Raw genomic sequence first — 57,671 nt, forward strand, 5'->3', positions numbered from 1 at the left:
CGAAATCGAGCACCCCCGAGGGAGATTCGCGCCAAGCCAGCCCCGCGGCATACAGGCCCTTGGTGGTTCGCCGCAGGCGCAGCGCAGACCGGTAGAGCGACAACATGGAGCCCTCGTCGGCGGACTCGGCCTCGACTGTGAGCTCACTCCACGACTCCGGTTGGGGCAGCCACGTCTGAACACCTCTGGGAGAGAACCCAAATGGCGGCGCGCTGCCGCTCCACGGCATCGGCACCCGACAGCCGTCGCGACCGCGCATCACGCCACCGCTGCGGAGGAACATGGGGTCCTGGAGCACCTCGTCGGGCAGGTCGTCGACCTTGGGCAGGCCGAGTTCCTCACCCTGGTAGATGTAGGCGCCACCCGGCAGCGCGAGCATCAACAGCGCCGCAGCCCGGGCCCGTCGGGTCCCGAGCGCGAGGTCGGACTCCTCGCCCTGACCGTCGGCCACGAAGAATGAGCTCGTCGTCGCGCGGCCGTACCTCGTGACCGGGCGCGTCTCGTCATGGCTGGTGAGGACCCACGTCGACGACACACCGACCGGGTCGAACGAGGCGAGCGTTGCGTCGATGATCCTGCGCAACGACTCCGCCTCCCACGGGCCCTTGAGATAGGGGAAGTTGAAGGCTGTGTGCATCTCGTCCGGCCGGACGTAGCGCACGAGCCGCTCGGGCGTGTTCACGATGGCCTCGGCCACGAACGCGCGGTCGCCGTCGTAGGAGTCGGCGATCGCGCGCCACCTCCGGAAGATGTCGTGGACCTCGTCGACGTCCCAGTGGGGGTTGCCGTCCCAGTCCACCGTCCGGAACTGCAGGACCCCGCCGTAGTCCGCATCAGGGAGGCCGCCCCTCTTGGCCATGGCCGGCGCCGCGTCGATCCTCAGCCCGTCGACGCCGCGATCGAACCAGAACCGCAGGACGTCATCGAAGTCCTCGAGCACAGAGGTGTTGGTCCAGTCCAGGTCCGCCTGCTCGGGGGCGAAGAGGTGCAGGTACCACTGGCCCGGCCTGCCGTCGGCGTCGGTGACCCGACTCCAGGCCGGCCCGCCGAAGGCGCTGATCCAGTTGTTCGGCGGCTCCGAACCATCGGACCCTCGACCGTCCCGGAAGAAGTACCTCGCCCGCTCGGGGGAACCCGGATCGGACTCGAGCGCAGCCACGAACCACGGGTGCTGGTCCGACGTGTGGTTGGGAACGAGGTCGATGATGATGCGCAGTCCCAAGTCTCGCGCCTCCTTCAGGACGGCATCGGCATCGTCGAGCGTGCCGAACATGGGGTGTATGCCGCGGAAGTCACTGACGTCGTAGCCCCCGTCCGCCATCGGCGAGGGGAACCACGGCGAGATCCACAGTCCGTCGACGCCGAGGTCGGCGAGGTAGGGAAGGCGCGCTCGCAGGCCGAGAAGGTCACCCGTGCCGTCGCCGTTCCCGTCGGCAAAGCTGCGGGGGTAGACCTGATACATGACGGCGGTGCGCCACCACTGCGAGGTGCCGTCGCTCCCGCTCATACGAGGTAGCCGTCCTCGTCGAGGGTGACGGGGATGGGGTCGCAGATCTCGAAACTCTCCTCGCCCCGATCCTCAAGGTTGTGGAAGCCGAGGATCACCCACGTGCCATCCCGCTGCTGGATGAGCGGGGCGGCGAAGAGCGTGGGGTCGGCCGTGAACGGTCGCGCGGCGTCGATGTCGAAGGGCCCGAGCGGCCCGGCGCACGGCACGGACCACGTGCAGAACTTCCCGGTGCGAGCAACCCGTTCGGGGGTCATCTCCTGCGGGTGACAGGTGAAGACCAGCACCCAGCGCCCGTCGATCTGGCGAACCTGGAGGACTTCGAGCTGGCCGAACCCCGTCCCCGGCTCGGACAAGGGTGGCAGGGCTTCCCAGGTTGTGAGGTCGGAGGAGTGCAGGTGTCCGACCACACCGTCGTCGTTGCGCGCGGCGCCGGCGGCCCGGGCGGTCACGAGCAGGTGCCACCCGTCGCCGTCCGTGTCGGGGATGGCGAACGGGTCGCGCCAGGTCTCGCTCACCGTGTCCGGGCTCGGGCCGGTCGTGGTCACGTCCGGATAGTCGGCGAGCGTCTTGTACCAGCGGCGGTCGGGGCCGGTGATCGGCGCGACGGAGCGATCGGTCCATGTGTGCAGGTCGGTCGAGGAGGCCACACCGAGCCGCTGGTCGCGCAGGCCGTGGCCGGCGGTCGAGATGGCGGTGTAGAAGAGACGGTAGGTCCCGTCATCGGCCGCGATGACCGAACCGGTCCACGTCGCGAGGTCGTCGAAGGCGCCCGCTGCTGCCGGTCCGAAGGTCTCACCCAGAACCTCCCAGGAGGTCAGGTCCTGCGACACCGCGTGACCGACCCGGGCCATGTCGTGACGCAGGTTCGGGTGCTCCAGACGGGGTGCCTGCAAGTAGTACAGGTGGTGACGGGTTCCGTCGTCGAAGGACCACGAGTCCCAGATCCAGGCGTCGTCGAAGCGCAGCATGGGGCACAGCATGGCAGTCCGCATCGGCGGCGTGAGGACAGTGATCACCACCGGGACGCGAGCACTTCCGGTAACCACGCAAGTGGTCCCGCGACCTCGTCTGCCGTGAACGGTTCGGTTCAGGGCGGCGGTCGCAGCCAGGTGGGCTGCCAGCAGGCTGGCCCTAGGAGGCGGGTGTTGTCTGGACGACACCGTCGAGGAACTCGTGGATCCCGCCGCACTCGCTGCAGATGAGCGCGAGGCTCTCCTTGTTGGCCCACGCGAACCCGAAGAACTCCGCCCCCGAGGTGTTGAGCTTGATCCGGCGCGTCCCGAAGCGCGCGTTGTCGCAGTAACTGCAGACCACAGGCCGCTCCCCAACGGTCGCGGTCACCAGCACTGACTCATCAAAGAAGTTTCCCATGCCAGCACCCTCCCACCTCGATCTGCGCCGGCGGGTCCAAACACGAAGAGGCCCTTCCCGGATTCCGGGAAGGGCCTCTTGATGGTGGTGGAGACTAGGGGGTTCGAACCCCTGACCCCCGCCTTGCAAAGGCGGTGCTCTACCAGCTGAGCTAAGTCCCCTGGTTCAGTTCTGCGGGGTGACCGCGGGGCGGTCGTCGGTGGCCTCGGCCCACAGTCGCTGGTCGGCACCCTGTGCGTCGAGCTTCTTCTTGACGAGGCCGGCGGTGAGCGCGGTCAGGGCAACGAGAAGGATCTTCTTCACGGAAATACCACCTGAGTTGAGTCGAGGATCGGATGGTGGGCCTAAGAGGACTTGAACCTCTGGCCTCTTCCTTATCAGGGAAGCGCTCTAACCGTCTGAGCTATAGGCCCGTCGCCGATCCGGCGGCGCCACCGTTGCACGGTGGCGCGAGAGACGAGGTTACCCCACGCTTCGCCCTACTCACAAAACGGTATGCCGCCCGCTCTGGTGGGCGGGCGGCATACCGGATGTTGGTGCGTGAAGTCAGTCGTCGGTGAGGGTCAGCTGGAGACCGCCGACGAGGCTGGACGACACGTTGTAGAGGAAGGCCGCGAGAGTCGCGAGCGCCGTCATGAGGATGACGTCGATGACGCCGACAACGATCGCCAGGGAGACGACCCGGCCGAAGCCGAGGAAGTCCATGATGTCGAAGGTGTTGTCGCCGTCCTGGATGATCTGGCCGACGAGGCCGTTGACCTGGTCGAAGACCCCCATGCCCGCGAGGATCATCCACAGCACCGAGATCATGACGACTCCGGCGATGCCGAGCGCCACGGACAGCAGGAACGACATCTTCATCGCCGACCAGGGGTCGACGCGAGAGACGGTGAGTCGCACGCGGCGACCGGTGCCGCGAGCCGCTGCCGGCGGAGCGGACGATGCCGCACCATTGGTCGCGGGGGCTTCTGCCTGAGCACGCGTCAGCGGCCGAGCGTCAGCGGAGGAACCCGATGCCGATCGCATCGAGGTGCCTGCCTGGTCTGCCGTGCTCACTCGTCGCCTCCGTCGCGCTCTGCGTCACCGGCAGCGTCGTTGTCGTCGTCGCCTTCGGTGGTCTTGTCCACCGACGGTACGCCATCGGCTGTGTCGCGGTCACTCTCCGTACCTGTGGGTGCGGACGTGTCGGTGTCGGCCTGGGCACCAGCAACAGCGGCGTCGTCGACGGGCGAGCCATCCACTGGGGAGACTCCCTCGGCGTCAGCCTCGGCGACCTCTTCCTCGACGGCCTTCTCGGCGTTGCGGGCCACTCCGACGATCGCGTCGTTCTTGCCGGGCTTGGCGAACCAGACACCGGCCGTGTTGCGACCGGTGAGGCGGACCTCGTCGACGCGGGAGCGGACGATGTTGCCGCGCTCGAAGACGACCATGACCTCGTCGTCCTCGGAGACCGTGAGGGCGCCGACGAGGTCGCCGCCCTTCTCGGTCTGCTTCGCGACGGTGACACCGAGGATCGCGCGACCCTTGACGTTCCACTGCGAGGCCTGCGAACGCTTGGCCAGACCGGACTCGAAGACCACGAAGACGTCGGGGTCGGTGCCCTCCTCGATGACGGACATCGAGAGGAGCGAGTCCTCGCCGCGGAACTTCATGCCGGTGACACCGGACGTCGAGCGGCCCATGGGCCGCAACGTCGCGTCGTCGGCGTGGAAGCGGACCGACTGGCCCTTCTTCGACACCAGGAGCAGGTCGTCCGCCGACGACGTCAGGCCCGCGCCGACGAGCTCGTCCTCGTCGCGCAGGTTGACGGCGATGAGGCCACCGGTGCGCGGGGAGTCGTACTCGGACAGGCGGGTCTTCTTGACGAGGCCGTTCTTCGTGGCGAGCACGAGGTAGGGCGAGATCTCGTAGTTGCGCAGCGCCAGCACCTGGGCGATGTGCTCGTCGGGCTGGAACGCCATGATGTTGGCGACGTGCTGGCCCTTGGAGTCACGGCTCGCGTCGGGCAGCTCATAGGCCTTGGCGCGGTAGACCCGGCCGAGGTTGGTGAAGAAGAGCAGCCAGTGGTGCGACGTCGTCGTGAAGAAGTGCGCCACGACGTCCTCGCCACGCAGCGAGGCGCCCTTGACGCCCTTGCCGCCGCGCTTCTGCGAGCGGTAGGCGTCGACCTTGGTGCGCTTGGCGTAGCCACCGCGGGTGATCGTGACGACGACGTCTTCCTCGGGGATGAGGTCTTCCATCGACATGTCACCGTCGAAGCCGTGGATGATCGAGCGCCGGTCGTCGCCGTACTTCTCGACGATGGTCCCGAGCTCGTCGGACACGATGTTCCGCTGACGCTCGGGCTTGGCGAGGATGTCCTCGTAGTCCTCGATCTCACGCTGGATCGCGTCGTGCTCATCGATGATCTTCTGACGCTCCAGGGCCGCGAGACGACGCAGCTGGAGCTCGAGGATCGCGCGGGCCTGGATCTCGTCGATCTCGAGGAGGTCGATCAGTCCGTCACGAGCAGCCTCGGCCGTCGGCGAACGACGGATGAGGGCGATGACCTCGTCGAGCAGGTCGAGGGCCTTGAGGAGTCCGCGGAGAATATGGATGCGGTCCTCGGCCTCCTTGAGGAGGTAGGCCGTGCGGCGCTGGATGACGTCGATCTGGTGATCCACCCAGTGACGGATGAACGCGTCGATCGGCAGCGTGCGCGGCACACCGTCGACGAGCGCGAGCATGTTGGCGCCGAAGTTGGTCTGCAGCTGCGTGTGCTTGTAGAGGTTGTTGAGCACGACCTTGGCGACCGCGTCACGACGCAGCACGATGACGAGGCGCTGCCCGGTGCGACCGGACGTCTCGTCGCGGATGTCGGCGATGCCGTGGAGGCGGCCGTCCTTGACGTGCTCGGCGATCTTCTGCGCGAGGCTGTCGGGGTTGACCTGGTAGGGCAGCTCGGAGACGACGAGGCACTGACGCCCCTGGATCTCCTCGACCTCGACGACCGCGCGCATGATGATCGAGCCGCGGCCGGTCCGGTAGGCGTCCTCGATGCCCTTGCGGCCCATGATGAGCGCGCCGGTCGGGAAGTCGGGGCCCTGGATGCGCGCCATGACGGCGTCGAGCATCTCGTCACGCGTCGCGTCCGGGTGCTCGAGCACCCACAGGGCGGCAGCGGAGACCTCGCGCAGGTTGTGCGGCGGGATCTGCGTGGCCATGCCGACGGCGATGCCGGACGAACCGTTGACGAGCAGGTTGGGGAAGCGCGACGGCAGAACCTTCGGCTCCATCGTCTTGCCGTCATAGTTCGGCGCGAAGTCGACCGTCTTCTTGTCGATGTCACGCACGAGCTCCATCGACAGCGGCGCCATGCGGCACTCGGTGTATCGCGGAGCAGCGGCCGGGTCATCACCGGGGCTACCGAAGTTGCCCTGCCCCTGCACCAGCGGGTAGCGAAGCGACCAGTCCTGCACGAGACGGACCAGGGCGTCATAGATCGAGGAGTCACCGTGCGGGTGGTACTGACCCATCACCTCACCGACGACGCGGCTGCACTTGTTGAAGCCGCGATCGGGCCGGTAGCCGCCGTCGTACATGGCGTAGATGACGCGGCGGTGCACCGGCTTGAGCCCGTCCCGCACATCCGGGAGCGCGCGCGACACGATGACGCTCATGGCGTACTCGATGTAGCTGCGCTGCATCTCGGTGTTCAGGTCGATCGGCTCAACCCGGTCGGTCTCACCCGGGGACCGGTCCTGCACCACTGATCCGAGCTCGTTGGGCGCGTCAACGTCCTCGTTCTCGTTGTCGGTGCCGTCGATGTCGTCAGCCATCAGTTTCCCTGTCTCTCAATACAATTCATAAGTTCAGTTGGTGCTCGAACCGAGCCACACCGTGGCCCGGGAGTCGAGCGAGGTGCGCGGTGCGCGAGCTGGAAGGTGCCGAACGTGCGAGCAAATGAACGTCCCGTTCGCCGCTGGCTGGGCTTGGCGGGAGCGCGGAGCGCGGCCAGCGCGCGCAGCGCGGATGGGACTGCGGCGAACGGGATGTTCATTTGCGACGCGAGCGAACGGCATACGCATCAGATGTCGAGAAAACGCACGTCGCGAGCGTTGCGTTGGATGAAGGACCTGCGCGACTCGACGTCCTCGCCCATGAGGACGGAGAAGACCTCATCGGCAGCGGCCGCGTCGTCGAGGGTGATCTGGAGCAGGACGCGGTGGTCGGGGTCCATCGTGGTCTCCCACAGCTCCTGGTAGTCCATCTCGCCGAGACCCTTGTAGCGCTGGATGCCGTTGTCCTTGGGCATGCGCCGACCCTTGCTCTGTCCCTCGGCCGTGAGCGCGTCACGCTCGCGGTCGGTGAACGCGAACTCGTGCGGGGCGTTGCTCCACTTGATGCGGTAGAGCGGCGGCTGCGCGAGGTAGACGTAGCCGGCCTCGATGAGCGGCTTCATGAAGCGGAAGAGCAGCGTCAGCAGGAGCGTGCGGATGTGCATGCCGTCGACATCGGCATCGGCCATGATCACGATCTTGTGATAGCGGGCCTTGTCGATGTTGAAGTCCTCGCCGATGCCAGTGCCGAACGCCGAGATGAGCGCCTGGACCTCCTGGTTGGCGAGAGCCTTGTCGAGCCGGGCGCGTTCGACGTTGAGGATCTTGCCGCGGATCGGGAGGATCGCCTGGTTGAAGGGGTTGCGACCACGCACGGCCGAACCACCGGCGGAGTCACCCTCGACGATGTAGACCTCGGACACGGCCGGGTCCTTGGCCTGGCAGTCACGCAGCTTGCCGGGGAGGCCGCCGGACTCGAGGACGCGCTTGCGAGTGGCTTCGCGCGCCTTGCGGGCGGCCAGGCGAGCGGTCTGGGCCTGGATCGCCTTGCGGACGATCTCCTTGCCCTCGTTGGGGTGACGTTCGAGCCAGTCACCGAACGAGTCGGTCATGGCGCGCTGGACGAAGCCCTTGACCTCGGAGTTGCCGAGCTTGGTCTTGGTCTGACCCTCGAACTGGGGCTCGCCGAGCTTGACGCTGATGACAGCGGTGAGGCCCTCACGCACGTCGTCGCCGGTGAGGTTCTCGTCCTTGTCCTTGAGCTGGTTCTGCTTGCGCGCGAAGTCGTTGATCATCTTCGTGAGCGCGGCGCGGAATCCCTCTTCGTGGGTGCCACCCTCGTGCGTGTTGACCGTGTTGGCGTAGGTGTGAACCGATTCGCTGTATGCCGTGGTCCACTGCATGGCCAGCTCGAGATTGAGTTCGCGAGCCTTGTCCTCGACCTCGATGCTGATGATGTCGGGGTGGACCGGCTCGGACTTCTTGCTCGCCACGAGGTGGGTGACGTAGTCGATGAGGCCGCCGGGGTAGCAGTAGGAGATCGTGCGCTTGCGACTCTCATTGCCCTCGACCGAGTCCGACTCGTCCTCGTCCGCAGCGGACTCCTGGACCCGCTCGTCGGTCAGGTTGATCGTCAGGCCCTTGTTGAGGAAGGCGTACTGCTGGAAGCGGGCCCGGATCGTCTCGTAGTCGTACTCGACCGTCTCGAAGATCTGGTCATCGGCCCAGTAGGTGATCGTCGAGCCGTGATCGGCGGTCTCGCCGACCTGCTCCAGCGGCGCGAGGCGCTCGCCGTGGTCGAACTCCATCCGCCACACGTGGCCGAGCTGGCGGACCTCGGCGATGAGCCGGGTCGAGAGCGCGTTGACGACGGACGAACCGACACCGTGGAGACCACCGGAGACCTTGTAACCGCCGCCACCGAACTTGCCACCGGCGTGGAGCTGGGTGAGGACGAGCTCGACGGTGGAGACGCCGTAGGCCTCGTTCATGCCCGTCGGGATGCCTCGACCGTTGTCCTTGACCTGCACGCCGCCGTTGCCGAGGAGCGTGACGTCGATGGTGTCGGCGTGGCCGGCGAGGGACTCATCGACCGCGTTGTCGACGATCTCCCACACGAGGTGGTGCAGGCCGCGCTCACCGGTGGAGCCGATGTACATGCCCGGGCGCTTGCGCACCGCGTCGAGCCCCTCGAGGACCTGGATGGCCGAGGCGTCATAGGTGGCGTCGTCCGCGACGGCTGAGACGCTGCCGGTCGGTGCCGTCAGGGCGCCCTCCTCCGGTGCGGTGGGCAGTGCCGCTGGCAGTGCTGCGGACTCTGCCGCCGAGGCATTCGGCGACGTGTCGGACACCGCGTCTGCGGTGGAGTCCTGCGTCTCGATGCTGTTGTCGTCGGGCGTGCTGGGCACGGTGCTCCTTCAGCTGGTCTGGCTCATGCATCGCGCCCGGGGCGGGAGATCGCCCTGGGCGCGACGTTCACCCCAAAGTTTACCTGTCAGCACAGTCAGCGCGAGCCGGTGGAGGCCCGAGAACGCACTTTTCTCAGGTTTTCACCGGTGCGAACGACCCGGCATACGCCCCCCACCCCTCTCAGACGCTCTGACGGCCTTTTCCACAACCTTCGGCGGTCCGCCTGCGAGGCGGTCGCGGCGCACGTACCCTCGACGCATGTCGAAGCGCGCCCTCACCGCTGTCCTTGCCCTCTCCTTCGCCCTCGCGGGGTGCGGTTCGGCGGGTGACAAGAGCACGGCCAAGCCGGTGGCGTCGACGCCCGCCGCCGCGTCCACGGGGACGTCGTCGTCCTCCACGCCGAACACCGCCACGACTCCGGAGCTCCCCAAGGGCTACACCTGGCAGACGATCGAGGACGCGTCGCTGAAGTTCGCCGTCCCGGAGGCGTGGTCCGCCATCAACCCCAAGAAGCTCATCGCCGAGGGCGACACCTCCGTCTTCGACGACATGGCCAAGAAGATGGGCATCACGTCGGACCAGATGATGCAGGCCGTGGGCAACGCCGACCTCATGCTGCTGGCTCCGCCCAAGGACGGCTACGCCGCCAACGTCTCAGGCCTCATCGTCCCGTTGGAGGGACTGCCCACGGAGGCCCAGCTCAAGGGCCAGCTGGGCGCCATGTCCGAGACCGACGTCGTCGTCACCCCCGGCACATCGGCGGCAGGACCCATGATCGCCGCGGACTACGTCCTCAAGGTGGGGGCCGCGTCGGTGCAGGGACGCACGCAGTTCTTCCAGGGTGAGGACGGCGTCCTCAACCTGGCGATCTCGACGCTGGACACCAAGACCACCGCAGCGGTCAGCGAGGCCATCCGCTCGACCATTCACAAGGTCTGAGCCGGGCCGACCTTCACGCCGAGCTGGATGGAGCGGCGTTCGACCTCAGCGGCCGCTGGTGAAGAAGGTCCAGGTGCCGTCGCCGGCGATGCCGACGCGGTAGCCGGTGTAGCCCCCGTCGTCCTGGCGCATCTTCGTCGCGGCCGCCTTGGTGAGCAGTCCGGCAGCGACGACCTTGTTCCACTCGGCGTCATCCTGGGCGTAGCGCTCCGAGAAGACCTTGGGCTGGATCGTCCCGTCGAACGTCTCGGTCGGCTCCAGGGTGAGCAGGGTCGCGAGGGCGACGAAGTTCTGGGGTGTGCTCGAGGTGAAGATCGCACTGGGTGCCTTGTCCCCGGCCAGTCCCGTGGTGTCCGCCTTGGCGAGCGTGATCAGGGTCTTGGCGTCGCAGGCCTTCGCCGCAGTCATGATCTTCTTCGCCTTGGAGGCGGCGGCGGCCGTCATGCCCTTGGTGTTGACCGCGCCAGCCCTGGACGCTGCACAGGAGGCCTGGGTCACCGTGGGCGTGGCCGTCGCCGCGGGCGGGGTGGTCTTGCTGGGCGTGGGGGTGGCACTCGGCGTCGTTGACGTGGTCTGCGTGACGGTGGGGGTGGCACTGGGTGAGGTCGTGGTCGGGGTGGCCGACGGGGTCTGGCTGGTGCTCGTCGACGGCACGGACTTCGGCTCGTCGTCGGAGCAGGCGCTCAGGGCGAGCGCGGCGAGCAGCATCGGCGCCGCCACGCGAGTGAGGCGTGCGGACAGGATCGATCCCCGAGGCGTCATGGCGCCACTGTAACGGGAGTGACTGGTGTGACTTGGGATCCCGGGCCCGCGTGGCTACGCCGGGCGGTAGAGCTGAACCGAACCCACCGGCTCGAAGCCCGCCCGCAGTGCCGCCCGCAGACTCGACACGTTGCCGGGCGAGACCAACGCGATCACGGGTTCACCCTCGGGCACCAGCCCTCGAGCGGCCTGCACAGTGCGCGTGCCCAGACCTTCGCCGCGAGCCCCCGGCTCGATCTCGTAGCTCACGACGGCCAGGCCACCGAAGGACAGACCGCGAGTCACCACGACGTCATCGCGGCCGTGCCACCCGAAGACCTCGACCTCATCCCGCACCTCCCGGGCGTGGGCCACCCGGGGATGGCGGGCGAGGTCCGGGCGCGCCACGAGTCCACCGTCGCCTGTCCCGGCCGCCACGAGCACCGCGTCGAGCACGTCGACCCAGCCGTCCTCGCCGACCAGCCGGGTCATGACGCGCGGGTCGTGCGCTCCACCGAAGCCGTCCACGCCCCACGACGTCAGGTCGGCATCACTCACGGACTCCGGGGCACTCACCGCAGCGTGACCCGTGAACGACAACACGGCATACAGGCCGGTTTGCCAGGACGCGATGCGTTGCCACGAACCGTCGGCGGGCCGATGCTCACCGCGCCAGGCCGCGACCACGAGGTTGCCCGCGGAGGTCACTGCGCGGCGCTGGCTCGCTCGATGACCGCGCGCACGTCGGCCGGGATCGGCACCGAATGCCGCTGTGCCCGGTCGATGTAGACCTGCGCCCACAGCCCGTGCGCCGCGATGTCGTCGCTGCCCTGCGCGAAGAGGCCGAAGGCGAACGTGACGCTCTTGGTGCCGATCCGCTCCACCCGCACGCCGACGTCGATCGGCTCCGGGTAGGCCAGCTCGGCATAGAAGCGGCACGACGACTCGGCCACGACTCCCAGCGTCGGGGTGCTCACCTCGTCGGTCCCGGTCTCGCGGATGAGCCAGGCGTTGAGGACCGCGTCGAAGAGCTCGTAGTAGACGGCGTTGTTGAGGTGGCCGTACATGTCGTTGTCGGCCCACCGCGTCGTCATGCGCTGGATCTCCGGGAAGTCCGCACGCCGCAGGGCGCGTGGATCGGCGGTGTGTCCAGGGGTTCCGGCGTCCGACGTCATGGGGGCGAGCCTAGTTCGGCCCACGGTGCGAGGATCGGAGCATGGAACGCATCGCGCTGGTGTCCGATGTCCACGGCAACCTCACGGCCTACGAAGCGGTCCTGGCCGACATCGACCGACGCGGGATCACCCGCATCTTCAACCTCGGGGACTACGTGGGCAAGGGGCCTCGGGGGCGCGAGGTCGTCGAGCTGTCGCAGCAGCGGTGCGAGGTCAACATCCTGGGCAACTGGGACGACTTCCTGCCCGATCCGCAGCGCACCTTCGACGACGAGGCCCTGCAGTTCTGGCTGACACAGCTCGGGCCGGGGCAGGGCGAGTGGTTGCGGTCGCTGCCGTTCAGCCACGACTTCTGGCTCAGCGGGCGACGGGTCCGGCTGTTCCACGCGAGCGAGGAGACGGTCCACCGGCGGGTGCGCTACGTCCGCAGCCAGGACGAGTTCGAGGGCCTCTTCACCAACACCGAGGCCACCGGCGACGGACCAGCCCCGGACCTCATCGGCTACGCCGACACCCACGACCCGATGTATGAGTGCCAGCTCGAGGGACACACCGTCTTCAACACCGGGAGCGTCGGCAACTGCATGGGCGACCCGACGCCGATGTACTGCATCCTCGAGGGCGAGTTCGGGAGCGAGGAGGTGGCGCCGTGGTCGGTGGCCTACGCCCGGGTCCCCTATGACGTCGAGGCCGAGCTGGCCGTCACCCGTGAGCTGGGGATGCCGCACTACGACGGCTACGAGCTCGAGCTGCGGCACGGCATCTATCGCGGCTCACTCAAGGAGTGGCAAACGGGCGAACCCGTCACCGGCTACCACGAGCGGTAGCCGATGACGGGTTCGAGTCGCGATCAGCGGTGGTCGATCAGAAGGCCGGGAGCACCGATCCGTCGGACCAGGTCTTCTCGACGTAGGCCTTGACCTCGGGGGAGTGCAGCAGCGCGTCGAGCTTCTTGAGCGCCGCGTTGTTCTCGTCCTTCTTCTGCACCGTGAGGAAGTTGGCATAGGGGTTGCCCTCCGCCTCCTCGACGAGGATCGCGTCCTTGGACGGCGACAGGTTGGCCTCGAGCGCGTAGTTGCCGTTGATCACGGCGACGTCGAGGTCGTCGAGCGAGCGCACGAGCTGCGCCGGGTCGGTCTCGACGAACTTGAGCTTCTTGGCGTTCTGGTCGACGTCATAGATCGTCGCGTTCGTCGCGTCCTTGCCGGACTTCAGCGTGATGACGCCGGCCTTGGCGAGCAGCTCGAGCGCGCGACCCTGGTTGGACGGGTCGTTGTTGATGCCGACCTGAGCACCGGTGGGGAGCTGCGCGACGTCCTTGACCTTCTTCGAGTACAGCGCGAACGGCTCGATGTGGATGCCTGTGTAGTGGGCGAAGTCGTAGCCGCGGTCCTTCACCTGCGCGTCGTAGTACGGCTGGTGCTGGAAGTAGTTCGCGTCGAGCGTGCCCTCGGACAGCTGCACGTTGGGCTGGACGTAGTCGTCGAAGCTCTTGATGTCGAGGTCGAGCCCGGCCTTGGCCGCGAGGTTGGCGTCGACGTACTCGAGGATCTTGGCGTGCGGCGTCGGGGAGGCACCGATGGTGAGCTTGGTGACGCCCTTGTCATCGGCCTTCGGACCACTCGAGTCACCGCCACCGGCACCACAGGCCGCGATGCTCGAGACGGCGAAGAGGGCGATGCCGGCGACGAGTGCGGGACGGCGGAGCGAGGACATGAGTGCTTCCTTTCGGTATGCCGGTGAGTCACCGACGTGGGTGTGCCGCCGTGGGCGGCGGTTCAGGTGAGCCGACAACGCTGTCGGGAGCGGGCGGCATACGCCGCCGTGTTTCAGGGTTCTCGGGAGGTTCAGCGGTGGTCGACAGCGCGGGCGACTCGGTCGCCGACGACCTGGACCAGCTGGACGACGATGACGAGCAGGACCACGGCCGCGATCATCACGTCGGTCTGAAAACGGTTGTAGCCGTACGACATTGCCGTCGCGCCGAGTCCGCCACCGCCGACGGCACCGGCCATCGCGCTGTAGCCGATGAGGGCGATGACGGTCGTCGTCAGGCCGGCGACGATGCCGGGCAGGGCCTCGGGGAGGAGGACCTTGCGGGTGATGTTCCAGCGGGTCGCGCCCATGATCGTGGCGGCCTCGACCTTGCCGGACGACACCTCACGCAGAGACGTCTCGACGAGGCGCGCGAAGAACGGCACGGCGCCGACCGTGAGCGGCACGATCATGGCCCGCCAACCGACGGTCGTCCCGGCGATGAAGCGGGTGATCGGGATGATCGCGATCATCAGGATGAGGAAGGGCAGCGAGCGCCCGACGTTGACGATGGCGCCCAGGACCCGGCTCACCGCACGGTGGGGGGAGATGCCGCCGGGGGAGGTGTTGTGCAGGAGCACGCCGACCACGACACCGAGGACGGCGGTGATGAGGGCCGAGCCGATCGTCATGGCCAGGGTTTCCCAGAGTGCCTTGGGCAGGCCCTCGGTGATGACCGGGTTGTCGAGCCAGGTGGGGTCGCCGTTGAGTGTCATGCCGCCACCTCCGGGTGGAGGTGGGCGCCGGCGAGGAGGGCCGTGGCGCGGTCCGTGGTGGTGGAGTCGGCGAGTTCGATGAGGAGTCGTCCGACGCGGCGGCCGGCGATCGTCTCGACCGTGGCTGCGGCGACGTCGGACTCAATGCCGTCGTGGCGGAGCAGGGCGACGATTCCGTCGATGGTGCCAACGGTGGCGTCCGGGTGGCCGAGGGCAACCTGGAGGCGCACGAGGCCGGCCGGGGACGGTTCGACCAGGGGGATGAGCTCGCGGTGCAGGCGGGTGGTGGGGTCGGCGATGACGTCGCTGAGCCGGCCCTGTTCGACCACGGCGCCGTCACCGAGGAGGGTCACGGCGTCGCAGATCTCGCGGACGACGGACGGCTCGTGGGTGATGATGACGACGGTGATGCCGAGGCGGTCGCGCAGCTCTCGGAGGAGGGCGAGGATCGAGCCGGTCGTGCTCGCGTCGAGGGCTGACGTGGGCTCGTCACACAGGAGGATCTCGGGTCCGGCGGCGAGGGCGCGGGCGATGCCGACGCGCTGCTGCTGGCCGCCGGAGAGCTGGCCGGGATGGTTCTGGGCGCGGTCGGAGAGACCGACGAGCTCGAGGAGCTCGGCGACGCGGGCATCGCGCTTGGCCTTGTCCCAGCCGGCGATCTCGAGCGGCAGGGCGACGTTGTCGGCGGCGGTGCGGGAGTCGAGGAGGTTGGCGTGCTGATGGACGACGCCGAACTGGCGGCGGGCCGCGCGCAGCTCCTCGCCGCGCAGGGTCGTGATGTCCTGACCGGCGACGACGACCTCGCCCGAGGTCGGGCGTTCGAGGCCGGTGAGGCAGCGGATCAGGGTCGACTTGCCGGCGCCGGAACGCCCGACGATGCCGTGGATCTCACCGCGCGGAACCGCGAGGGAGACTCCGTCGAGGGCCTTGACCGTGGCCCCTCGAGCGTCGAAGACCTTGGTCAGGTCACGGACGGCCAGGGCCAGCTGGTCCGATGAATTGTCAACCACACGACCATAATGTCAAGTTATTCAAGCGATAACCAAATCCACACCACCAACCCGTCTTCGTGCCCCGCACGGACACGCTAGCGCGGGCGCCGCCGTCCGTGCGGGGCACGAAGACGGAGGTGGGTCCGGGCAGCGTTGTCAGCTGAGGATGTCCTGGCGGCGGAACCGTCGGTAGCCGAGCGCGACGAAGAGCACCGTGTAGAAGATCGACCACAGGGCACCGTGGCGCAGGTCGACCCAGTTGATCGGCCCGTCGACGAGCAGGTCGAGCCACGCCCGTGAGTAGTGCGCGGGTAGCGCCTTGCGCCAGTCGCCCAGGGCATCGATCGAGTCGAGGATGCCCGAGACGATGAGGAGCATCAACGCGCCACCGACGGCGGCGAGTGGAGTCTGGCTGCGTACGCCCACCCAGAACGAGAAGGCGCCGACGGGCGCGATCGTCACGAGGACGTAGCCCATCGCGATCAGCATGCGCGGGAGCCACTGGCCCCACGCCATCTCGCCACCGCCGAGGATCGAGAAGGGTTGCGATCCATAGGCGAGCGTGCCCACGAGCAGGGCCCACGCCGGAAGGACGACCACGAGGGCCGCTGTCGAGAGGAACCCGACGACGAGCTTGCTCGTGAGCAGGCGCGCCCGGCTGACCGGCGCCGTGAGCAGGTAGCGCAACGATGCCCAGGACGCCTCGGCGGGCACGGGGTCACCGGCGAAGAGCGCGGCGACGATGAAGAGCAGGAGTTCCGCCGACACGACGAGCATGAAGACCGTGAAGTTCGGGCCACCACTCGTCGCGAGGTCGACGAGCCGGACGGTGGTGTCACCGGGCCGGCCCGGGTCGTCGTCGAGCGAGAACGCCGCGACGAGGAGGAGGGGCAGGACGGCGACGATCGCGGCGACCCAGAGAGTGCGACGTCGACCGAGCTGGCGCCGAAGCTCAGCGCGCCAGGACAGGGGCCTGCTCGTGACTGACCCGCTCATCGCGCTCTCACCTGTCGCAGCCTTTCGATGAGGGAGGCGTCCCCACTTCCGTCCTCGGACGGCGCCTGCGAGGACGCGATGACCCCGAGGAAGACCTCCTCGAGATGGCGGCGGCTACCCACTCCGACGACGTCGGCGCCCGAGGCGACGAGCTCGCGCACGACCTCTTCGCGAGGTCGGTCGGACACGACCGTGAGGGTCGGCTTCGACGGGTCGTCGACCAGTTCAACGGAGCGTATGCCGTCCATTGCCGCGAGCGCGGATCGTGCCGGTTCCAGCGCACCGACCGAGGCGAACTCGAAAACCGTGGTGTCGTCGCTCGAGAGCAGATCGCTGACCGGCCCAGCCGTGACGACCTTGCCGGCGTGCATGACGACGACATGGCTGCAGGTCAGCTCCACCTCGGCGAGCAGGTGACTGGAGACGACGACGGTCCGGCCAGACGCGGCATACGACTGCAGGATCGGTCGCATCGCCGCGATCTGGGGCGGGTCGAGACCGTTCGTCGGCTCGTCGAGGAAGAGGACTTCGGGTCGGCCGAGCATGGCCTGGGCTATGCCGAGGCGCTGCTTCATGCCGTGGCTGTAGGTCCGGACCGGTCGGTCGAGGGCGCCGCCGAGCGCGGCTACCGAGAGGGCTTCGTCGATCTCGGCCTCTTCGGCGGGGCGTCCGGTGGCAGCCCAGAAGGCGTCGAGGTTCTCGCGACCGGTGAGGTGGGGGAGGAAGCCGGGACCCTCGACGAGGGCGCCCACGCGGCTGAGGACCTCCGAGCCCGGGTGCACCGGTCGACCCAGGACATGCACCGACCCCGAGTCGGGCGTGATGAGGCCGAGCATCATCCGCATCGTCGTGGTCTTCCCGGCACCGTTGGGCCCGAGGAGCCCGACCACCTGGCCGCGTTCGGCCCGCCACGACACGTCGTCGACGGCGCGGTGCCCGTCGGCGTAGGTCTTGACGAGGCGGTCGACGACGAGCGGGATGTCGGCGTAGTCCTCGCGCACCACCTCGCGCTGTCGACGACGGCGCCGCAGCAGTGCCGACCCGGAGATCCCGACAAGCAGAGCGAGTATGCCGCCGGTGAGAGCAAGGGACTCCGTGTCGCGTTCCGTCGTGGACGGGAGGATCGTGCCGTCCGCCGTGGGCAGCGTGAGGGAGGGCGTGGCCAAGGTGATCCGGTCGGCACGCGCTTGCCGAGGAACGGTGAAGGCGTTGTCCGTCGACGTGACGAGCACGCGCCACTGGCTGCCCGCCGCCATCGACCAGACCGACGATGGCAGGTTGACCGTGACGTCCGTGGCCTTGCCGGGCGTCAGCGCCACCCGGACCGGGGCGGTGAGAGCCCGTTGCTGGACGGCGTCGGTACCTTCCACCCGCCAGAGGGAGACGAACAGCGTCGCCTCGGTGCCTGTGGACGTGACCTGGAGCTTGACCGTCGGCGTGCCGACAACGGTCAGCGAGCGCGACAAGGTGGCGGTGTCGAACGCGGCCGACATGCCGGGCAGGGCGGCAAGCCGATAGGTCGGCAGCTGAAGGTTGCCCAGGCCGGGGATCGAAGTCATCGAATTCGGTTGTCCCCCAGGTGGTGTGAGGACGACGGACGGTTCGGTGGGAGTGCGCAACGGGACCTGTTCGATGCCGCCGTGCAGGCCGGGGTAGGTGTCCAGGGTCGCGATCGGTGCGGTGTCGCTGTTGCGTGGGACGGGCAGTGAGTAGGTGAACGCCGGCACCGGAAGCGGATCGGTCCGCGTGCCCTTGAGATAGGTCCGGATCCAGGTCCGGGCGGCGTCCTCGTCGAGCGCGGGGTTCGAGGAGACGCTGTCGTGCCCGCCGTCGGTCCAGCGCACGGCGTGACGCGTGCCCTTGGCGGCCAGGCTCGCGGCGTTGGCGTCGGCCTGGTCGAGCCCGAAGAGGGTGTCCGCCTCGCCCTGGACGAGGAGGGTCGGTGCCGTGACCCCAGCGATCGTGGCGCGAGGACTGTTGCGACGCAGGGTCGCCGCGAGCGCGGGGCTGGGACCGCCGGACTCTGCCGCCGCCTGCAGCTCACCGCAGAGCGTGAGGTCGAAGCGGCCACACAGGACATCGGAGGGCTTGGCCGGCGCACTCCCGACGGAGGCGACGCTCGCGGTGAAGAAGCGGGTACCCCACAGCTGCTTGTAGGGGCCGGGTGTCGTGCTGCCCTGCGCCGCCTGGGGGAAGAGTGCCGTCGACAGGTCGTTCCAGGTGATCGCCGCGACCGTGGCATCGACTCGCTGGTCCGCGCCCGCGAGCATCAGCGCGAACGCGCCTCCGTAGGACGCGCCGACCACGGCGACGCGAGGGTCCTTGTCGCCGTCCTTGCGCACCTCGGCGCGCGCGGCGAGGAAGGTGAGCAGCGCTGCACCGTCACGGACCTCGTAGTCCGGTGAGTTGAGGTGAATCCTGCCGCCGGAGCGACCAAAGCCTCGGGCCGAGAAGGTAAGGACGACATTGCCGTCCGCTGCGAACTCCTTCGCCTGGGCGACGACACTCTCCTTGCTGCCACCGAAGCCGTGCGCGAGCAGGACCGCCGGATGCGGACCGGTTCCAGCGGGCAGGTAGAGACGAGTGTCCAGCCGGACGGCGCTGCCATCGGCCTCCGCGCCGACATCGACGAACTGGTCCGTCGTCGTCACGGCCGGTTCAGCAGTCGCAGCCGGTGCGGACACCGCAGGGCCAGCGAGAGCGACGAGACCTGCCAGTGAGAGAGCAGCAGCGGTCGCGATGAACCGGCGAGGAGGTCGAACGAGCCGCTGCATGGCTCATCCTCTCCCGACGGAGTCCGCTGAGCCGCACTGCGTCATCCGCACAACCGATCGAACGCTTCGGCACCCCGAAGTGGTTCCGCAGCGCGTGCCCGACCCGTGCGACCACACGCGCCAGCCGGGTCAGGCCTCGAGGGTCCGGTCGAACAGCTCGCGCACATGGTTCGGCAGGGCCGGCTCCTGGATCGTCAGGTCCAGCGGCGGGAGGTCGCAGGTCACTCCGTAGCAGAAGCGGTCCGGCTGGGTCCGGCCCCCGGCATACGCCTGAAGTTCCGGCGTGGGACCGGCGAGGAGGCTGCGCCAGGCGGACGCGTCCGTCTCGGACAGCTCGTCGAGGGCGACCGTCTTCTCGCGCACGATCCCGGCAAGGCCTCCGGTGCGTCGCACCTGCACCTGGCTCGGCGCACCGGAGGGCGCAGGGGCAGGGGTCGGAGTGGGCGACGGCACGGGTGTCGGCTTCTCGGCACCCTTCGTGACACCCACTTCGGACCACGCGTTGCGCACGGCGGCGACCTCCGGGGAGTCCTCGCCGTGGGCGGAGACAGCGGCCTCCTCGGTGAGCGCCGCGAAGGTGGTGAAGTCACAGTCCGCCTTGATGTCACCGGTGATCGCGGCATACCAGATGGCGCCGGCGGCGTCCCACGCGTTGCCGCCGAGCGCTGTCGCGACGAGGTGGAACGCGCGGTTGGGGATGCCGGAGTTGATGTGGACACCACCGTTGTCGTCGTCGGTGACCACGAAGTCGTCCATGTGCCCGGGCTGGGGGTCCTTGCCCAGGCGCGGGTCGTCGTAGGCGGTGCCGGGCGCCTTCATCGAGCGCAGGCCCACACCCTTGATGCCCGGGGCGAGCAGCTCGGCACCGATGATCCAGTCGGACTGCTCGGCACTCTGCCCGAGGGCGCGCTGCTTGACGAGGATGCCGAAGACGTCGGAGACGTGCTCATTGAGGGCACCGGCCTGGTCCTGGTAGTTCAGCCCCGACGTGTACTGCGTGACCCCGTGGGCCAGCTCGTGCCCGATGACGTCGAGGCTGCGGGTGAACCCGAGGAACACCTCGCCGTCGCCATCACCGAACACCATCTGCGACCCGTCCCAGAACGCGTTGTCGTAGTTGGAGCTGTAGTGCACGCTCGCAATGAGGCCGAGCCCCTTGTCGTCCAGGGAGTTGCGCGCGTATGCCGCGTGCCACAGTTCCCAGGTCGCGCCGAGTCCGTCGTACGCCTCGGTGACCGCGACGTCGTCCGTGGCCGGCTCTCCCTCGGCGCGCACCCGGGTGCCGGGCAGGGTCGTCCCGTTCTTGGCGTCGTGGATGAGCCGGTTCGGTGCATCGGTCGTCGCCCGGTTGGCGCGCCGACTCGCGGCCGTGCCACTGGCGCGCAGGGCGTGCTCGCGGGCGTGCTGCTCGTAGCGGAGCTGGTCGATGCGCAGCGTCTCGCGGGCGCGTTCCTCGACCGCCGGGTCGCCCGAGGCCGCCAGGGCCTGGAGCAGATAGGGCGGCACGATCGAGCAGAGGTGCGAGGCCGGGTTCGTCGTCATGCGTCCATCTTCACGCGGCCCACCGACACCCGCACCTCCAGGGCCGGAAGAGGAGGCATCGCGCTCTGGCCTGACCCTGCTCGCACCTCATGGGGCTCAGCCGTAGGTGTCGCGGGGGCCTCGGCCGTCCTGGACGCGCCGCATCCCCTTGGACCACGACGGAGCACTCGGCCCCACGACCTTGATCTGGGTGACCGTGCCCTCGCCGACCTCGCGCGCCAGGCTCCCCATGAGCGTCGTCGACATGAGGCGCAGGTTCGTCGCCCACGCCGTCGAGTCGGCCCGCACGGTGAGCACCGAGTCGACGAACTCGACCGGGTGGCAGTGCTGCGCGACCTCTTCGCCGACGATCGTGGCCCACCGACCGATCACGGCACCCACGGCGACATCGACCTTCCACCCGCGCTCACTCACGAACGAGTCGAGCTCATCACCGAGAAGCATCGGGTCGCGCCCGCTCTTGCGACCACCCAACCCGTCCGGCACGTCCTTGAACCGACGCTTCGGCTTGATCCCCGGCCGCAGGCCCCGCGATCGAGCCGCCGCGCGGGCCCGGGACAACGCGTCAGCGGGTGCGCTGACGAAGTCCTCCGGGGTTTCACGTGAAACGAGCTTCTCGTCCCCTTCACCCGGCGATGACGAATCGCCCTGTCCCACGGGCAGATTCGGATCGTCACTCACGCGCGGTCACCTCGCCCAGCGACACGGCATACGTGCGTCCACGCAGTTCGGACGGCACGTCCGCCTCGACAGCGGCAGTGATGAGGACCTGCTCGCAGTCGGCGACCATCGCCGCGAGCCGCTCGCGCCGGCCCGCGTCGAGCTCGGCAAAGACGTCGTCGAGGATCAGCACCGGGTCGTCGCCGAGATCGTGACGGAGCAGGTGGTATGCCGCGAGCTTGAGCCCCAGCGCGAACGACCAGCTCTCGCCATGGCTGGCATAGCCCTTGGCCGGCAGCTCGCCGAGGGTGAGGACGACGTCGTCGCGGTGCGGACCCACCAACGTCACCCCGCGCTCGATCTCCTGGCCACGCACCTCGGCGAACGATGCCAGCAGCTCGGCATGCAGCTCCTCGAGCTCCGGCACCTCGCCAGCAGCGATCCGGCCCGCGAACTCCTCACGCAGGGACGCCTTGTAGCTCACCCGCGCATCGGACTGCCCAGCACTGACCTCGTCATAGGCCTTGCCGAGCAGGGGCGCGAGGTCTCGCAGCAGCCGCAGCCGGGCATAGAGCAGGGGAGCGGCCACCTGGGCGAGCTGTGCGTTCCACACATCGAGCGTGTGCAGCGCGGCCTCCCGCTCCGAGACCGTGTCCACCCCCTCCACCGGCCGACGTTGCTTGCCCCGACCGCGCAGCACCGGCGCCGCTGACTTCAGCAGAGCGTTGCGTTGCTTGAGGATGCGGTCGTAGTCGCCGCGTGCCCCAGCCCACCGCGGCTGCCGCGCCACGAGCAGGTCATCCAGGAAACGACGCCGCTCCGACGGGTCACCCTTGACGAGCGACAGGTCCTCGGGCGCGAACAGCACGGTCCGGACCTGCCCCAACACGTCGCGGGTGCGGGTCAGCGGCGACTTGTTGAGTCGCGCCCGGTTCGCGCGGCCGGGCGTGATCTCGAGCTCGACCAGGGTCTCGCGACCATCACGGACGACGGCGCCGCGGATGATCGCCTGCGCCGCTCCGAACCGCACGAGCGGCGCATCGTTGGCCACCCGGTGCGAGGACAGTGACGCGAGGTAGCCGATCGCCTCGACGAGGTTGGTCTTGCCCTGTCCGTTCAGGCCGACGAACGTCGTGATGCCCGGCTCCAGCGGGAGCTCGGCGCTCGGATAGCTCCGGAAGTCGCCGACGGTGAGGTGCCGGACGTACACCTAACTCGCTCAGGCCTTCGTGGCGCTCTTGGTGCGCTTCCGCGTCGCGCCGGTCGAACCGGACCCCGACGACGGACCGGCTGCGGCAGCCTTGCGACCCTTGGCAGCAGCCTTCTTCGCGGTCGGAGCCTTTTCCTTCTTGGCGGTATGGGCGACCGTGGCCTTGGCGGTCTTTGGCCCGGCAGCAGCCTCGGTGCGCAGCTTCTCGCCCTCGGCCGTGGTCATGACCTGGTGCCCACCGAACTGACCGCGCAGCGCGGCAACGGCCTGCATCGTCGGTGACGAGTCCTGGCGCGACGCGAAGCGAGCGAAGAGGGACGCGGCGATGACTGGCATGGGCACGGAGTTGGCGATGCCTTCCTCGACGGTCCAGCGACCCTCACCCGAGTCGGCGGTGTAGTCGGAGACGTCCTCGAGCTGGGGGTTCTCCTCGAGCGCCTTGACCATGAGGTCGAGCAGCCAGGAGCGGACGACCGTGCCCCGGCTCCACGCCTTGAACGAGCCGGGGACATCCTTGACGATGTCCTTCTTCTCGAGCAGCTCGAAGCCCTCGGCGTAGGCGTGCATCAGGCCGTACTCGATGCCGTTGTGCACCATCTTCACGTAGTGACCCGCACCGGTCTCGCCGGCGTGGACGAAGCCCTCGTCGCGCGGACCCTCGGGACGCAGCGCGTCGAAGATCGGCATGGCCTTGGCAACATTGGCCTTCGTGCCGCCGACCATGAGGCCGTAGCCGTTCTCCAAGCCCCAGATGCCGCCGGAGACACCGCAGTCGAGGTAGCCGATGCCCTTGGCCTTGAGCGCCTTCTCGTTCTCGATGTCGTCGGTGAAGCGGCTGTTGCCACCATCGATGACGAGGTCGCCCTTGTCGAGCAGCTCGCCGAGCTTGGCCACCGTCTCGCGGGTCGGGTCGCCGGCCGGCACCATCACCCAGACGACGCGGGGTGCGTCGAGCTTCTTGACGAGCGCCGCGAGGGTCTTGACGTCCGACACCGCGGGGTTGCGGTCAAAGCCCACGACCTCGTGGCCGGCGCGGCGGATGCGCTCGCGCATGTTGCCGCCCATTTTGCCGAGCCCGATGAGTCCCAGTTGCATTGACTACCCCTTCACGTGTGCGAGAAACGTTGCCGTGGTGCTGTCGTTCGCCCTGCTGTTGAAGAATCGCAGGTATGCCGGGTGCTCACCTGCGTGAGCGGCATACCTTGTCGTTTCCTGACGCACGACTGCCTCGTCAGGCTACGCCGGTCAGCTCGCGAATCGCACCGGCATGATGACGTAGCGATAGCTGGTGTCGGCCTCGCCGTCAGCCTCGGCCTGACCGCTGAGGACGGCCGGACGCGACGGCTGGGTGAACGAGAGCCTGCTGAACTCGGTGCCGACGGCGCCGAGGCCATCGAGCAGGAAGCCGGGGTTGAACGCGACCTCGACATCGGGGCCGGTCAGGGTGGCCTCGACGGCCTCGCTGGCCTGGGCGTCCTCGCCGGTGCCGGCCTCGATCGCGACCTGGCCCTCGGTGAAGCGCAGCCGGACGGGGGTGTTGCGCTCGGCGACGAGGGCCACACGCTTGACGGCCTCGACGAGCTCGGCGGTGTTGACGACCGACTCCGTCTCGGAGGTCGTCGGGAAGATCGAGCTGACCTTGGGGTACTCACCGTCGAGCAGGCGAGTGGTCGTGCGGCGGGAGCCGGCCTCGAAGCCGACGAGACCGTCGCCACCCGCAGCGGAACCGAGCGCGACGTCGATCGAGCCGGAGGCGCCGAGCGAGCGGGCCGTGTCGGCGAGGGTGCGGGCCGGGACGAGAACGATGTGGCTCGCGGCGCTGTCGGTGGGGTTCCACGTGAGCTCACGCATGGCCAGGCGGTAGCGGTCGGTCGCGAGGAGCGTCATCTTGTCGCCCTCGATCTCGACACGGACGCCGGTGAGGATCGGCAGGGTGTCGCCGCGGTCGGCCGCGATCGAGACCTGGTTGACGGCCTGGGTGAACAGCTGGCCATCGATGGAACCACTCGGCTCCGGCGACGACGGCAGCGTCGGGTAGTCGTCGGAGGGCATCTGCAGCAGGCTGAAGCGGCTCGAGCCACACACGACCTGGACCTTGGAGCCCTGCACCTCGACGTCGACTGGCTTGTTGGGCAGGTTGCGGGAGATGTCAGCGAGCAGACGGCCGAGCACGAGCACGGTTCCGGACTCGGAGACCTCGGCGGGCACGGTCAGACGAGCGGACACCTCGTAGTCGAAGGCCGAGAGGGTCACGGTGCCTTCGTCGTTCGCCTCGATGAGGATGCCGGCAAGGACGGGCACGGGAGGGCGCGCAGGAAGTCCGCGGGCGACCCAGGTGACCGCCTCGGCCAGGACTTCACGCTCGACGCGGAACTTCACGGCATACCGACCTAACTGTGTTTTGGGCTGCAACAGGCACAACAACGTTTGAGGACCGCGAAGCGCCGGGCGCCAGGAGGCGCAGGCAAGCGGGAAAGATGACATTAGTGCACGGAAGTGAGCGGGGACACCCGAGTCGGATGTTGTCATTCGCCGGGCTCCTGGGCGGCATTCCACAAGCAGGTCCTCGGGGCAGAACAATTGATAGGGGGATCTCGTCAGAGTTGTAGGAGGTGTGGATCCTGTGGACAACTCACTGTTTGTGCAGGTCAGCGACCCATCGGGGCGGTGGACGAGACGTGGACGGCGTGTGGAGGAATGACACCCGCCTGTTGACGGCCACGTGGCCTTTCTGACTCGTCCACGGCGAGGACACCTCTCGTCCACCCCTCTGGGGCGGTTGTCCACAGTTGTCCACAGGGATTGGGGACAACCGGCCAATTCTCTTGATCCCCAGGTTGTCCACAGAGGAAGTTGTCCACAGAGTTCTCCACACACCGTGGACGAGGGCGTCCCGGAGCCGTGCGGCTGCACCAAGGTGACGAACGGGTGACGAGGTGCCCACAGCTGTGGATCAACCTGTGGACAATCTTCTTGGTAACCGCACTTCGTCCCCCGGACGGACAAACGAAAGTTCGTCTTCGTGCCCTGCACGGACCTGCTCGCTGCCCTCGCACGTCCGTGCGGGGCACGAAGACGGAGGACCAGGTTGTCAGCGTGACTGTTGCTTGATCCGGTTCGTCAGCTCGGTGACCTGGTTGTAGATCGCGCGCCGCTCGGCCATCAACTGGCGGATCTTCTTGTCGGCGTGCATGACCGTCGTGTGGTCTCGGCCGCCGAACTGCTGCCCGATCTTGGGCAGGGACAGGTCGGTGAGCTCGCGGCACAGGTACATCGCGATCTGACGGGCCGTGACGAGCACCCGGGAACGCGACTGCCCCTGGAGGTCCTCGAGGGTGAGACCGAAGTAGGCCGCGGTCTGCGCCATGATCGTCGCGCTCGTGATCTGGTTCGCGGAGTCGTGCGGGATGAGGTCCTTGAGCACGATCTCGGCGAGCGAGATGTCGACCGGCTGGCGGTTGAGGCTGGCGAAGGCGGTGACGCGGATGAGGGCGCCCTCGAGCTCGCGGATGTTCGTGCTGATCCGCGAGGCGATGAACTCGAGGACGTCGTCCGGGACGCTCAGCTTCTCCTGGGCGGCCTTCTTGCGCAGGATCGCGATCCGGGTCTCGAGGTCGGGTGGCTGTACGTCGGTCATGAGGCCCCACTCGAACCGACTGCGCATCCGCTCCTCGAAGCCGCTCAGCAGCTTGGGCGGTAGGTCGCTGGTGATGACGACCTGCTTGTTGGCGTTGTGCAGCGTGTTGAACGTGTGGAAGAACTCTTCCTGCGTCTGCACCTTGCCCTGCAGGAACTGGATGTCATCGATGAGGAGCACGTCGACGTCGCGGTAGCGACGCTGGAAGTTCGCCGCCTTGTCGTCGCGGATGCTGTTGATGAAGTCGTTGGTGAACTCCTCGGAGTTCACGTAGCGCACCTTGACGTGGGGATAGAGGTTGCGCGCGTAGTGCCCGATCGCGTGCAACAGGTGGGTCTTGCCCAGTCCTGACTCGCCATAGATGAAGAGCGGGTTGTAGGCCTTGGCCGGCGTCTCGGCGACGGCGAGGGCGGCGGCGTTGGCGAAGCGGTTGCTGGCACCGATGACGAAGGTGTCGAACGTGTACTTCGGGTTGAGCCGGGTCAGCTCGACCTGCTCCGGAACCGTGGCTCCGGGGCGGGGGCGAAGGGCTCCGGGCGACCGCGTGCGTCCGATGGCACCGTTGTTGCGGCTGTCATCCTCACCCTCGTCGTCCTCGACCAGGGCGATCCCGTCGAGTTCGGCCCGTCTCTTGGCGCGGCGCCCGTCGGCATCCGCGGGACCTGGCTCGAGCCCGATGGTCGTGGCGGTGCGGGGAACCTGGTCGGCTCCGGCGCCGTCAACGGTGGTGGTGTCAGCCGGAATGGTGACGGGGACGTCGGCCAGCGAATGGTCGACCGTGACCGCAAGGCGCACGTCGTGACCGAGCTGGCTGCTCAAGGTTTCGGTGACCCGGTCACGCAGACGGGTCTCGACGATGTCCTTGGTGAAGTCGTTCGGAACGGCGATGAGAGCAGTCTCATCGAGCAGCCCCACGAGCTTGGCGAGGGAGAGAAAGGCGCGCTGCTGGACAGGGATTCCGTCAGAGTCGAGCGCGTCGAGGGTGGTGCGCCAGATCTGGTCCATCCCGACATCCGGCACCTGATCACCCGTACCTTCCGTGTCATTCGTGCGTGAAACCGAGGATGTCCACAGAGTTGTCCACAGACTGTGGGTATGCGCAGTGACGCTAACAAGGGGGTGAGCCCGCGGCAAGCCGAAACAGTCTGCGGAGCCGTCACCTGCCTGTGCGCCCCGCGTGTCGTGCCAGATCCTGACACCGTGAGGTGAGAGCATAGGCGGTTCTTCGCTGCACGCGGGCTTTCTCCGGCGAGTTTGACCCGGTATGCCGCCCTCACGTACCTTTGACACGCCTGTTGTGGCGGCCGTTGACGCCTGCCCACAGCCTCTGAACCAGCACGACCCAACACGCCCCACACCATCCGGTTTTTGTCCGTATGGGTCCGTCCCGTGAGAAGAGATTCACCGTGAGCAAGCGTACGTTCCAGCCCAACACCCGTCGTCGGTCCAAGACCCACGGCTTCCGTCTCCGCATGCGTACCCGTGCGGGTCGCGCCATCCTCGGTGCCCGTCGCCGCAAGGGCCGCTCCGAACTCTCCGCCTGAGGCTTCGGTGCTGCCGGCGCCGAACCGACTGCGTGAGCGGTCGGATTTCGCGTCGGCGATCCGTTCCCCTGGTGCGATGCGAGCGGGATCGAGAATCCTTGTGGTGCACGCCAACGTGACCGACTCTCGTGCGGGTTTTCCGCCGCGGGTCGGTTTCGTCGTGTCCAAGGCCGTCGGCAACGCGGTCGTTCGCAACCGGACCAAGCGCCGACTGCGCGCCGCGATCGCGACCGAGCTGACCGGCATACCCACGGGTCTTGACGTCGTGGTCCGAGCGCAGCCGGCAGCTGCCAGCGCGACGTTCGCAGAGCTGTCTGAATCGCTGAAACCGTTGTTGCACAAGGTTATTCGCCGTTTTGAGGTCGCCTCATGACGATCGGTCAGGTTGCTGCCAAGCCCCTCGTGTGGCTCGTGCGCGCCTACCAGCTGGTCGTGTCACCCATGCGCCCGGCGACCTGCCGCTACTTCCCCTCCTGCTCTGCGTATGCCGTGACCGCCCTGGGTCGGTACGGCGTGTTCAAGGGAACCTGGCTCACGCTCCGGCGGTTGGGCAGGTGTCACCCTTGGGCGGCCGGCGGGGTCGACCACGTTCCACCTCTGCCCGGGGAACTGGATGATGGCGAGCTCATCGCTCGGCACATCCCCCACGAGACCACCACCTGAACCACACTCCTAGAACCACGGTGTGGGCCCACCCCGGCAGAGACGCCGGAACTACTTAAAGGACAGCATGGGCGACTTCTTCAACAGCCTGCTCTACCCGATCGAGCTTCTCGTCGCGTGGATCATGTACGGCTTCCACCAGGCCTTCACCTGGATCGGGCTCGACCCGGCGTCGGGTGCCGCGTGGGCACTGTCGATCATCGGGCTCGTCCTGGTCATGCGTGCCGCCATGATTCCGCTGTTCGTCAAGCAGATCAACGCCTCCCGCAAGATGCAGATGATCCAGCCCGAACTGCAGAAGATCCAGAAGAAGTACAAGGGCAAGAGCGACCCTGAGTCCCGCCAGGCGATGACCCAGGAGACGATGGCGCTCTACAAGTCGGAGGGCACCAACCCGTTCTCCTCGTGCCTGCCGATCCTCGTGCAGTCACCGTTCTTCTTCGGTCTCTTCCGCGTGCTCAACGGCCTCAAAGGCATCTCCGAAGGAACCAAGGACCCGATCGGTCCGATCACACGGACCGTGGCGAAGCAGGCGGAGTCGGCCACGCTCTTCGGTGCACAGCTCTCCGACAAGTTCATCGGCGCCGAGACGACGACGACCAAGGTCGTGACGATCCTCTTGATCGTGCTCATGTCGGCAACAACGTTCACGACGCAGCGTCAGCTGATGACGAAGAACATGCCGGCGTCCGCGCTCGACAACCCGTTCGCCAAGCAGCAGAAGCTGATCATGTACGTCATGCCGGTCGTCTTCGCGGTCTCCGGTATCAACTTCCCCATCGGTGTTCTTCTCTACTGGTTCACCACCAACGTGTGGTCGATGACCCAGCAGTTCTACGTGATCCGCAAGATGCCCGCCCCCGGCTCTGCTGCTGAGAGGGCGCTGCATGAACGTCTCGCCAAGCGCGGCAAGCCGATCCCCGGCGAGGCCGAGCGCAAGGCTGCTGAGGCAGCCGAAGCCGAGGCTGCTGCCGAGCGTTCCCGCCAGCGCGTGCAGCCCAAGGGCAAGAAGCGCGCCAAGAAGAAGGCGTCCTCGGGGCCCGTCGCCGAGAAGAAGCCCCAGACCGACAACTGAGACCACAACTGCCGTATCAGGGCTCTGACCTGCGACGATACGGCGCCGGACCGACTGACGAAGGTGTCAGCCGCCACGAGAGGAACCACCAGATGAGTGAACTGACCGACCAGGAGACCGCAGAAACCACTGCGGTTGACGAGGACACCACGACCGTCGCGGCATCGGACACCACCGAGACCGCTGACGTCGAGCAGTCGAACCAGAACCCCGAGGCGGAGGAGTCGGACACAGAGTCCGCCATCGAGGACAAGCGCGACACCGCTGCACCCAAGGACGCGCCAGCCGACCTCGAGAAGGAAGGCGAGGTGGCGGCCGACTTCCTTGAGAACCTGCTCGACATCTGCGACCTCGACGGTGACATCGACGTCGACATCGACGGTGACCGCGCTGCTGTCGCGATCGTCGACTCCGAAGAGGGCCGTGTCCCGCGTCGCCTCGTCGGTGACAACGCCAAGGTGCTTGATGCTCTTCAGGAGCTCACCCGCCTGGCAGTGCAGGCCGCCACCGGTCACCGCAGCCGCCTCATGCTCGACGTCGCCGGCCACCGCGCCGGTCGTCGCGCCGAACTGGTGGAGGTCGCCAAGGTCGCCATCGCGTCCGTCAAGGAGTCCGGCGAGAAGACCGCCCTCGACCCGATGACGGCGTTCGAGCGCAAGGTCGTCCACGACGAGGTTCTGGCCGCCGGCCTGTCCTCCGAGTCCGAGGGTGTCGAGCCCCGTCGTCACGTCGTGGTTCTCCCCGCGTGAGCGATGTTTCACGTGAAACGGTGACCCAGGCTGAGGCCGACGCCACCGGTGCTCTTTCCACGGCCGCACCTTCGGGTGCGGCCGTGGTCTTTCGTGACCGTATGCCGGCAGCAACCCGTTTCGTTGAGATCCTCGCTGACACCGGCGTGACACACGGGTTGATCGGGCCGCGCGAGGTCCCCCGTCTGTGGGAGCGCCACGTTCTCAACTGCGCCGTCATCGAGGACGCTTTTCCTGAGAGTGCCATGCTCATCGACGTCGGCTCGGGCGCAGGCCTGCCCGGCGTCGCCCTCGCCATCGCTCGCCCCGACCTCGACATCCACCTCGTCGAGCCCATGCAGCGCCGCACCGACTGGCTCACCACCACAGTCACCGATCTCGGCCTGGACAACGTCACGGTTCACCGCGGCCGCGCCGAGGAGTTCATCGGTGTCCTGTCAGCCCCCTGGGTCACCGCCCGGGCCGTTGCCCGCATCGCCAAGCTGGCGCGTTGGTGCGTCCCCCTCCTTGATGGCCGCGGAACCGTCGTCGCCATGAAGGGGCGCTCCGCCCAGGAAGAACTCGACGCCGACCGCCGTGAGCTCAACAAGCTCGGCCTCGTCGCCGACGCGATCACGTCCCACGGCTCCACCGTCCTCGACGAACCCACCCTGACCCTTGACCTGACGTTCCAGCCCAAAACCCGCGTCACCAAGGGCAAGAAGAAGCGCTAACCCTCACTCATGCAAGTGGCCCCGGTTCTCCTCGAACCGGGGCCACTTCCATTTGCCTTCTGGGGTCGTACCGAACTACCCGTTCGCCGCAATCCCACCCGACGCTCGCGCGCTGAGCGCACTCACGTCTCCCGCCAGACCCAGCCAGCGGCGAACGGGCAGTTCGGTACTCCCGTACGGCACCTACCAGCGTGGGCCGGTTCGCGGAGCTGGTCCGCCTGTTTCGGGTCGGGTACCGCTTCTTCTTGCTCGCCTTTGGCTCCCAGCCCTCACTGTGGTCACCTGAGGAAGTCACGGTCACCTTGGGTGGCTTGTCTCGTCCTCCTGCAGGCTTAAGGCCCCCTTCCTCGACTCCTTAAATACAGAGGGGCGGTGGATATACAGAGGGGCGGTGGGCGGGATCGCGGCCGGTGGACGTCGAGGCGTGGGCGCGGTTGGGTCGCGATGTTTCACGTGAAACGCACGAGTGGCGACGAGCCTTGATGGAGCGGCCTCGCCCGCCCGTCATGGCCCGAGGCGAGCTGTGGTGGCGGCCAGCAGGTCGCGGGGAGACTTGCGGCAAGCCCCATGAGGCGGTGATCCCTGGTGACGCAGAAGCGGAACGTTTCACGTGAAACGGGACCACAGCGGCAGGCGGCCTTTTGAAGGAGTGGGGAACCTTGGAATCGCCGCTGGCTGGGTCTGGCGGGAGCGCGGAGTGCGGTCTACGCGCGCAGCGCGGATGGGATGGCGGCGATTCAAGGTTCGCCGCGACGGCTACGAAAGGTGCGGTGGGCACACTCGTTTCACGTGAAACGTTGTGCTGTGAGCGGAACTGGGGGGTTGGCGCGTCGTGGGGTTTGGCGTGTCGGGGGTGGTTGGGTTTGGATTGGGTGTCCCTGACCGACGACCGTGAGGTGGTTCCCGACGATGGCAGTCGAGGCCGAACGCCGCGTGACCCCTGGGCTGGGATTTCCTGCCCTTCCTGGCTCTGAGAGTGCTCCTTTGGGGTGGCCCGGGCCGGACGGAGTGGTTCACCTCTCCGACGTTTCACGTGAAACGCCCACGCCGGCGGCATCGACGGGAGAAGCGTCCGAGGCGACCCCCGAGGGTGTGGCTGAGGCCGTCATACTGGATCCGGCTGATGAGTCGGGGCCAGAGGCCGGGTCGGTGATCGGCACTGACGGTGCCGTGGGGGAGACTGAGGTCGTGTCAGTCCAGGACGAAGTTGACGATGTTTCACGTGAAACGCAGCTGAGCGAGTCGGAGAAGGCAGCCGACGCCTTGGCGCGGGTTTCGCGTGAGGCGAGCGGCGACGTGGCGGACATTCCCGAGGCCGGTGCGGACACGCCACTGGCCCAGGCGGTGGCCGCGGACACGCGTAAGCGGATGACCCTGGTGGGGCGCGAGCTTCCTCGTCCGGCCCACACGCGCGTACTCACCGTGGCGAACCAGAAGGGTGGTGTCGGCAAGACGACGACCACCGTGAACGTGGCCGCCGCGCTGGCTCAGGCCGGGGCGACCGTGTTGGTCATCGACCTCGACCCGCAGGGGAACGCAAGTACGGCGCTCGGCATCGAGCACCACGCTGAGGTCCCGAGCATCTACGACGTCCTCGTCGACGGGGATCCGCTGAGCAAGGTCGTCCAGCCCTGCCCCGACGTGCCCGGTCTGTTCTGTGCGCCGGCGACGATCGACCTGGCTGGCGCCGAGATCGAGCTCGTCTCGTTGGTGGCGCGAGAGACGCGGCTCCATAAGGCCGTCTCGAAGTACGTCGCCGAACTGGGCGAGCAGGGTCAGGCGTTGGACTACGTGTTCATCGACTGCCCGCCGAGCCTGGGGCTGCTCACGGTCAATGCGTTCGTGGCTGGCAGTGAGGTGTTCATCCCGATCCAGTGCGAGTACTACGCGCTCGAAGGGCTGTCGCAGCTGCTCAAGAACATCGAGCTCATCCGCGACCACCTCAACCCGAACCTGCACGTGTCGACCATCCTGCTCACGATGTTCGACGGTCGCACCCGGCTCTCGGCCCAGGTTGCCGACGAGGTGCGCAGCCACTTCCCGGACCAGACCCTCAAGGCGTCCGTGCCGCGCTCGGTCCGCATCTCCGAGGCGCCCAGCCACGGCCAGACCGTCATGACCTACGACCCCAACAGCAGCGGCGCCCTCTCCTACCTCGAGGCCGCCTCCGAGATGGCAGCGCAGAACGCCGCCGAGAACAGTGAGGATCGCTCATGAGCGACAAGCGACGTGCCCTGGGCCGCGGACTCGGTGCCCTCATCCCGCCGGGAGCTGGTGGCACGGGTGCCAACCGACCGACCGACGTGTTCTTCAAGGAGCGCCCGGCGGAGCAGGCAACCTCCGGCTCGGTCGACACCGCAGAGCGCCCAGCTCCGGGTGCCACAGAATCAGCCGAGCAGGCTCCCGCTGACGGGGGCCAGAACGGCACATCGTCGCAGGTCAGCGGCCAGAACGGTTCCGACGGCCGGGCCGCGAACACGTCCGCTGACTCGCCCTCCGACGGGCCCGAACTCATCGCTGTTCCCGGCGCGCAGTTCGCCGAGCTCCCGCTCGACTCGATCCGACCCAACCCCCGTCAGCCGCGCACCGTCTTCGACGAGGACGACCTCGCTGAACTCGTGCACAGCATTCGCGAGATCGGCGTCCTCCAGCCGATCGTCGTGCGCCCCGTCCCCGCCGATGCCACGGACGTTCCCGAGGGCGTCCAGTACGAACTCATCATGGGCGAGCGTCGCTGGCGCGCCAGCCGCGAGGCCGGCAACGACAGCGTCCCGGCCATCATCAAGGCCACCGAGGATGACGACCTCCTGCGCGACGCGCTCCTCGAGAACCTTCACCGCAGCAACCTCAACGCCCTCGAGGAAGCCGCGGCCTACCAGCAGCTCCTCGACGACTTCGCCTGCACCCAGGAAGAGCTCGCCACCCGCATCGGCCGCTCGCGCCCCCAGATCAGCAACACCCTGCGCCTGCTGAAGCTCCCCCCGATCGTGGCCCGCCGCGTCGCGGCCGGTGTCCTGTCTGCCGGACACGCTCGCGCCCTCCTCGGCGTCTCCGACAACGCCGCCATGGAACGCCTCGCCCAGCGGATCGTGGCCGAGGGCCTCTCGGTCCGCTCGGTCGAGGAGATCGTCTCCATGGGTGTCGAGGACGAGAAGCCCCCGAAGCGTCGTCCCCGCGCCGGCGGTCGTCATCCTCAGCTAGACGACCTCGCGGCCAGTCTCTCGGACCGCCTCGAGACCCGCGTGGGCATCGCCCTGGGCAAGTCCAAGGGCAAGGTCACCATCGATTTCGCCTCGGTCGAGGACCTCAACCGCATCCTCGACGCCATGCACCTGAGGGCCTAGGTCTGACGCTGTGCAGGCAACGAAAACCGTTGCAGCACAGCGGAATTCGCGAGAACGACGAAGCCCCCGGCCACAGGCCGGGGGCTTCGTCGTACACGGAGGTCTGTCAGGCGAGGAAGGGCTCGAGCTCGCGGAGGAGCTTGGGCTTGGGCATCGCGCCGACGATGGTCTTGACGATCTCGCCGTCCTTGTAGACGTGGAGCGTCGGGATGGACGTGATGCCGAGCTTGCCCGTGACGGCCGGGTTCTCGTCGGTGTTGAGCTTCACGACGTCGAGGATGTCGGCGTGGTCGCGCGCGATCTCCTCGAGGACGGGGGCGATCGCCTTGCACGGGCCACACCAAGGCGCCCAGAAGTCGACGAGCGTGACCTTGCTGTTCTTGAGGACGTCAGCGTCGAACGAGACGTCGTCAGTGGTGCGGGTGAACGTGGTGGTGTCCATGGTGGGTCCTTCCGGGGTGGGGCTGAGGGCGGTCAGTGGGAGATGAGAGCGGCGTCGGGGGCGGGTGCGCCCGCGTGCTCGGCGTCAGCGAGGAAGCGCTCGGCGTCGAGAGCGGCCGCGCAACCGGAACCGGCAGCCGTGATGGCCTGACGGTAGGTGTGGTCGACGAGGTCGCCACAGGCGAAGACGCCGGGGAGGTTGGTGAGCGTGGAACGGCCCTGAACGAGGACGTAGCCCTCATCATCCAGATCCACAACGCCCTTGATGAGCTCGTTGCGGGGGTCGTGGCCGATGGCGATGAACAGGCCGGTGACCGCAAGCTCGCTGGTCTCGCCGGTGACGGTGTCGCGCAAGGTGACGCCGGTCAGCTTGTCGCCACCGTTGACCGCGTCGACCCCGCTGTTCCAAGCGAACTTGATCTTGCTGTTGGCGAAGGCGCGCTCGGCCATGATCTTGGACGCGCGCAGCTCGTCACGACGGTGGATGAGCGTGACCGACTTGGCGAACTTCGTGAGGAAGGTGGCCTCCTCGATCGCGGAGTCGCCACCGCCGACGACGGCGATGTCCTGGTCACGGAAGAAGAACCCGTCGCAGGTCGCACACCACGAGACGCCGTGCCCGGAGAGGCGCTTCTCGTCGGGGAGGCCCAGCTCGCGGTAGGCCGAACCCATGGCGAGGATGATCGAGCGAGCACGCCAGGTGCGGCCCTCGCCGTCGACGACGGACTTGATATCACCGTCGAGCGAGACGGACTCGATGTCATCGGTGACCAGCTCGGCGCCGAAGCGCTCGGCCTGGGCGCGCATCTCGTCCATGAGGGCCGGCCCCATGATGCCGTCGCGGAAGCCGGGGAAGTTCTCGACCTCGGTCGTGTTCATCAGGGCGCCACCAGCGGTGACGGCCCCTTCGAACAGGACGGGCTGGAGGTTGGCGCGGGCGGCATACACGGCAGCGGTGTAGCCGGCAGGGCCGGAACCGATGATGATGACGTTTCTCACGACATTGACGTCCTGGCCGCTTGGTGCGTCGGCGGAGGAGCTCACGAACACCGTCCCTTGTGGCAGTAATGGGGAACCACCGCTACATACGGTGGTCACAATGCAACTGATCCTAGGCGCTCAGTGTTCCCGACCCGTGGCCCGACCCGCGGTCAGGGGAGGGTCACCGGTCCGGTGAGCACCGAGGGGTTGCCGGTGGTGCAGTCCCGACCGACGGCGTATGCCGTCCGCATGCCTTCCACAGTCACGATGAGGACCGCTGCAGGCGCCTTCTCGAACGTGGAGAGGTCGACGTTGGCAGCGCTGGCGCGGGGCAGACCCAGCGCCTCGAGGCACGATCGCACTCCGATCTCCGTGCCGATCGGCCCGATTCCGGGTGCCTCGGCGGCAAGGGGAGTGATGGTGGGACCGCTTTGTGGACCGCCCAGTTCGCCGCTCGACTGGGCCGCGAGGCCGGTGGCGGAGTAGTCACGACCCGAGTGGCGAACGACGATGGCGCCGAGAGTGACCTGGGCGCCGCTACTGCTTTCGGCCGAGAAGCTCTTGGAGGTGTCGGAGTCGCTGGTCGTCCGTGACTGGGTCTCTGGCTGGGCGCCGGCAGCGGTGTCGGAGGACGCTGTGCTGGAGTCATCGCTCGATCCCAGTGAGCCGAGCTGACCCGTGGCAGCGGCACCACCACCGATGAGGACCACTGCCGCGATGGCGGCCTTGCTCCCGTGCCGGATCCACCATGGAGATCGGCTCGCGCTGGTGGTTCCACGTGAAACATCGGCGGCCACGTCATCGCCGAGTTCCGCACCGGCCTCCAGTGGGGGAAGGTCAGCCAGCGATGCGTGGATCCGGTCGACGAGGTCGTCGGGCATAGGCCCCGGGTCCGGGAGCCCGCGCAGCAGCGCACGCATCCCGGTCGGGTCCGTGTTCGTGTCGTCGTCGTACGTGTTCACCACCAGCTCCTCGGACCAGATGTCGTGTCCCTGCCCGGGACGTCGCAACGCGAGCCCGGGGAGGTGTGGTCCTCTGAGTAGGACGTCATGAGGTCGCCTCAGGTTCCCGTTCGACGCCAGAGCGTGCTTCGCGCAGGAGTTCCGCGAGGGCGAGGCGGCCTCGCGCGCAGCGCGATTTCACCGTGCCCACCGCGACACCGAGCGTCTCTGCTGCCTCGGCGACCGGCATACCGTGCATGTCCACGAGCACGAGCACGACGCGTTGGTGCTCGGGAAGTCGAGCGAGAGCCGCGCGCACGTCGAGTCCGGTCTCGGACTCAGCGTGCCGGTCATGGCTGTCGATGATGTCGATGTCGGCGGCGTCACCCGCACGGCGCAGGACGTCGCGCTCGCGTCGCATCCGGTCGAGGCACGCATTGACGACGATGCGGTGCAGCCAGGTCGAGACCGCTGCTTCGCCGCGATAGGAGCCGGCTCCCCGAAAGGCCTTGATGAAGCCCTCCTGGACGCAGTCGGCAGCCAGTTCGCGATCACCGATCGTGCGCACCGCGACCGCCCACAGCCGGTCGCGGTGGCGTCGGAAGAGCTCACCGAACGCCTCCGCGTCGCCAGCGACGTGTCGAGCCATGAGGGAGCGATCGTCGGCGCCCTCAAGGTCGGCCATGTCAGTTCTTGACCCCGACCTCGCCCAGGATGGCGCGGTACCGGCCCTTGTCATCGGTGGTGAGGCGGGTGAACCAGACGATGACGTACTGCCCCGTCACTCCGGCCTTGACCGGGAAGGTCACGGTGCCGTTGGCGTCGGCCTTCTCGCCCACCTTGGTGGCTCCCGAGAGGGTGCGGTCGCCGTTGACGTAGACCTCGACGTCGGCGGCGTTGCCCAGCGTGAGGCTGATCTCGCGGGCTGCGACGTTGGGGCCGAGGTCGACACTGACGCCGACACCCTTCTTGAGACCGCCGAACGCCGCGGACGAGTAGCCCTCGGACTGCCAGAACGTGGCGGTCTTGTCGTCGAAGACACGAGGTGCCAAGGTGCCGTTCTCGCGTCCGTCGCCCTGGGGGTCGAACCCGTCGGCACCCAGGATCTGCAGGGCTTGACCGGTCGTGGCACTGGCGCTGGGTGCCGTGCCGGTTGCCGAGCTGCTGGTGCTGGGTGCGGCAGTCGCCGATCGGGGCGGGATACCGCCGAAGTCGATGTTGGTGTTGGAGCCGATTCGGGAGACGCCCCAGATGCCGATGATCAGTGCCAGGACGAGGAAGCCCGCGACGATCCCCAGGGCCATCTTGGACTCGTCCCGGGTGAGCGGCTGGGCCGGAACGAGCGGGGCCGGAGCCTCGAGGAACGCGTCCGTGCCCGTGCCCGGGCGAAGGCGCTCGCCGTCGGGCGTGAGGCCGGGTGCGTTGGGAGCGGTGATCCGCTCGTGGAAACCTCGGCGCTCGGCGGCCTTCTCGGAGGCACGGTCGCTCACCTGTCGGCTGAGGGAGCCGACGCGCGAACCCACACGGCCCACGGCACCGGCCACGGCGGACCCTGCGCCGGCCATGGCAGCACCGGCCGCTGATGCCGCCGCAGCGGCACTGGCTGCCGCGTTGGCCGCGGCACTTGCCGCTGCGGCGCCGGAACCCTCCGCGCTCGAGCTGGCAGCGTGGGCGGGGCTGTGGCTGGCGCGGCCACCGCCATCGCTGTCGTGCGTCTCGGTGGTGTCCTCGACGTCGTGGCGGAGGGTCTGAGTCTCAGGAGTCTCGGAGACGGGAACGGCCTCAGGGATCTCGATGGCTTCGGTGACGGGGAACGTCGCGGAGACCGGGATGGCCTCGGTGACCGGGCTGCCCGTGGACACCTCCGCTACCTCGGGGACATCGGGCACGTCGGGGACCTCGGGGACATCCGCCGTTGGGCGGTCCATGACGCGGGTCGGAGCCTCGTCCACGAACACCTCGACCGAGTCACCCTCGTCGGGACGGGCGAGGGCTGCCGGCTTGAGGGCCGCGGGCGCGGTGGCGATGGGCGCAGGCCGGGGCGATGGGGCCGGCTCGGCGGGTGTGACTGGCGCCGACGGCGGGGGTGAGGTCGACAACCCGGCCGGTACGCGGGGATCGATGGAGCCAGTCGTCGCAATCGTCGATCGTCCGGCCACCTGACGCGAGGGCCACGGTGCGATCTGCCGAGCGAAGTCGCCGGGCGACGTCGGGCCCTGGTCCTCGCCCAGCGTCAGGCGGCACAGGGCATCGAGGTCGCGCGGGACACCGGCTGCGATCTCGGACGGAGCAGCAACGCCACCGAGGACGCGCGGAGCGGACCCGAGCGACGTCTGTCCGGGACCCGGCCACAGACCGGTGAGACCGGCATACGCCAGGGAAACGACGCCGATGGCGTCGCGGCGGGAGGCATCGTCGGACTCGAGGTCGTCGAGCTCGACGAGCGCAGCACTCGTGGCGACGCCGCGCACGCGGACCTCGCCGTTGAGGGTGCGCAGGACGTCCTCCGGTCGGAGGTCGAGGTGGTGGAGGCCACGCTGGCGGGAGGACTCGAGAGCAGTCGCGACCTCACCGACGATGCGGCGGACCTCGTCGGCGGGGAGCCCGCCCTCGTGGACGAGCTGGGCCAGGGAACGGGCGCCGGCGTTGTCGGGCTCGACGACCCAGGCGACACCGTTTTCACGGCCGACGTCGAGGACGCGGTGGAGTGTGGTTGCCTCGAGACCTGCGGCGCGGCGAGCAGCGTCGAGCAGGGCACTGGAGCGGTGGTCGCTCTCGGGGAGGCAGAGCACCACGACGGAGCGCCCGAGGGTCGTGTCGTCAGCGGTCCAGCGTTCGCCTCCGTGGCGTTGCTCGATCCTGCGCTGCGTGGTGTACCGCCCATCGAGGGTGGTTCCCGGTCCGACGCCCTCCAACGGGTGCCCCTTCCGCTCGTGTGGCGCCCATCCTAGGCGTCAGGGTGCGGAGGCGGCTGCTCACTCTCCGGCGAGGCGCTGCCAGGCGATGCGGGCGATGCGGCGCTCGTTGGGGAAGGTCAGGTGGCGGTGGGCGTCGCGCAGGGCGAACCAGGCGACGTCGATGGCCTCGTGGTCGGGGTCGTTCTCGATGGTGAGCACGCCACCGACGGCCTCGAGGAGGTAGTGATGGACGTACTTGTGGATCCGCCGGTCGCCGACCGCGAACCAGTAGTCGATCGTGCCCAGCTCGATGAGGACCTTGCCCTGTATCCCGGTCTCTTCCGCGACCTCGCGGGCGGCGGTCTGCGGGAGGGTCTCGGCACCTTCGATGTGTCCCTTGGGCAGGCACCACTCGACGCGACCGGCGCGATTGCGGCGCGCTATGACGGCGATCCGTGCCTCACCGTCGTGCACGTCGACGACCACGCCACCGGCGGATCGTTCCTCGACCGCAGGGAGCCGCCGGGTGACCCGGGGTGGTTCCGCTGCGGCATGGCTCATCTAGTCACTCTAACCACGACGGCACCAGGCCCACCTCTCATGCTGGGCCACGTGTCGGGATCGGCGACGGGTGCCGACCGTATGCTCGCCGCGTGCCCCTCGACATCGACGGCAACCTGTTCGACCTCGCCACGTCGCTGGCCGGACTGCTCGGCGCGCCGGTCACGATCGAGGACCACGACACCATCGTCATCGCCTTCTCCGGTGGGAACCAGGACGTCGACGACGCGCGAATCGGCACGATCCTCGGCAGGCAGGTGCCGCTGCGCTATCGCGACGCGATCGCCGCGACCGGTGTCTTCGAGCACCTGAAGGTGTCCGACGACGTGTTCATCGTCGACCTGCCCGAGGAACAGATGGTGCCCCGAGCCGTGGTCGCCGTGCGCGACCAGGGCCAGCTGGTCGGGTCGATCTGGGCGGCGATCCCCCAGGGTCCGAGTTCGGCGCAGGTGGTCAGCCTCGTCGCGGCCGCGCCACAGGTGGCGAAGCTGCTGCGGGCCGAGCGGGACATGGCAGACCGAGGGCGCCGGGAGCGGACCAACCTCGTCACCACCCTCCTGGCTGGCGGCGTCGGTGCGGAGCAGATCGCCACCGACCACGCGTTGTCCGGGCAGTGGGTCGCGGTGTCCGTGCGTGGCCTCGCGGCGGAGGCAGCCCGGGCAGGGCTCGGACCACTGACCCTGCACCTGTCGGCCGTTGCTCCGTCGGCCCTGTGCGCGGCCCACGACCGCGGCATCCTCGGCATTCTGTCCGCGGGGTCGGCTCGTCGCATCCTCGACGACTTCCTGCGTCGCTTCAGCGGGCGCGACCAGCTGGTGATCGGCATCGGCACCCCTGCCGAGGCGCGTGACCTGGCCGAGTCACGTGCGGTGGCCGACCAGGTGGCCGACGCGATGCTGCGCCGTGGACGAACGGGTGCCGTCGCCACGCTCGAGGACGTCTTCGCGGACGTGCTGGTCGACCGGCTCGACGGATTCCTGAACCGGCATGGCGAGTCCAGCCCCTTGGCGAGACTGCGCGAGCACGACCGTCGCTTCGAGAGCGGTCTCGTCGACGCGGTGCGCGCGCTCCTCGACACGGGTGAGGTCAGCGCGGCCGCCGAGGTCCTGGTGGTGCACCCCAACACGGTGCGCAACCGCCTGCGCAAGGCGCGTGAGCTGTGCGGCGTCGACCTCACCGACCCTGCCACCCGTCTCGCACTGATGGTCGACCTGCGCTCGGTGAGGTGACAGCGCGGGTGAGGTGACAGCGTCCGGCAACTCGGCGGCATACCCGCCGATGTGCCGGACGGCACGAGCACGTTGGCCGATCGCACAACCGTCGGCGCGGAAGTGTGGCCCAACGGGCATCGCCCGGCCACGCGCTCGCGACCAGACTTGAAGGCATGGCACAGCAACCCGAGCACGTGGTCATCGTCGGCGCAGGCATGGTCGGTCTGTCGACCGCGTGGTACCTCCAGGAAGCAGGCGTCAGTGTCACCGTGCTCGACCGTGACGGGGTGGCTGCCGGCTCGTCGTGGGGCAACGCGGGATGGCTCGCACCAGCCCTGACCCTGCCCCTTCCCGAGCCCGCCATGCTCAGGACCGGGATCCTCGCGACGCTGAAGCCCGACTCGCCCGTCTACGTGCCGCTGCGGGCCAACCCGCGCCTCGCACAGTTCCTCGCCGGCTTCGCACGGCACTGCACCGCCGACCACTGGAACAAGGCCATCGAGGTCTTCAACGTGGCCAATGCCGGTGCGCTCGCGGCCTACGACGAGCTCACCGAGCACGAGGGCCTCGGCCGGGTCGACGAGCCGACCCTCGACGCCGAACCCTTCCTCGCCGGCTTCGTCTCCGAGGCCGACCGGTCGGTGCTCGTCGAGGAGTTCCGTCACGTCGCGCAGACCGGGGGACTCACGAGCTTCGAGCTGCTCGACGGCGACGACCTGCACACCCTGGCGCCGTCGCTCGGGGAGGCGGTCACGCACGGTGTCCGCCTGCACCGCCAGCGCTACCTCAACCCGGGTCGCTTCGTGCACGCCCTCGCCGAGGCGGTGACGGCGCGGGGAGGCGAGATCGTTTCGGGTCACCGCGTCACCAACGTCAGCCAGCGCGACGAGCGTGTCCTCGTCGAGGTCCGCGGTGGGGAGTCGATCGTCGCGGACGCCGCCGTCCTGGCCAACGGAAGCTGGATCGGCGATCTGGCCCGGCCGCACGGTGTTCGCAAGGTGGTTCAGGCCGGCCGCGGCTACAGCTTCACCGTGCATCCCGACCAGGTCCCCACCGGCCCGGTGTACTTCCCGACGCAACGCGTCGCCTGCACGCCGCTCGGCAAGCCCGACGAGGGCCTGCGCATCGCCGGGATGATGGAGTTCCGCAACCCCGACGACGCCCTGGACCCCAGGCGTGTCAAGGCCATCGTCGACGCGGCCACCCCGATGTTCACCGGCATCGACTGGTCGCAGCGTGAGGACGAGTGGGTCGGTTCACGACCGTGCACCACCGACGGCCTGCCCCTCGTCGGTGCCAGCCGCTCCGACCGGGTCTTCGTCGCCGGCGGCCACGGCATGTGGGGTGTCGCCCTCGGGCCACTGACGGGCAAGCTCCTGGCCGCCCAGATGACCGGTACGGCAACCTCGGGCGACCGGGACCTCCTCACGGCGTTCGACCCGCTGCGGAAGTAGGGCAGCGGCAGCGACCCTCCCTCTGCGCGGGCCCGGCTCCGACTCTGGCTGGCCGAGGGGGAGGGACCGGACACCTAGTCTTGTCACTCGTGTCACCCAATACTCCTTCCGCCCCGCTCATGAAGCAGGCCGTCGCCCGTCTCGCGCCGGTGCTGCCGCTGCTCACCGAGCTCGGCGCGCTCTTCACCCAGGCGGGTCACGAGCTCGCTCTCGTGGGTGGTCCGGTGCGCGATGCGTTCCTCGACCGCACGCCCCCGGACCTCGACTTCACGACGAGCGCGTCGCCCGAAGAGACCGAGGCGATCCTGCGCGCGTGGGGGACGGCGACGTGGGACATGGGCCGCGAGTTCGGGACGATCGGCGCCCGTCGGCGCGTCGGTGGCGTCGAGACGACGGTCGAGATCACGACCTACCGCGCGGACGCCTATGACGGTGTGACCCGCAAGCCCGTCGTCGCGTTCGGTGAGTCGCTCGAGGAGGACCTCGTCCGGCGCGACTTCACGGTCAACGCGATGGCGCTGCGGTTGCCGTCGCTCGAGTTCATCGACCCGTATGGCGGGCTGGCCGACCTGCAGGCTGGCTGGCTGCGGACGCCCGCCGCCCCCGAGGTGAGTTTCGGGGACGACCCGCTCCGGATGATGCGGGCCGTGCGCTTCGTCGCGCAGCTCGGTCTCGACCCCGCTCCGGAGGTGTATGCCGCGATGCAGGCCATGGCGGCCAGTCTCGAGATCGTCTCTGCCGAACGCATCCGCGACGAGCTCGTCAAGCTGTTGCTCGCCCCCCGGCCCCGAGCGGGACTGGAGCTGCTCACGGTCACGGGACTCGCGGCACACGTGCTGCCCGAACTTCCCGCCCTGCAGCTCGAGGTGGACGAGCACCACCGGCACAAGGACGTCTACGACCACTCGCTCATCGTCCTCGAGCAGGCGATCGACCTGGAGGGCCCGGCAGACGGGCCTGTCGAGTCCGTGCCGGGGCCGGACCTCGTCCTGCGGTTGGCGGCGCTGCTCCACGACATCGGCAAGCCGGCGACCCGGCGCTTCGAACCGGCCGGGGGCGTGAGCTTCCACCACCACGAGGTCGTCGGCGCGAAGCTGACGGCGAAGCGGCTCAAGGCGTTGCGGTTCGACAAGGAGACGATCAAGGCGGTCTCGCGGCTCGTCGAGCTGCACCTGCGCTTCCACGGCTACGGCGACGGGGCGTGGACCGACTCGGCGGTGCGGCGCTACATCACCGACGCCGGACCGCTGCTCCCGCGCCTGCACCGACTGACCCGTGCCGACTGCACGACGCGCAATGTCCGCAAGGCACAACGGCTTTCACGGACCTACGACGAGCTCGAACGCCGCATCGGACTGCTCCTGGAGCAGGAGTCCCTGGCGGCAGTGCGACCCGAGCTCGACGGCAACGAGATCGCCGAGCTCCTGGGGATCAAACCCGGGCCCGTGCTGGGTCGCGCCTACAAGTACCTGCTGTCCGTGCGACTCGACGAGGGCCCCATCGGACCCGAGGCCGCCGCCGATCGGCTGCGGACCTGGTGGGCCGAGCAGCCCGAGTCCATCCAGGACTGAGTCGCCGCGGCGGGACTTGTGTCCAGCCACAGGCGGGGTAGGGCACGCGTCCGACAGGACACAACGACGAGTCCCATCAGCGATGGGGAGTTCTCCCCATCGTGCGCATCCCGGGTGCACGACTAGGCTGGTTCGGATCATGCACGGCGCCCGGTGAGGGCGCTGCCCCCGACCGCCCATGGAGGTGGCCCCGATGCCCACGGTGGGCCACCCGAGCGCGCTCAGTCCGCAGCTCCCGACGATCGAGCTGACCCTGCCCGAGGGCTGGGTCGCCGAACCCGGCGGCGACGCCCTCTTCCGCGTCACGCACGGCAGGGGAGGGGACCTCGCACCCCAGCTGGCGGCATACATCCACACGTCGCACGAGGCGACCACCGCCGATCTGGTCGACGACCTCGTGATCGAGGCGGAGGCCCACGACGAAGGTGAGTCGGACCCGACGTTCGACGTCGACCTCGACGGTCGCGAGTGGACCGGCCTCAACGTCTCGTGGATCCAGGACGGCGAACCCGTCTACCTCGTGCACCTCCTCACGGCCGTCGCCGCCGGTGAGGTCACCCAACTCGTCCGCCTCACGGGTCGCATCGCCGGTCCCGACTCCGAGCGCGACTACGACGAGGTCCAGGACGTCCTGGAGACCGCGCGGGTGACACCTGCGCGTGGAGACGACGCGTGAGCGCGGGGCACTACTCGGCGCTCACCGGGCCCGACGTGCGCATCCGCTCCGGGGCCGCGACCCACGTCGGCCGGGTCCGCGACCACAACGAGGACAACCTCATTGCCGAGGGACGCGTCTACGCGATCGCCGACGGCATGGGTGGTCACGCCGCGGGTGAGGTCGCGAGCAAGATCGCGGTCCAGTGCCTCGGTGAGCTCAACACGCGCGAGCACGTGCGCTCCGAGGACGTCGTTGCCCTGCTCCGTCGCACCAACCGCGAGATCCTCGAGTCGGCCGCCCGCCACCCCGAACAGACCGGCATGGGCACGACGGTGGCGGGCCTCACCGTCGTCGACGCTGGCGGTGCCGACCACTGGATCGTCTTCAACGTCGGCGACTCCCGCGTCTACCGCTTCCTCGGCAACCGGATGAGCATGGTCACGCAGGACCACTCCGAGGTGCGCGAGATGGTCGACGCCGGACTCATCACCGCCGAAGAGGCCCAGCGGCACCCGCTCCGCAACATCATCACCCGCTCGCTCGGCACCGAACCGGGCCCCAACGCCGACGTCTGGGTCTTCCCGCCCCACCCCGGCGAACGCTTCGTCCTGTGCAGCGACGGACTCTCCAACGAGATCGACGACCGCACGATCATGGTGACCCTCCAGAAGTACGACGACCCCCAGGCCGCTGCGGATGCACTGTGCATCGCCGCCGTCGAGGCAGGAGGTCGTGACAACATCAGTGTTGTCGTCGTCGCTTTCGACGCTGACGAAGATGACAATGACGAGGCCGACACGGCTCCCCGTCACACCCTGATGCCGACCTGAGGAACACACCGTGAGCAGCACCGAGGTCACGACCCAGCCCTCCGCTGGCTGGGTTGCGCTGTCCGCCGCCGACCGACACCTCATCGTCCAGGGACCCGCGAGTCTGGCCGACGACCTGCAGGGTGCGCTCGACGCCGGCGTCGTCGACGTGCTCCAGGCCCTTGCCGTCGAGGGACTCGGTGGACTGCCGGACTTCGCGTTGGTCGACACCTCCGGTGAGGTGGCGCGGGTGGTCGTGCGTGGCGAGGCTGTCGTGCGCGCCGACGGTTCGTCGGTGAATTCAGACGGGCGTATGCCGTGGCGCGACCTTGATCTCGACGCTGCGGTCATCGAACTGGGTGACGGTTCCAAGGGCGGCTGGCGCCGCCCCGCTCGACTCGGTCGTCCGGCCGTCGTGGCTTCGCCCGCGCCGGTGGCCGCGGAGGAGCCCGAACCCGAAGCAGAAGTGCAAGCTGAGCCCGAGGAAGTGGGCGAGCCCGAGCCGGAGCCTGCGGCAGTGGCCGAAGCCGAAGCCGAAGTCGAAGTCGAGCCCGAGGTTCAGCCCGAACCCGTCCCCGTGCCCGAGATGGTGCCCGAGCCCGAGGCCGAGGCCGAGGCTGAGGCCGAGGCCGAGGCCGAGGCTGAGGCCGAACCGGAGCCCGAACCCGTTGCGGACGAGGCCCCCGAGCTCTCCCCAGCCGCCCTCGCACCGCCGGTGCCCCCGGCCGACCTGACGCTGCCGCCCTCGGAGGAGTACGCCGGGGCGGCGCCCTCCGAGCGCATCCCCCCGGTCAAGCCACCAGTCGAGGACAAGAAGGTCCTCATCGACAGCGTCCCGTGGCGCACCCTCCCCGACGCCGCGGGCGCCTCCGCCCCGAAGGCAGAACCCGAGAGCCCACCCGAACCCATCGCTGCTCCCGTGCTCGCTCCTCCCGTGCCCGTGCCCGATGCAGGTCCTGCGCCGAGCCCGGAGCCTGCCGCCGCCGACGGACCCACCGGGCCCGACAACTGGGGCATGACCGGTCCGTCGCCCATGCAGGCGTCGACCGACGAGCCCGCACCTGCAGCGGCCGACACCGTCGCACCCGTTGCACCGCCCGTGCCGGTGCCGGACGTGACGATGGACCGCAGCGCGCTGACGCCCGGCACCGAGGGCCCGGCCGACAGCCCTGTCGTGCTCGCCGTCATCTGCCCGGCCGGTCACCACTCGTCACCCCACGCGAGCAACTGCCGCGTCTGTGGGCGGGACATCCCCACGCAGCAGCCGTTCCAGACGCCACGCCCCCAGCTGGGGACCCTGGTCGTCTCCACCGGCGGCCTCGTCCCGCTCGACCGCGGGATCCTCCTCGGCCGGGCACCCAAGGTCAACGCCGACCTGCCACCGAGCAGCCGACCGCACCTCGTGCGCCTCGCCTCGCGCGACAACGACATCTCGCGCAACCACGCCGAGGTCATCCTTGAGGGGTGGCACGTCCTCGTGCGCGACCTCGGCTCGACCAACGGCACGACCGTGACCCTGCCCGGCCAGGAGCCGGTGCGCCTGCGCCCGACCGAGGACTTCGGCATCGAACCCGGTGCCATCCTCACCCTCGCCGACGAGGTCTCGCTCACCTACGAGGTCTCCGAGTGACCCGAGCAGCACCCGGTTCCGCCCCGGAGATCCCCGGACTCGTCTACCGCCAACCCTTGGGTTCCGGCGGGTATGCCGACGTCTTCCTCTACGAGCAGCAGCAGCCACGCATGCCCGTGGCGGTCAAGGTCCTCAAGCGCGAGGGCCTCAACTCGACGATCCTGCGGCAGTTCGTCGACGAGGCCAACACCATGGCCCAGCTCGCCGACCACCCCTACATCGTCCAGGTCTTCCGCAGCGAGACACTTCCCGACGGTGGCGCCTACCTCGTCATGAAGTACTACCCGCCGCCCAACCTCGCGACCCGGGCCAAGCGGGAAAGGCTCACCGTCGAAGAGGTGCTGCGGACCGGCATACAACTGGCCAGTGCGGTCGAGACCGCGCACCGCGCGGGCATCATCCACCGCGACATCAAGCCGGCCAACGTCCTCATCAGCCAGTACGGCGCCCCCGGCCTCACCGACTTCGGCATCGCCGGGCGCGGCGGCCAGGAGGAGCACGACGAGGACGTCGGCGTCTCGGTTCCGTGGTCTCCGCCCGAGGTGCTGTACGGCCAGAGCAACGGTGACGCCCGCAGCGACGTCTACTCCCTGGCCGCAACGCTGTGGCACCTCCTCGTCGGGCGCTCGCCGTTCGAGCAGCCCGGTGGCGACAACTCGGCCTACTCCCTCATGCCGCGCATCCGCGCGACACCCGTTCCACAGACCGGTCGCGCCGACGTCCCCGTCAGCCTCGAACGACTCCTCGGCCACGCCATGGCCAAGAAGCCGGACGCCCGCCCGCAGAGCGCGCTCGATCTCGCCCGCGCCCTGCAGGCCATCGAGCAGGAGCAGCGGTTCGCCCGCACTCCCATCGTCGTCCTCGACGAGTCGGGTCACACGACCGTCGCCGACAGCCGGGGGCAGGCCGCGCCCGAGCACACCGACCCCGACCGCACCAGCGTGCGAGCGCCCATGGTCTCGTCGCCGCAGGCCTACACGCCGACGCCCGCAACGAAGCCGGCTGCGACAGCGGCAGACGCCGACGAGGGACCGCAACCGACGACGATCAGCGGCGGTGCCCTGCTCGCCGGAGTCGGCGTCCTCATGCTCGTGCTCGTCGGCGCCCTCGTCTGGGCGGTCGGCTTCCGCGGCGACGGCAAACCGACCGACGAGGCGACCGACGCCCCCACGGCCTCGGTGACGACCGGACCCGGCGGACCCGCTGTCGACATCCCCGAGCCCCCGAACATGGACGGCCGCGCCGTCACCGGCGGTGTCGCCTTCACCTGGGAGTACGCCGGCGTCCGCAAGGGCGACTTCTACCCGATCAAGATTGCGGCCAGTGAGGCCGAGGTACCCAAGGCCCAGGTGGTGACCGCGCGCAAGATGCCCTACACGGTTCCTGCCAAGCCCGGCCAGACCGTCTGTGCCCAGGTGGCCGTCTCTCGAGCCACCGGCAACGCTTCGTCCTACTCGCCCATCAAATGCGTGACCGGAGGCTGACCCGATGGCAGTGATCGTGGAGTTCTGCGGCGAGGAATTCCGGGCACCCGACGATGCCCCGCTGACGATCGGGCGCGTCGCCGACGTCGAGATCGACGACAATCCCTACCTGCACCGTATCTTCCTGCAGGTCCACCGTGAGCACGACCTGTGGTGGCTCTCCAACGTCGGCTCGACCCTCACCGCGACCGTCGGCGACCGCAAGGGCCTCTTCCAGGCGTGGCTCTCACCCGGCGCCCGCATCCCGCTCGCCCTCGAGGCGTTCACGGTCTGGTTCACCGCCGGCCCGACGACCTACGACTTCGACATCACCGTCGACGACGCGACCTTCACCTCGATCGTCACCGAGCCAGAACTCGAACCCGAGGACTCCCCGGGCGAGACCACGGTCGGCCGCGTCTCCATGACCCCCGACCAGAAGCTCCTCATCGTCGCGCTCTGTGAGAGCTTCGTACGCACGACGTATGCCGGCCAGGGCCAGATCCCCTCCTCCGCCCAGGCCGCTGCCCGGCTCGGCTGGACCACGACGAAGTTCAACCGCAAGCTCGACAACGTGTGTCAGAAGCTCGCCGACGCGGGTACTCGTGGACTCCACGGCGGACCCGGCAAGCTCGCCAGCAACCGCAAGTCCCGCCTCGTCGAGCACGCGCTGTCGACCCGCATGGTCACGGAAGCGGATCTCGTCCTCCTCGACTGAATTCCGCGGAGCGCGTTCAATCGCGTATGCCGTTCGGCTCCCGTGCGCGTATGCCGGTTCGCCGCCATCCCATCCGCCGCTCGCGCGCTGAGCGCACTCCCGGCTCCCGCCAGACCCAGCCAGCGGCGAACCGACATACGCGCTGGTCGCTGGGCACCCGCGTGCCCCGCAGGACAAAGTCGTGCACAGCGGGATCCTGGCTGGGCGCGAAGGCTTGGGTGCGGCTCGGGTCGAAAGTGGGGGCACGGCATACGCGGCTGGTTGGTGAGGGGACCACCGCGGAAGTCCAGGTGAGGGGCTTGGGCCCCTGCTGGTTGGTGAAATTTGCGCGAGGGGTGACCGTTCACCGCGAAAGGCTTCCGCGATCGGTGCGGGAACGGCAGGATGCACAGAAGTCCGTGCAATTGGAGTGCGGGCTCCCGGGCTGAGGTCCGGTTCCTGGAGGAGAAACATGACAGCTCGCAGATCCACGCGCGCGCGTTGGCGTTACCTCGCCATCGCGCCCGCGGTTGCACTGGCCGCGACGGGACTGACCCTGGGGTCGGGCTCGGTGGCGGCAGCACCCAAGACAGGTCCGGTCGGTTCCGGCGTCGATGCAGCCGTGGGAGCGGGCTACATCAACTACGTCGCACCCCGGATGGAGAGCGCGTTCTCGACCGACAAGGCCGCGAAGATCAAGGGCAAGGCCGTCAGCAAGACCTCGGCGAAGACCCAGCAGGATGCGCTCGCGAAGGCCAAGGTGGTTGACCGCAAGCACAGCCAGGGCAACCCGGTCGCGGCACGACAGCTCGCCAAGATCGAGGCCAAGGCGATCAAGACGGGGCAGAGCCCCAAGGCGCTCAAGGCCGAGACGGCCCGAAAGTACAGCAGGTACAAGTCGGCGCCCACGATGCAGCAGGCCAAGCTGCTGACGATCCTCGTGGAGTTCAACGAGAACGCCAACGACGACTTCAGTGGCGCGATGGTCCCCGACGGCTTCGGTGCGGAGGGCTGTGTGGCCGGCAACGTCCAGAACGGACCGACCCACAACCAGATCCCCAACCCGGCGACCAGCGACCTCAAGGACAACAACTCCATGTGGTTGTCGGACTTCTCGTCCGAGCACTACAACAAGATGCTCTACACCAAGAGCGGCATCACCGAGCGCGTCCGCACCGACCTCACGGGTCCTGACGGCAAGCCCGGCATCGACATCTCCGGTTACACCATGAAGAACATGTACGAAGAGATGTCCAAGGGGGCCTACACCGTGGGTGGTGCGGCCACCCCGTGGATCACCGTCCCGCACTCGGAGGCCTACTACGGCGCGACCGTGTGCCACAAGGACGAGAACGGCAAGTGGGTCTACGGCGCGATGCAGGACATGCAGGGCCACCCGAGCAACGCCAAGGGTCCCGGCCAGCTGCCCATCGATGCCGTCGCCTCGCTCGCGAAGGCACAGCCCAACTTCCCGTGGGCCGACTACGACCTCGAGGACCAGGGCGACGTGGACGGTGACGGCAACGTCCTCGAGCCCGACGGCGTCATCGACCACGTCGTGCTCGTCCACGCCGGTGAGGACAAGTCCGGTGGTGGCGGCGCCGAAGGCCCCTACGCCATCTGGGCGCACTCCTCGGCGGTGGCTGGCGGCGCTCCGGTGCCCGGCACCAACCTTCGCCTCTCGAACTACATCGTCCAGCCCGAGGACTCGGGTGTCGGCGTGTTCGCTCACGAGTACGGCCACGACCTCGGTCTGCCGGACCTCTACGACACCGCGAGCGGCGGTGACTCCGACGTCGACTTCTGGGACCTCATGAGCTCCGGGTCGCACTCGGGCCCGATCTTCCAGTCGATGCCGACGCACATGGGCATCTGGGACAAGTGGGTGCTCGGCTGGGCCGACCCGCTTCAGATGAACCCCGGTGACGCGGCCAAGTCCATCAAGGTCGGTCAGACCAGCCGGACCCCCAAGGGCTCGGCCGACGGCGTGAAGATCAACCTCCCCAACAAGGTCGTCACGCGGGCCACCCCGCACAGTGGCACCAAGATGTGGTGGGGCAGCAACGACCAGAACTGGGCGATGAACTCGTTGACCCGGTCGGTCACGGTGCCAGCGAACGCCGACGCGAAGTTCTGGATGTGGAACAACTACGTCATCGAGAAGGACTGGGACTTCGGTTTCGTCGAGGTCTCCACCGACGGTGGCACGACGTGGACCCCACAGAAGGTCTACAACGAGGCCGGTGCCGAGGTCTCGACCCCGGACGCCTACGCCGACCCCAACGGCAACCTCGCCACGTTCGGCAACCGCAAGTACGGCCTGACGGGCACGAGCGACGGATGGCGTCATGACTACATCAACCTCGGAGCGTGGGCAGGCCAGAGTGTCAAGGTCCGCCTGATGCAGTCGACTGACGCTGCCTTCACCGAGCGCGGCTGGTTCGCGGACGACTTCTCGGTCACCGGTGGCGGGGCCACCACGTTCAGCGACAACGTCGAGGGCGGCGCCAACGGTTGGACTGCCACCACCGGTACGTGGGTGGGTGGCGAGGCGCTGGGTGCAGGTTGGATCATCGACTCCGGCACCTCGTCGGCGGCGCAGTACTACCTGGTCGAGTGGCGCAACTTCGACGGGTTCGACAAGGGCCTGCAGTACGCCTACGACACCACCTACCAGAAGCTTGGTGGTGAGGGTGCGTGGAAGGTCGAGAAGATCAAGTACAACGCTCCGGGTGCGCTCGTCTGGTACCGGGACACGTCGTACGGCGACGCCAACCACGTGCTCAACAACCTGACGACCCTCCCCAGTGAGGGCGCCAAGGGCGGTTTGCTCATCGTCGACAGCCACTTCGACCCGCTGCGCCGGACAGGGGCGAACGCCGCCCTTGACCCGTCGACCCTGAAGAACCTGCCGTCGCGTCCGCAGTCGTCCAACGCCGCGTTCAACGTGTTCGGGAGCTACCCGTTCAAGGAGTGCTCGACAAAGGCCGACTTCACCGGCGAGGCGTGCAACACCTTCGGGGCCCAGTCCGCGGTCAAGTCGTTCACGGACAACAAGGGTTGGTACCCCGGATTCGAGATCCGTGGCGAGGACATCTTCTACCGCGATGCCGACGCCTCGACCGTGGTCCCGTCCGTGGGCAACGCTCCGTACAGCGTGCGGGTCGTGGATGCGGCCGGCAACCCTCTGCCGCAGTACTACGGCGTCAACATCGGCGCCGTGACTCCTCTCGGAACGGGTAACCCGTCCGATGCGGGAGTGGGCTACGGAACCGGCGTGACCGTCACCAAGGCGTTCGTCGGGAACCAGTCCGCGCTGTTGCAGATCACTCCGCCCAAGGCCAAGTAGCCAGAGGCGGACCACCTGTCGGGCCCGTATCCCTTTCGGGGGATGCGGGCCCGATCCCGTATGCCGCCGACGCCTTCGTGCCCCACACGGACACGACCAAACCCCACTTCGTGCCCCGCACGGTCAGTGCCGGGCCCGGCTTTGTGCCCCGCACGGACAGAGCCGAGTCCGGCTTCGTGCCCCGCACGGTCAGTGCCGAGGCCGGCTTCGTGCCCCGCACGGACAGAGCCAGGTGTTGTCCACAGGCACAGTCCACGGTCGCAGGTTGTCCACAGACGACCGATCGGAGCTGCCCCGCGGCTGTCCGACCGTGAAGCGTTGGCGCATGAATACCTTCGCCTCTCTACCCCAGCCCTTCGCGCATCCCGATGTCATCGCTGCTGAGCTGTCTCCGCGCCAGGTCCTTCGTGCCACCGCGGCCGGCAGCGTCAGCCTGGTCGGAAAGCGCCTGTATGCCGTTCGCTCGCTTTGGGAGGCAACGCCGGTTTGGGAGCAACACCGCCTACTCTCCGAGGCGGCTGTGCGACTGACGAAGGACGCGATCGTCAGTCATGCGAGCGACGCCGCACTGCTTGGCCTGCCTCACCCGACCCATCCACCGGCCAGGGTGTCGATGACGCTCATGGATGACTTCCGCACGTTGCGGCCCGACAGTTGGCGCCGCTACTTGCGGGGTGCCATTCCGTACGAGCATGTGGAGATCCGCGCCGGAGTGCCGCGACTGGTTCCTGCCCGAACCGTCATCGACTGTGCGCGTCAGCTCCATCCTCGCGATGCGCTCGCCATTGCCGACGGAGCCCTGCGCGCCGGTCTGGTGACGCATGCGAGCCTGCGAGAGATGCGGCGGTTCCAGCGCGGCTGGCCGGGGGTGACCCGGTCCAACGACATCCTGATGCTCGCCGATGGGCGTCGGGAGAACTGGCTCGAGTCTGCGTCCGCGTGGTCGATGCACCGATGGGGCCTACCGATCGGGATTCCCCAGGTGAACATCGTGGACCTCGACGGTCGACTGGTTGGTCGGTGCGATGCGCTTTGGCCGCAGGAGGGCGTTGTCGGCGAGGCTGATGGCGTCGAGAAGTACCTCCTCGACGGTGCCACGTCCGAGGCTGTCCTGGGTCGGCTCGACGATGAGCGGGATCGCGAGCAGGGTTTCGTCGCGCTCGGACTTGGGGTGGTGCGCTGGACCCCCCGAGAGGCCATCGACGGGGCGGAGCTCCATGCGCGGTTCCGGGCGGCGGCCCGGGTTGACGGCTCGGTGGGGGTCGGGGCCGAGTTCTCCTGCAGTTGCTGCGAGCGGCCCCTGTCGGACTGTGCAGTGGAGGAGAGTCTGAGGCTGTGGCGCCAGTTGCTGACGGAGGAGTTCGCCCCCAAGGTGTGGTGACCACACTCGCCGATGTCCGTGCGGGGCACGAAGTCGGGTTGGGCCGTGTCCGGGTGGGGCACGAAGTCGGGTTGGGCCGTGCCCGTGTGGGGCACGAAGTCGTGACGGGACGTGGGCACGCACTGGTGCGGGCGGCATACCCCCGATGTCCGTGCGGGGCACGAAGTCGGGTTGGACCGTGTCCGTGTGGGGCACGAAGTGGGTATGGACACCCATAGGGAACGGGGGGTTGCGCCGGGTAGCATTCGTGAGGCATACGTGTGACTTCTTGACGTGACGAGGGGTCCGCAGGTGTGTGAGCACCCACGGGGGGTGGCACATCGGGTTGTGGGGGTCTGCATCAGGGCTCCGAACTCGACAGTGTCGCCCCACCACTGCGATGAGAGGACCCTGACCCATGACGGTCACCCATGACCAGGCCGCGTGGTTCACCAAGACCTTCGAGGCAATGGTGAGCAACGTCGACAAGGCCGTGCTCGGCAAGGAGCACGTCATTCGACTGGCGCTCACCTGCATGCTCTCCGAGGGGCACCTCCTCCTCGAGGACTTCCCCGGGACCGGCAAGACGCAGCTCGCGCGCGCACTGTCGAGCACGGTGCACGGCACCAACAGCCGCATCCAGTTCACGCCGGACCTGCTGCCGAGCGACGTGACCGGTGTGACGATCTATGACCCCAACACCAAGGTCTTCGAGTTCCACAAGGGACCGATCTTCGCGACGATCGTCCTCGCCGACGAGATCAACCGCGCGTCACCCAAGACGCAGTCGGCGCTCCTCGAGGTCATGGAGGAGGGCAAGGTCACCGTCGACGGCACCCGTCACGAGGTCGGCGAGCCGTTCATGGTCGTCGCCACCCAGAACCCCATCGAGCAGGCCGGTACCTATCGCCTGCCCGAGGCCCAGCTCGACCGCTTCCTCATGAAGACGACGCTCGGCTACCCCGACCACGAGGCGACCGTGCGCGTGCTGCGCGACGCCAAGACGCGTGACCGCACCAAGGCCCTCGAGCCGGTCGTCACCTCGCAGGTCATCCTCGACATGGCCGAGCTCGCGGACGAGGTCCACGTCGACGACGCGATCCTCGACTACGTCTCGCGCCTCGCCGAGGAGACCCGTCGCCACGTCAGCGTCCGTCTCGGCCTGTCCGTTCGTGGATGCCTTGCGTTCATCCGGTGCGCCAAGACCTGGGCCATCGGCCAGGGCCGCACCCACGTCATCCCCGACGACATCAAGATGCTGGCCCACCCGGTCCTCAACCACCGTCTGCTCGTGACGGCCGAGGCCCAGTTCGCCGGCATCACCGTCGACCAGGTCATCAACCAGATCCTGGGCGAGGTCGCGCCTCCGACTGAGCGAGTCGCCTGACGATGTCCGATCCGTTCGGGCCCGACGAGGAGTCGGCCACGATTCGACGCTCCGACCTGCGGGCCGGGAAGTCGGACTCCGACGCGACCGCCGCGCGCGGCAAACGGTCGAAGGCGACCGCCCCGGCGGCCGCGCCCGTCGACGGTGAAGAGTCGACCGTCTCCCGCTCCTCGCTCAAGGTCCGTCCGGCCCAGAAGCAGCCCAGTCGGCAGCGCTCGTCCGGGGCCACGGCCACGGGTGGGTCCCGTTGGCGTTCGATCCTCGGCCTGCGCCAGCCCGAGGTCGACACCCAGGCCGTGCACCGCAACGATGCCCCGATCGGTGGCGCCGCACCCCACAGCCGCTCCACCCGTCGACGCCCCGAGCTGCCGACGATCACCCTGCCCCGTGTTCAGATCCCCTCGGCCATCACCCAGACCGGCGCTCGCATCCTCGACCTCACCGGCGACCGCATCAAGCCGCTCGCCGAGAAGACCGCGCCGGTGTGGCGACCGGTGTCCCGCGCCCTGGCCTGGGTGTCACCGCTCGGCTGGACCGTCTTTGCTCTCGGTGTCATCGCCTGGTTCTTCGCGAGCCGCTACGAGTGGACCGAGCTCGCCATGATCGCCGTCGCCTGCCTCGTGCTCTTCCTGGCCTGTGTCGCGCTGGCCATCGGTCACGCCAAGGTCGAGATCCGCACCGACGTCGATCCGACCCGCGTCACCGTCGGCGACCCCGCCACCGGCCGCATCGAGGTGCGCAACCTCTCGGGTCGCGGCATGCTCCCGTTGCTCGTCGAGCTGCCCGTGGGTCGGTCCGCGGCCCGCTTCACCCTTCCTTCACTCGGCTCAGGCAAGTCGCACGAAGAGCTCTTCGTCGTCCCCACCGAGCGTCGCGGCGTCATCCAGGTCGGCCCCGCGACCACCGTGCACGGTGACCCACTCGGACTCGTCCGCCGCACCATGGAGTGGACCGAGCAGAGCGAGCTCTTCGTCCACCCCCTCACCACTTCGCTCGAGTCGCTCGGCGCCGGTCTGCTGCGCGACCTCGAGGGTGAGGTCACGCCCGACCTGTCGATGTCCGACCTCGCCTTCCACGCACTGCGCGAGTACCAGCCCGGTGACGACCGCCGCTACATCCACTGGCGCTCGAGTGCCAAACACGGCCGGCTCCTCGTGCGTCAGTTCCTCGACACCCGCCGTTCGCACCTCGCCGTCGTCGTCGACACGTCCCCGGACGTCTACACCGGTGAGGACGCGGCCGTGGAGCTGGGCATCTCGTGCGCGGCCTCGCTCGCGGTGCGCTCGATCATGGACGAGCAGGACACGACGATCGTCTGCAATGACCAGCGCATCTCGCGCTCCACGGCGCCCCTGACGCTCGACACGTTCGCGCGGGCCAGCGTCGGCCCCATGGACATCTTCGCGTCGACCGGTGACGCCGCGGCCCTGGCGCCCGATGCCAGCATCGCGATCCTCGTCACCGGTTCTCACCGCCCCTTCATCCAGGTCCAGCGCGCGCTCGCGCAGTTCGAGGTCGAAGTCATCAAGGTCGCGCTCGTCATCGATCCTGACGCGCAGGTCGGTGTCCGTCGTGGCGCGGGTCTGACGATCCTCACCGTCCGTGAACTCAGCGATGTCCGCCGCGTCCTCTTCAGTGGAGTGCTCGCATGAGTGTCGACGCCACGGCCAGTCGCCGGTCCCTCGCCCAGGGGCGTCGCTCCCGTCCAGCGTCCGATCGGCCTTCCCTGCTGGGTATGCCGTCCCGCGACGCGCTCGTCGACCTCGCCTTTGCGCTCGTGCTCGTCACGATCGCACTGGTCGGCTTCCGCACCGGCTTCATCGGCTGGGAGTGGATGCTCGCGGCGGCAGTCGGCGTCGTCCTCGGCA

Annotated in this window: 50 protein-coding genes and 2 tRNA genes (2 of these 52 cut by a window edge); 23 read left to right on the top strand and 29 right to left on the bottom strand. The window is 68.4% G+C overall.

The genetic code is table 11. The features are described from left to right. The 9 genes from JNB_RS12990 to gyrB all read right to left on the bottom strand — a co-directional run. Positions 1–1,507, bottom strand: partial view of a glycoside hydrolase family 13 protein gene (locus JNB_RS12990; protein ID WP_009776947.1) — the 5' portion only. 149 nt of this gene lie to the left of the window's left edge; 1,507 of the gene's 1,656 nt are visible here — the first part of the coding sequence; it begins with the start codon at positions 1,505–1,507; its stop codon lies beyond the left edge, outside the window. After that, positions 1,504–2,478: a glycoside hydrolase family 68 protein gene (locus JNB_RS12995; protein WP_040884813.1), complete on the bottom strand. Its 975-nt coding sequence runs from the start codon at positions 2,476–2,478 to the stop codon at positions 1,504–1,506. The genes JNB_RS12990 and JNB_RS12995 overlap by 4 nt, the downstream gene beginning before the upstream one ends. Before the next feature lie 163 nt (positions 2,479–2,641). Next, positions 2,642–2,881 (bottom strand): hypothetical protein, encoded by a 240-nt coding sequence (locus JNB_RS13000; RefSeq protein ID WP_009776949.1) that lies wholly within the window; start codon positions 2,879–2,881, stop codon positions 2,642–2,644. Between the two features lie 85 nt (positions 2,882–2,966). Continuing rightward, positions 2,967–3,042, bottom strand: a tRNA-Ala gene (locus JNB_RS13005). A 4-nt stretch (positions 3,043–3,046) separates the two neighbouring features. Then, complete coding sequence (locus tag JNB_RS21550) at positions 3,047–3,184, bottom strand: DLW-39 family protein (RefSeq protein ID WP_009776950.1); 138 nt, start codon at positions 3,182–3,184, stop codon at positions 3,047–3,049. A 33-nt stretch (positions 3,185–3,217) separates the two neighbouring features. Then, positions 3,218–3,294, bottom strand: a tRNA-Ile gene (locus JNB_RS13010). 133 nt (positions 3,295–3,427) lie between these two features. Then, complete coding sequence (locus JNB_RS13015) at positions 3,428–3,937, bottom strand: DUF3566 domain-containing protein (RefSeq protein WP_009776951.1); 510 nt, start codon at positions 3,935–3,937, stop codon at positions 3,428–3,430. Continuing rightward, positions 3,934–6,699: a DNA gyrase subunit A gene (gene gyrA, locus JNB_RS13020; protein WP_009776952.1), complete on the bottom strand. Its 2,766-nt coding sequence runs from the start codon at positions 6,697–6,699 to the stop codon at positions 3,934–3,936. The genes JNB_RS13015 and gyrA overlap by 4 nt, the downstream gene beginning before the upstream one ends. 248 nt (positions 6,700–6,947) lie before the next feature. Then, positions 6,948–9,050 carry a DNA topoisomerase (ATP-hydrolyzing) subunit B gene (gene gyrB / locus JNB_RS13025; RefSeq protein WP_371177770.1) on the bottom strand — a complete coding sequence of 701 codons (2,103 nt, stop codon included), beginning with the start codon at positions 9,048–9,050 and terminating at the stop codon, positions 6,948–6,950. Between the two features lie 316 nt (positions 9,051–9,366). Here gyrB and JNB_RS13030 point away from each other — a divergent pair, with 316 nt between their 5' ends. Continuing rightward, positions 9,367–10,047: a hypothetical protein gene (locus JNB_RS13030; protein ID WP_009776954.1), complete on the top strand. Its 681-nt coding sequence runs from the start codon at positions 9,367–9,369 to the stop codon at positions 10,045–10,047. Between the two features lie 45 nt (positions 10,048–10,092). On the opposite strand, the gene JNB_RS21350 is transcribed toward JNB_RS13030, so the two are convergent. Genes JNB_RS21350 through JNB_RS13050 form a run of 3 tightly spaced genes read right to left on the bottom strand, consistent with a single transcriptional unit; the run spans position 10,093 to position 11,963 of the window. Continuing rightward, on the bottom strand, positions 10,093–10,809 hold the full coding sequence (locus JNB_RS21350; protein ID WP_148232421.1) for a hypothetical protein: 717 nt from the start codon (positions 10,807–10,809) through the stop codon (positions 10,093–10,095). Positions 10,810–10,863: 54 nt separating this feature from the next. Continuing rightward, positions 10,864–11,496: a GNAT family N-acetyltransferase gene (locus tag JNB_RS13045; RefSeq protein WP_009776957.1), complete on the bottom strand. Its 633-nt coding sequence runs from the start codon at positions 11,494–11,496 to the stop codon at positions 10,864–10,866. After that, complete coding sequence (locus JNB_RS13050) at positions 11,493–11,963, bottom strand: thioesterase family protein (protein WP_009776958.1); 471 nt, start codon at positions 11,961–11,963, stop codon at positions 11,493–11,495. Before JNB_RS13050 ends, JNB_RS13045 begins: the two co-directional genes overlap by 4 nt. 41 nt (positions 11,964–12,004) lie before the next feature. Between JNB_RS13050 and JNB_RS13055 the strand changes: the two genes are divergently transcribed. Then, on the top strand, positions 12,005–12,790 hold the full coding sequence (locus JNB_RS13055) for a metallophosphoesterase (protein WP_009776959.1): 786 nt from the start codon (positions 12,005–12,007) through the stop codon (positions 12,788–12,790). A 37-nt stretch (positions 12,791–12,827) separates the two neighbouring features. On the opposite strand, the gene JNB_RS13060 is transcribed toward JNB_RS13055, so the two are convergent. The 11 genes from JNB_RS13060 to dnaA all read right to left on the bottom strand — a co-directional run bounded on the left by JNB_RS13060 (position 12,828) and on the right by dnaA (position 27,310). Next, on the bottom strand, positions 12,828–13,679 hold the full coding sequence (locus tag JNB_RS13060) for a MetQ/NlpA family ABC transporter substrate-binding protein (protein WP_009776960.1): 852 nt from the start codon (positions 13,677–13,679) through the stop codon (positions 12,828–12,830). A gap of 131 nt (positions 13,680–13,810) precedes the next feature. Next, positions 13,811–14,494 carry a methionine ABC transporter permease gene (locus tag JNB_RS13065; protein WP_009776961.1) on the bottom strand — a complete coding sequence of 228 codons (684 nt, stop codon included), beginning with the start codon at positions 14,492–14,494 and terminating at the stop codon, positions 13,811–13,813. Then, on the bottom strand, positions 14,491–15,504 hold the full coding sequence (locus JNB_RS13070) for a methionine ABC transporter ATP-binding protein (protein WP_009776962.1): 1,014 nt from the start codon (positions 15,502–15,504) through the stop codon (positions 14,491–14,493). Before JNB_RS13070 ends, JNB_RS13065 begins: the two co-directional genes overlap by 4 nt. Before the next feature lie 138 nt (positions 15,505–15,642). Continuing rightward, positions 15,643–16,482, bottom strand: coding sequence for an ABC transporter permease (locus JNB_RS13075; protein ID WP_009776963.1), 840 nt, complete (start codon positions 16,480–16,482; stop codon positions 15,643–15,645). Beyond that, positions 16,479–19,256: an alpha/beta fold hydrolase gene (locus JNB_RS13080; RefSeq protein ID WP_009776964.1), complete on the bottom strand. Its 2,778-nt coding sequence runs from the start codon at positions 19,254–19,256 to the stop codon at positions 16,479–16,481. Before JNB_RS13080 ends, JNB_RS13075 begins: the two co-directional genes overlap by 4 nt. A gap of 129 nt (positions 19,257–19,385) precedes the next feature. Then, positions 19,386–20,798 (bottom strand): protealysin inhibitor emfourin, encoded by a 1,413-nt coding sequence (locus JNB_RS13085; protein ID WP_009776965.1) that lies wholly within the window; start codon positions 20,796–20,798, stop codon positions 19,386–19,388. Between the two features lie 96 nt (positions 20,799–20,894). Further along, positions 20,895–21,479: a DUF721 domain-containing protein gene (locus tag JNB_RS13090; protein ID WP_009776966.1), complete on the bottom strand. Its 585-nt coding sequence runs from the start codon at positions 21,477–21,479 to the stop codon at positions 20,895–20,897. Continuing rightward, positions 21,472–22,668, bottom strand: a complete 1,197-nt coding sequence (recF, locus tag JNB_RS13095) for a DNA replication/repair protein RecF (protein WP_009776967.1) — start codon at positions 22,666–22,668, stop codon at positions 21,472–21,474. Before recF ends, JNB_RS13090 begins: the two co-directional genes overlap by 8 nt. A gap of 9 nt (positions 22,669–22,677) precedes the next feature. Further along, a complete protein-coding gene (gene gnd / locus JNB_RS13100; RefSeq protein WP_009776968.1) occupies positions 22,678–23,763 on the bottom strand; it encodes a phosphogluconate dehydrogenase (NAD(+)-dependent, decarboxylating) in 1,086 nt (361 codons plus the stop codon). 150 nt (positions 23,764–23,913) lie between these two features. Continuing rightward, the gene (gene dnaN / locus JNB_RS13105) at positions 23,914–25,047 is read right to left on the bottom strand and encodes a DNA polymerase III subunit beta (RefSeq protein ID WP_009776969.1); all 1,134 of its coding nucleotides are present in this window, start codon (positions 25,045–25,047) and stop codon (positions 23,914–23,916) included. 712 nt (positions 25,048–25,759) lie between these two features. Beyond that, positions 25,760–27,310, bottom strand: coding sequence for a chromosomal replication initiator protein DnaA (gene dnaA / locus JNB_RS13110; protein ID WP_009776970.1), 1,551 nt, complete (start codon positions 27,308–27,310; stop codon positions 25,760–25,762). A gap of 401 nt (positions 27,311–27,711) precedes the next feature. On the opposite strand from dnaA, the gene rpmH reads away from it, so the two are divergent. From rpmH to JNB_RS13150, 8 genes are all read left to right on the top strand, one after another. Next, the gene (gene rpmH, locus JNB_RS13115; RefSeq protein ID WP_040884819.1) at positions 27,712–27,849 is read left to right on the top strand and encodes a 50S ribosomal protein L34; all 138 of its coding nucleotides are present in this window, start codon (positions 27,712–27,714) and stop codon (positions 27,847–27,849) included. Positions 27,850–27,856: 7 nt separating this feature from the next. Further along, on the top strand, positions 27,857–28,222 hold the full coding sequence (rnpA, locus tag JNB_RS13120; protein WP_040883799.1) for a ribonuclease P protein component: 366 nt from the start codon (positions 27,857–27,859) through the stop codon (positions 28,220–28,222). Further along, on the top strand, positions 28,219–28,512 hold the full coding sequence (gene yidD, locus JNB_RS13125; protein WP_009776973.1) for a membrane protein insertion efficiency factor YidD: 294 nt from the start codon (positions 28,219–28,221) through the stop codon (positions 28,510–28,512). The genes rnpA and yidD overlap by 4 nt, the downstream gene beginning before the upstream one ends. A 67-nt stretch (positions 28,513–28,579) precedes the next feature. After that, entirely contained in the window at positions 28,580–29,587 is a 1,008-nt protein-coding gene (yidC, locus tag JNB_RS13130; protein ID WP_009776974.1) for a membrane protein insertase YidC, read from the top strand. 92 nt (positions 29,588–29,679) lie between these two features. Then, on the top strand, positions 29,680–30,336 hold the full coding sequence (locus tag JNB_RS13135; protein WP_009776975.1) for a R3H domain-containing nucleic acid-binding protein: 657 nt from the start codon (positions 29,680–29,682) through the stop codon (positions 30,334–30,336). A 20-nt stretch (positions 30,337–30,356) separates the two neighbouring features. Further along, positions 30,357–31,049 (top strand): 16S rRNA (guanine(527)-N(7))-methyltransferase RsmG, encoded by a 693-nt coding sequence (rsmG, locus tag JNB_RS13140; protein ID WP_009776976.1) that lies wholly within the window; start codon positions 30,357–30,359, stop codon positions 31,047–31,049. A gap of 1,008 nt (positions 31,050–32,057) precedes the next feature. Beyond that, positions 32,058–33,266 (top strand): ParA family protein, encoded by a 1,209-nt coding sequence (locus JNB_RS13145; protein ID WP_009776977.1) that lies wholly within the window; start codon positions 32,058–32,060, stop codon positions 33,264–33,266. Next, positions 33,263–34,393, top strand: coding sequence for a ParB/RepB/Spo0J family partition protein (locus tag JNB_RS13150; RefSeq protein ID WP_009776978.1), 1,131 nt, complete (start codon positions 33,263–33,265; stop codon positions 34,391–34,393). The genes JNB_RS13145 and JNB_RS13150 overlap by 4 nt, the downstream gene beginning before the upstream one ends. A 106-nt stretch (positions 34,394–34,499) precedes the next feature. Here the strand turns inward: JNB_RS13150 and trxA are convergent, their stop codons facing one another. From trxA to JNB_RS13180, 6 genes are all read right to left on the bottom strand, one after another. After that, positions 34,500–34,835: a thioredoxin gene (gene trxA, locus JNB_RS13155; protein ID WP_009776979.1), complete on the bottom strand. Its 336-nt coding sequence runs from the start codon at positions 34,833–34,835 to the stop codon at positions 34,500–34,502. Between the two features lie 32 nt (positions 34,836–34,867). Continuing rightward, complete coding sequence (gene trxB / locus JNB_RS13160) at positions 34,868–35,884, bottom strand: thioredoxin-disulfide reductase (protein WP_009776980.1); 1,017 nt, start codon at positions 35,882–35,884, stop codon at positions 34,868–34,870. Between the two features lie 101 nt (positions 35,885–35,985). Beyond that, positions 35,986–36,777 (bottom strand): hypothetical protein, encoded by a 792-nt coding sequence (locus JNB_RS13165; protein ID WP_040883800.1) that lies wholly within the window; start codon positions 36,775–36,777, stop codon positions 35,986–35,988. Between the two features lie 85 nt (positions 36,778–36,862). Beyond that, positions 36,863–37,441: an RNA polymerase sigma factor SigM gene (gene sigM / locus JNB_RS13170; protein WP_009776982.1), complete on the bottom strand. Its 579-nt coding sequence runs from the start codon at positions 37,439–37,441 to the stop codon at positions 36,863–36,865. A 1-nt stretch (position 37,442) separates the two neighbouring features. Continuing rightward, positions 37,443–39,671, bottom strand: coding sequence for a hypothetical protein (locus JNB_RS13175; protein WP_009776983.1), 2,229 nt, complete (start codon positions 39,669–39,671; stop codon positions 37,443–37,445). 60 nt (positions 39,672–39,731) lie between these two features. Further along, positions 39,732–40,214 (bottom strand): NUDIX hydrolase, encoded by a 483-nt coding sequence (locus JNB_RS13180; RefSeq protein WP_009776984.1) that lies wholly within the window; start codon positions 40,212–40,214, stop codon positions 39,732–39,734. 92 nt (positions 40,215–40,306) lie between these two features. Between JNB_RS13180 and JNB_RS13185 the strand changes: the two genes are divergently transcribed. The 13 genes from JNB_RS13185 to JNB_RS13250 all read left to right on the top strand — a co-directional run. Beyond that, positions 40,307–41,443: a CdaR family transcriptional regulator gene (locus tag JNB_RS13185; protein WP_009776985.1), complete on the top strand. Its 1,137-nt coding sequence runs from the start codon at positions 40,307–40,309 to the stop codon at positions 41,441–41,443. A gap of 155 nt (positions 41,444–41,598) precedes the next feature. Then, entirely contained in the window at positions 41,599–42,879 is a 1,281-nt protein-coding gene (locus JNB_RS13190) for an FAD-binding oxidoreductase (protein ID WP_009776986.1), read from the top strand. A 119-nt stretch (positions 42,880–42,998) separates the two neighbouring features. Continuing rightward, positions 42,999–44,450, top strand: a complete 1,452-nt coding sequence (locus JNB_RS13195) for a CCA tRNA nucleotidyltransferase (protein ID WP_009776987.1) — start codon at positions 42,999–43,001, stop codon at positions 44,448–44,450. A gap of 193 nt (positions 44,451–44,643) precedes the next feature. Beyond that, a complete protein-coding gene (locus JNB_RS13200) occupies positions 44,644–45,126 on the top strand; it encodes a hypothetical protein (RefSeq protein WP_148232424.1) in 483 nt (160 codons plus the stop codon). Further along, the gene (locus JNB_RS13205) at positions 45,123–45,938 is read left to right on the top strand and encodes a PP2C family serine/threonine-protein phosphatase (RefSeq protein ID WP_009776989.1); all 816 of its coding nucleotides are present in this window, start codon (positions 45,123–45,125) and stop codon (positions 45,936–45,938) included. The genes JNB_RS13200 and JNB_RS13205 overlap by 4 nt, the downstream gene beginning before the upstream one ends. Before the next feature lie 10 nt (positions 45,939–45,948). Continuing rightward, a complete protein-coding gene (locus JNB_RS20575; protein WP_009776990.1) occupies positions 45,949–47,547 on the top strand; it encodes an FHA domain-containing protein in 1,599 nt (532 codons plus the stop codon). Further along, positions 47,544–49,031 (top strand): serine/threonine-protein kinase, encoded by a 1,488-nt coding sequence (locus JNB_RS13220; RefSeq protein WP_009776991.1) that lies wholly within the window; start codon positions 47,544–47,546, stop codon positions 49,029–49,031. The genes JNB_RS20575 and JNB_RS13220 overlap by 4 nt, the downstream gene beginning before the upstream one ends. A gap of 4 nt (positions 49,032–49,035) precedes the next feature. Continuing rightward, positions 49,036–49,728 carry a hypothetical protein gene (locus JNB_RS13225; RefSeq protein WP_009776992.1) on the top strand — a complete coding sequence of 231 codons (693 nt, stop codon included), beginning with the start codon at positions 49,036–49,038 and terminating at the stop codon, positions 49,726–49,728. 451 nt (positions 49,729–50,179) lie between these two features. Continuing rightward, complete coding sequence (locus tag JNB_RS13230; protein ID WP_009776993.1) at positions 50,180–53,056, top strand: immune inhibitor A domain-containing protein; 2,877 nt, start codon at positions 50,180–50,182, stop codon at positions 53,054–53,056. Positions 53,057–53,381: 325 nt separating this feature from the next. After that, positions 53,382–54,437 (top strand): hypothetical protein, encoded by a 1,056-nt coding sequence (locus JNB_RS13235; RefSeq protein ID WP_009776994.1) that lies wholly within the window; start codon positions 53,382–53,384, stop codon positions 54,435–54,437. Positions 54,438–54,834: 397 nt separating this feature from the next. After that, on the top strand, positions 54,835–55,803 hold the full coding sequence (locus JNB_RS13240) for a MoxR family ATPase (RefSeq protein ID WP_009776996.1): 969 nt from the start codon (positions 54,835–54,837) through the stop codon (positions 55,801–55,803). A gap of 2 nt (positions 55,804–55,805) precedes the next feature. Further along, positions 55,806–57,455: a DUF58 domain-containing protein gene (locus tag JNB_RS13245; RefSeq protein ID WP_009776997.1), complete on the top strand. Its 1,650-nt coding sequence runs from the start codon at positions 55,806–55,808 to the stop codon at positions 57,453–57,455. Beyond that, positions 57,452–57,671, top strand: partial view of a transglutaminase-like domain-containing protein gene (locus JNB_RS13250; RefSeq protein ID WP_085942701.1) — the beginning only. The gene runs 2,192 nt beyond the window's last position; the window shows 220 of its 2,412 coding nt (coding positions 1–220); it begins with the start codon at positions 57,452–57,454; its stop codon lies off the right edge, out of view. Before JNB_RS13245 ends, JNB_RS13250 begins: the two co-directional genes overlap by 4 nt.

This window comes from Janibacter sp. HTCC2649 (genome assembly GCF_000152705.1).
Taxonomy (GTDB): Bacteria; Actinomycetota; Actinomycetes; order Actinomycetales; family Dermatophilaceae; genus Knoellia.

Excerpts from the sequence above, each read along its gene's own strand:
- JNB_RS12995 (WP_040884813.1), bottom strand. The coding sequence starts at position 2,478 with ATGCTGCGCTTCGACGACGCCTGGATCTGGGACTCGTGGTCCTTCGAC.
- JNB_RS13000 (WP_009776949.1), bottom strand. The coding sequence starts at position 2,881 with ATGGGAAACTTCTTTGATGAGTCAGTGCTGGTGACCGCGACCGTTGGG.
- gyrA (WP_009776952.1), bottom strand. The coding sequence starts at position 6,699 with ATGGCTGACGACATCGACGGCACCGACAACGAGAACGAGGACGTTGAC.
- JNB_RS13030 (WP_009776954.1), top strand. The coding sequence starts at position 9,367 with ATGTCGAAGCGCGCCCTCACCGCTGTCCTTGCCCTCTCCTTCGCCCTC.
- JNB_RS21350 (WP_148232421.1), bottom strand. The coding sequence starts at position 10,809 with ATGACGCCTCGGGGATCGATCCTGTCCGCACGCCTCACTCGCGTGGCG.
- JNB_RS13050 (WP_009776958.1), bottom strand. The coding sequence starts at position 11,963 with ATGACGTCGGACGCCGGAACCCCTGGACACACCGCCGATCCACGCGCC.
- JNB_RS13055 (WP_009776959.1), top strand. The coding sequence starts at position 12,005 with ATGGAACGCATCGCGCTGGTGTCCGATGTCCACGGCAACCTCACGGCC.
- JNB_RS13060 (WP_009776960.1), bottom strand. The coding sequence starts at position 13,679 with ATGTCCTCGCTCCGCCGTCCCGCACTCGTCGCCGGCATCGCCCTCTTC.
- JNB_RS13065 (WP_009776961.1), bottom strand. The coding sequence starts at position 14,494 with ATGACACTCAACGGCGACCCCACCTGGCTCGACAACCCGGTCATCACC.
- JNB_RS13075 (WP_009776963.1), bottom strand. The coding sequence starts at position 16,482 with ATGAGCGGGTCAGTCACGAGCAGGCCCCTGTCCTGGCGCGCTGAGCTT.
- JNB_RS13080 (WP_009776964.1), bottom strand. The coding sequence starts at position 19,256 with ATGCAGCGGCTCGTTCGACCTCCTCGCCGGTTCATCGCGACCGCTGCT.
- JNB_RS13085 (WP_009776965.1), bottom strand. The coding sequence starts at position 20,798 with ATGACGACGAACCCGGCCTCGCACCTCTGCTCGATCGTGCCGCCCTAT.
- gnd (WP_009776968.1), bottom strand. The coding sequence starts at position 23,763 with ATGCAACTGGGACTCATCGGGCTCGGCAAAATGGGCGGCAACATGCGC.
- dnaA (WP_009776970.1), bottom strand. The coding sequence starts at position 27,310 with ATGGACCAGATCTGGCGCACCACCCTCGACGCGCTCGACTCTGACGGA.
- yidD (WP_009776973.1), top strand. The coding sequence starts at position 28,219 with ATGACGATCGGTCAGGTTGCTGCCAAGCCCCTCGTGTGGCTCGTGCGC.
- yidC (WP_009776974.1), top strand. The coding sequence starts at position 28,580 with ATGGGCGACTTCTTCAACAGCCTGCTCTACCCGATCGAGCTTCTCGTC.
- JNB_RS13135 (WP_009776975.1), top strand. The coding sequence starts at position 29,680 with ATGAGTGAACTGACCGACCAGGAGACCGCAGAAACCACTGCGGTTGAC.
- JNB_RS13150 (WP_009776978.1), top strand. The coding sequence starts at position 33,263 with ATGAGCGACAAGCGACGTGCCCTGGGCCGCGGACTCGGTGCCCTCATC.
- trxA (WP_009776979.1), bottom strand. The coding sequence starts at position 34,835 with ATGGACACCACCACGTTCACCCGCACCACTGACGACGTCTCGTTCGAC.
- sigM (WP_009776982.1), bottom strand. The coding sequence starts at position 37,441 with ATGGCCGACCTTGAGGGCGCCGACGATCGCTCCCTCATGGCTCGACAC.
- JNB_RS13180 (WP_009776984.1), bottom strand. The coding sequence starts at position 40,214 with ATGAGCCATGCCGCAGCGGAACCACCCCGGGTCACCCGGCGGCTCCCT.
- JNB_RS13190 (WP_009776986.1), top strand. The coding sequence starts at position 41,599 with ATGGCACAGCAACCCGAGCACGTGGTCATCGTCGGCGCAGGCATGGTC.
- JNB_RS13195 (WP_009776987.1), top strand. The coding sequence starts at position 42,999 with ATGAAGCAGGCCGTCGCCCGTCTCGCGCCGGTGCTGCCGCTGCTCACC.
- JNB_RS13200 (WP_148232424.1), top strand. The coding sequence starts at position 44,644 with ATGCCCACGGTGGGCCACCCGAGCGCGCTCAGTCCGCAGCTCCCGACG.
- JNB_RS13225 (WP_009776992.1), top strand. The coding sequence starts at position 49,036 with ATGGCAGTGATCGTGGAGTTCTGCGGCGAGGAATTCCGGGCACCCGAC.
- JNB_RS13230 (WP_009776993.1), top strand. The coding sequence starts at position 50,180 with ATGACAGCTCGCAGATCCACGCGCGCGCGTTGGCGTTACCTCGCCATC.
- JNB_RS13235 (WP_009776994.1), top strand. The coding sequence starts at position 53,382 with ATGAATACCTTCGCCTCTCTACCCCAGCCCTTCGCGCATCCCGATGTC.
- JNB_RS13240 (WP_009776996.1), top strand. The coding sequence starts at position 54,835 with ATGACGGTCACCCATGACCAGGCCGCGTGGTTCACCAAGACCTTCGAG.
- JNB_RS13245 (WP_009776997.1), top strand. The coding sequence starts at position 55,806 with ATGTCCGATCCGTTCGGGCCCGACGAGGAGTCGGCCACGATTCGACGC.